This window comes from Bradyrhizobium nanningense (assembly GCF_004114535.1).
GTDB classification, from domain to species: Bacteria; Pseudomonadota; Alphaproteobacteria; order Rhizobiales; family Xanthobacteraceae; genus Bradyrhizobium; species Bradyrhizobium nanningense.
In genome coordinates this window covers 109,460-164,961 of record NZ_LBJC01000023.1, presented here as the reverse complement: position 1 = coordinate 164,961, position 55,502 = coordinate 109,460, and the positions used below count along the sequence as shown (strand labels likewise).

At 65.4% G+C, this 55,502-nt stretch carries 56 protein-coding genes (2 of these 56 running past the window's edge); 26 read left to right on the top strand and 30 right to left on the bottom strand.

The window, feature by feature from the left end; all coding sequences use genetic code 11:
- Positions 1-416, top strand: the 3' portion of a protein-coding gene (locus tag XH84_RS16935) for a TorF family putative porin (RefSeq protein ID WP_164936523.1). It extends 601 nt beyond the left edge of the window; 416 of the gene's 1,017 nt are visible here — the last part of the coding sequence; its start codon lies beyond the left edge, outside the window; the stop codon is at positions 414-416.
- 352 nt (positions 417-768) lie between these two features.
- On the opposite strand, the gene XH84_RS16930 is transcribed toward XH84_RS16935, so the two are convergent.
- A complete protein-coding gene (locus XH84_RS16930; protein WP_128921617.1) occupies positions 769-2,529 on the bottom strand; it encodes an ABC transporter ATP-binding protein/permease in 1,761 nt (586 codons plus the stop codon).
- A gap of 314 nt (positions 2,530-2,843) precedes the next feature.
- On the opposite strand from XH84_RS16930, the gene XH84_RS16925 reads away from it, so the two are divergent.
- Positions 2,844-4,508: an L-lactate permease gene (locus XH84_RS16925; protein ID WP_128921616.1), complete on the top strand. Its 1,665-nt coding sequence runs from the start codon at positions 2,844-2,846 to the stop codon at positions 4,506-4,508.
- Between the two features lie 139 nt (positions 4,509-4,647).
- Complete coding sequence (locus XH84_RS16920; RefSeq protein ID WP_164936522.1) at positions 4,648-5,046, top strand: META domain-containing protein; 399 nt, start codon at positions 4,648-4,650, stop codon at positions 5,044-5,046.
- A gap of 151 nt (positions 5,047-5,197) precedes the next feature.
- Here XH84_RS16920 and XH84_RS16915 read toward each other — a convergent pair whose 3' ends face one another.
- The 3 genes from XH84_RS16915 to XH84_RS16905 all read right to left on the bottom strand — a co-directional run bounded on the left by XH84_RS16915 (position 5,198) and on the right by XH84_RS16905 (position 8,629).
- On the bottom strand, positions 5,198-6,409 hold the full coding sequence (locus XH84_RS16915) for a hypothetical protein (protein WP_128921614.1): 1,212 nt from the start codon (positions 6,407-6,409) through the stop codon (positions 5,198-5,200).
- Positions 6,410-6,552: 143 nt separating this feature from the next.
- Complete coding sequence (gene groL / locus XH84_RS16910; RefSeq protein WP_128921613.1) at positions 6,553-8,184, bottom strand: chaperonin GroEL; 1,632 nt, start codon at positions 8,182-8,184, stop codon at positions 6,553-6,555.
- Between the two features lie 148 nt (positions 8,185-8,332).
- Positions 8,333-8,629 (bottom strand): co-chaperone GroES, encoded by a 297-nt coding sequence (locus XH84_RS16905; protein ID WP_028134320.1) that lies wholly within the window; start codon positions 8,627-8,629, stop codon positions 8,333-8,335.
- Between the two features lie 316 nt (positions 8,630-8,945).
- Here XH84_RS16905 and XH84_RS16900 point away from each other — a divergent pair, with 316 nt between their 5' ends.
- Complete coding sequence (locus XH84_RS16900; protein ID WP_164936521.1) at positions 8,946-9,467, top strand: hypothetical protein; 522 nt, start codon at positions 8,946-8,948, stop codon at positions 9,465-9,467.
- Positions 9,468-9,633: 166 nt separating this feature from the next.
- On the opposite strand, the gene XH84_RS16895 is transcribed toward XH84_RS16900, so the two are convergent.
- Together XH84_RS16895 and XH84_RS39860 are read right to left on the bottom strand one after the other, a co-directional pair.
- On the bottom strand, positions 9,634-10,413 hold the full coding sequence (locus XH84_RS16895) for a protein phosphatase CheZ (RefSeq protein WP_128921611.1): 780 nt from the start codon (positions 10,411-10,413) through the stop codon (positions 9,634-9,636).
- Positions 10,414-10,431: 18 nt separating this feature from the next.
- Entirely contained in the window at positions 10,432-10,656 is a 225-nt protein-coding gene (locus tag XH84_RS39860; protein WP_164937391.1) for a hypothetical protein, read from the bottom strand.
- A gap of 72 nt (positions 10,657-10,728) precedes the next feature.
- Between XH84_RS39860 and XH84_RS16890 the strand changes: the two genes are divergently transcribed.
- Positions 10,729-11,556, top strand: coding sequence for a L,D-transpeptidase (locus tag XH84_RS16890; RefSeq protein ID WP_164936519.1), 828 nt, complete (start codon positions 10,729-10,731; stop codon positions 11,554-11,556).
- 649 nt (positions 11,557-12,205) lie between these two features.
- Here the strand turns inward: XH84_RS16890 and XH84_RS16885 are convergent.
- From XH84_RS16885 to XH84_RS16860, 6 genes are all read right to left on the bottom strand, one after another.
- A complete protein-coding gene (locus XH84_RS16885) occupies positions 12,206-13,021 on the bottom strand; it encodes a DUF2076 domain-containing protein (RefSeq protein WP_128921609.1) in 816 nt (271 codons plus the stop codon).
- A gap of 124 nt (positions 13,022-13,145) precedes the next feature.
- Positions 13,146-13,991 carry a ChbG/HpnK family deacetylase gene (locus tag XH84_RS16880; protein WP_128921608.1) on the bottom strand — a complete coding sequence of 282 codons (846 nt, stop codon included), beginning with the start codon at positions 13,989-13,991 and terminating at the stop codon, positions 13,146-13,148.
- On the bottom strand, positions 13,988-15,034 hold the full coding sequence (locus XH84_RS16875) for a glycosyltransferase family 2 protein (protein WP_128921607.1): 1,047 nt from the start codon (positions 15,032-15,034) through the stop codon (positions 13,988-13,990). The genes XH84_RS16880 and XH84_RS16875 overlap by 4 nt, the downstream gene beginning before the upstream one ends.
- A gap of 87 nt (positions 15,035-15,121) precedes the next feature.
- Positions 15,122-16,099: an ATP phosphoribosyltransferase gene (gene hisG, locus XH84_RS16870; protein ID WP_128921606.1), complete on the bottom strand. Its 978-nt coding sequence runs from the start codon at positions 16,097-16,099 to the stop codon at positions 15,122-15,124.
- Positions 16,100-16,102: 3 nt separating this feature from the next.
- Entirely contained in the window at positions 16,103-17,254 is a 1,152-nt protein-coding gene (locus XH84_RS16865) for an ATP phosphoribosyltransferase regulatory subunit (protein WP_128921605.1), read from the bottom strand.
- 197 nt (positions 17,255-17,451) lie between these two features.
- Complete coding sequence (locus XH84_RS16860) at positions 17,452-18,207, bottom strand: 16S rRNA (uracil(1498)-N(3))-methyltransferase (RefSeq protein WP_128921604.1); 756 nt, start codon at positions 18,205-18,207, stop codon at positions 17,452-17,454.
- A gap of 211 nt (positions 18,208-18,418) precedes the next feature.
- Between XH84_RS16860 and XH84_RS16855 the strand changes: the two genes are divergently transcribed.
- Positions 18,419-19,081 (top strand): hypothetical protein, encoded by a 663-nt coding sequence (locus XH84_RS16855; protein WP_128921603.1) that lies wholly within the window; start codon positions 18,419-18,421, stop codon positions 19,079-19,081.
- A complete protein-coding gene (ubiA, locus tag XH84_RS16850; protein WP_128921602.1) occupies positions 19,078-20,010 on the top strand; it encodes a 4-hydroxybenzoate octaprenyltransferase in 933 nt (310 codons plus the stop codon). The genes XH84_RS16855 and ubiA overlap by 4 nt, the downstream gene beginning before the upstream one ends.
- A 128-nt stretch (positions 20,011-20,138) precedes the next feature.
- On the opposite strand, the gene XH84_RS16845 is transcribed toward ubiA, so the two are convergent.
- The gene (locus tag XH84_RS16845) at positions 20,139-20,657 is read right to left on the bottom strand and encodes a DUF6101 family protein (RefSeq protein ID WP_128921601.1); all 519 of its coding nucleotides are present in this window, start codon (positions 20,655-20,657) and stop codon (positions 20,139-20,141) included.
- 264 nt (positions 20,658-20,921) lie between these two features.
- Here XH84_RS16845 and XH84_RS16840 point away from each other — a divergent pair, with 264 nt between their 5' ends.
- From XH84_RS16840 to XH84_RS16810, 7 genes are all read left to right on the top strand, one after another.
- Positions 20,922-22,310 carry a TldD/PmbA family protein gene (locus XH84_RS16840; RefSeq protein ID WP_164936518.1) on the top strand — a complete coding sequence of 463 codons (1,389 nt, stop codon included), beginning with the start codon at positions 20,922-20,924 and terminating at the stop codon, positions 22,308-22,310.
- Positions 22,297-23,106, top strand: a complete 810-nt coding sequence (locus XH84_RS16835; RefSeq protein WP_128921599.1) for a 3'(2'),5'-bisphosphate nucleotidase CysQ — start codon at positions 22,297-22,299, stop codon at positions 23,104-23,106. The genes XH84_RS16840 and XH84_RS16835 overlap by 14 nt, the downstream gene beginning before the upstream one ends.
- Before the next feature lie 62 nt (positions 23,107-23,168).
- Positions 23,169-23,411, top strand: a complete 243-nt coding sequence (locus XH84_RS16830; protein ID WP_128921598.1) for a DUF4170 domain-containing protein — start codon at positions 23,169-23,171, stop codon at positions 23,409-23,411.
- The gene (locus tag XH84_RS16825) at positions 23,408-24,121 is read left to right on the top strand and encodes a lysophospholipid acyltransferase family protein (RefSeq protein ID WP_128921597.1); all 714 of its coding nucleotides are present in this window, start codon (positions 23,408-23,410) and stop codon (positions 24,119-24,121) included. The genes XH84_RS16830 and XH84_RS16825 overlap by 4 nt, the downstream gene beginning before the upstream one ends.
- Positions 24,084-25,430, top strand: coding sequence for a 3-deoxy-D-manno-octulosonic acid transferase (locus tag XH84_RS16820; protein WP_128921596.1), 1,347 nt, complete (start codon positions 24,084-24,086; stop codon positions 25,428-25,430). The genes XH84_RS16825 and XH84_RS16820 overlap by 38 nt, the downstream gene beginning before the upstream one ends.
- The gene (gene lpxK, locus XH84_RS16815) at positions 25,423-26,439 is read left to right on the top strand and encodes a tetraacyldisaccharide 4'-kinase (RefSeq protein ID WP_128921595.1); all 1,017 of its coding nucleotides are present in this window, start codon (positions 25,423-25,425) and stop codon (positions 26,437-26,439) included. The genes XH84_RS16820 and lpxK overlap by 8 nt, the downstream gene beginning before the upstream one ends.
- A gap of 325 nt (positions 26,440-26,764) precedes the next feature.
- Positions 26,765-27,100: a GYD domain-containing protein gene (locus XH84_RS16810; RefSeq protein WP_128921594.1), complete on the top strand. Its 336-nt coding sequence runs from the start codon at positions 26,765-26,767 to the stop codon at positions 27,098-27,100.
- Between the two features lie 983 nt (positions 27,101-28,083).
- Here XH84_RS16810 and XH84_RS16800 read toward each other — a convergent pair.
- From XH84_RS16800 to XH84_RS16790, 3 genes are read right to left on the bottom strand one after another with little or no spacing between them, the layout of a single operon-like run.
- Complete coding sequence (locus XH84_RS16800) at positions 28,084-28,461, bottom strand: TadE/TadG family type IV pilus assembly protein (RefSeq protein WP_245471761.1); 378 nt, start codon at positions 28,459-28,461, stop codon at positions 28,084-28,086.
- On the bottom strand, positions 28,458-28,922 hold the full coding sequence (locus tag XH84_RS16795) for a TadE/TadG family type IV pilus assembly protein (RefSeq protein ID WP_283810301.1): 465 nt from the start codon (positions 28,920-28,922) through the stop codon (positions 28,458-28,460). Before XH84_RS16795 ends, XH84_RS16800 begins: the two co-directional genes overlap by 4 nt.
- A 50-nt stretch (positions 28,923-28,972) precedes the next feature.
- Entirely contained in the window at positions 28,973-30,376 is a 1,404-nt protein-coding gene (locus XH84_RS16790) for a TadE/TadG family type IV pilus assembly protein (RefSeq protein ID WP_245471759.1), read from the bottom strand.
- 76 nt (positions 30,377-30,452) lie between these two features.
- Between XH84_RS16790 and XH84_RS16785 the strand changes: the two genes are divergently transcribed.
- Entirely contained in the window at positions 30,453-30,764 is a 312-nt protein-coding gene (locus XH84_RS16785; RefSeq protein WP_128921591.1) for a hypothetical protein, read from the top strand.
- A gap of 22 nt (positions 30,765-30,786) precedes the next feature.
- Here XH84_RS16785 and XH84_RS16780 read toward each other — a convergent pair whose 3' ends face one another.
- A complete protein-coding gene (locus tag XH84_RS16780) occupies positions 30,787-31,017 on the bottom strand; it encodes a DUF2093 domain-containing protein (protein ID WP_128921590.1) in 231 nt (76 codons plus the stop codon).
- 209 nt (positions 31,018-31,226) lie between these two features.
- Here XH84_RS16780 and XH84_RS16775 point away from each other — a divergent pair, with 209 nt between their 5' ends.
- Both XH84_RS16775 and XH84_RS39855 read left to right on the top strand, forming a co-directional pair.
- The gene (locus tag XH84_RS16775; protein ID WP_128921589.1) at positions 31,227-32,051 is read left to right on the top strand and encodes a dienelactone hydrolase family protein; all 825 of its coding nucleotides are present in this window, start codon (positions 31,227-31,229) and stop codon (positions 32,049-32,051) included.
- A gap of 214 nt (positions 32,052-32,265) precedes the next feature.
- Positions 32,266-32,412 (top strand): hypothetical protein, encoded by a 147-nt coding sequence (locus XH84_RS39855; protein WP_164936516.1) that lies wholly within the window; start codon positions 32,266-32,268, stop codon positions 32,410-32,412.
- A gap of 196 nt (positions 32,413-32,608) precedes the next feature.
- Here XH84_RS39855 and xseA read toward each other — a convergent pair whose 3' ends face one another.
- Positions 32,609-34,231, bottom strand: a complete 1,623-nt coding sequence (xseA, locus tag XH84_RS16765; RefSeq protein WP_164936542.1) for an exodeoxyribonuclease VII large subunit — start codon at positions 34,229-34,231, stop codon at positions 32,609-32,611.
- A 176-nt stretch (positions 34,232-34,407) separates the two neighbouring features.
- Between xseA and XH84_RS16760 the strand changes: the two genes are divergently transcribed.
- From XH84_RS16760 to XH84_RS16740, 5 genes are all read left to right on the top strand, one after another.
- Positions 34,408-34,998, top strand: coding sequence for an inner membrane-spanning protein YciB (locus tag XH84_RS16760; RefSeq protein ID WP_128921586.1), 591 nt, complete (start codon positions 34,408-34,410; stop codon positions 34,996-34,998).
- 10 nt (positions 34,999-35,008) lie between these two features.
- Positions 35,009-35,563 (top strand): hypothetical protein, encoded by a 555-nt coding sequence (locus tag XH84_RS16755; RefSeq protein WP_128921585.1) that lies wholly within the window; start codon positions 35,009-35,011, stop codon positions 35,561-35,563.
- A 4-nt stretch (positions 35,564-35,567) separates the two neighbouring features.
- Complete coding sequence (locus XH84_RS16750; RefSeq protein WP_128921584.1) at positions 35,568-35,870, top strand: winged helix-turn-helix domain-containing protein; 303 nt, start codon at positions 35,568-35,570, stop codon at positions 35,868-35,870.
- A 140-nt stretch (positions 35,871-36,010) separates the two neighbouring features.
- Positions 36,011-37,294: a phosphoribosylamine--glycine ligase gene (purD, locus tag XH84_RS16745; protein ID WP_128921583.1), complete on the top strand. Its 1,284-nt coding sequence runs from the start codon at positions 36,011-36,013 to the stop codon at positions 37,292-37,294.
- Positions 37,295-37,491: 197 nt separating this feature from the next.
- On the top strand, positions 37,492-38,394 hold the full coding sequence (locus XH84_RS16740) for an alpha/beta fold hydrolase (protein WP_128921582.1): 903 nt from the start codon (positions 37,492-37,494) through the stop codon (positions 38,392-38,394).
- 165 nt (positions 38,395-38,559) lie between these two features.
- Here XH84_RS16740 and XH84_RS16735 read toward each other — a convergent pair whose 3' ends face one another.
- Complete coding sequence (locus XH84_RS16735) at positions 38,560-39,018, bottom strand: nucleoside deaminase (protein WP_011090228.1); 459 nt, start codon at positions 39,016-39,018, stop codon at positions 38,560-38,562.
- A 120-nt stretch (positions 39,019-39,138) separates the two neighbouring features.
- Between XH84_RS16735 and XH84_RS16730 the strand changes: the two genes are divergently transcribed.
- Complete coding sequence (locus XH84_RS16730; RefSeq protein ID WP_164936515.1) at positions 39,139-41,145, top strand: pseudouridine synthase; 2,007 nt, start codon at positions 39,139-39,141, stop codon at positions 41,143-41,145.
- 2 nt (positions 41,146-41,147) lie between these two features.
- A complete protein-coding gene (gene rsmD / locus XH84_RS16725) occupies positions 41,148-41,705 on the top strand; it encodes a 16S rRNA (guanine(966)-N(2))-methyltransferase RsmD (RefSeq protein ID WP_128921580.1) in 558 nt (185 codons plus the stop codon).
- 217 nt (positions 41,706-41,922) lie between these two features.
- Here the strand turns inward: rsmD and mutL are convergent, their stop codons facing one another.
- A complete protein-coding gene (mutL, locus tag XH84_RS16720) occupies positions 41,923-43,737 on the bottom strand; it encodes a DNA mismatch repair endonuclease MutL (RefSeq protein ID WP_128921579.1) in 1,815 nt (604 codons plus the stop codon).
- A gap of 253 nt (positions 43,738-43,990) precedes the next feature.
- Here mutL and XH84_RS16715 point away from each other — a divergent pair, with 253 nt between their 5' ends.
- Positions 43,991-44,308, top strand: a complete 318-nt coding sequence (locus tag XH84_RS16715) for a ribbon-helix-helix domain-containing protein (RefSeq protein ID WP_128921578.1) — start codon at positions 43,991-43,993, stop codon at positions 44,306-44,308.
- A 209-nt stretch (positions 44,309-44,517) separates the two neighbouring features.
- On the opposite strand, the gene XH84_RS16705 is transcribed toward XH84_RS16715, so the two are convergent.
- The 4 genes from XH84_RS16705 to XH84_RS16690 are packed head-to-tail and all read right to left on the bottom strand — an operon-like array spanning position 44,518 to position 47,476.
- Positions 44,518-46,086: a GMC family oxidoreductase gene (locus XH84_RS16705; protein ID WP_128921577.1), complete on the bottom strand. Its 1,569-nt coding sequence runs from the start codon at positions 46,084-46,086 to the stop codon at positions 44,518-44,520.
- 30 nt (positions 46,087-46,116) lie between these two features.
- Entirely contained in the window at positions 46,117-46,665 is a 549-nt protein-coding gene (locus XH84_RS16700; protein ID WP_128921576.1) for a gluconate 2-dehydrogenase subunit 3 family protein, read from the bottom strand.
- 28 nt (positions 46,666-46,693) lie between these two features.
- The gene (locus XH84_RS16695) at positions 46,694-47,089 is read right to left on the bottom strand and encodes a VOC family protein (protein ID WP_128921575.1); all 396 of its coding nucleotides are present in this window, start codon (positions 47,087-47,089) and stop codon (positions 46,694-46,696) included.
- Entirely contained in the window at positions 47,090-47,476 is a 387-nt protein-coding gene (locus tag XH84_RS16690) for a c-type cytochrome (RefSeq protein WP_128921735.1), read from the bottom strand.
- Between the two features lie 200 nt (positions 47,477-47,676).
- Here XH84_RS16690 and XH84_RS16685 point away from each other — a divergent pair, with 200 nt between their 5' ends.
- Positions 47,677-48,093: a hypothetical protein gene (locus tag XH84_RS16685; RefSeq protein ID WP_245471758.1), complete on the top strand. Its 417-nt coding sequence runs from the start codon at positions 47,677-47,679 to the stop codon at positions 48,091-48,093.
- Positions 48,094-48,148: 55 nt separating this feature from the next.
- On the opposite strand, the gene arfB is transcribed toward XH84_RS16685, so the two are convergent.
- The 6 genes from arfB to ileS form a co-directional block, all read right to left on the bottom strand.
- Positions 48,149-48,565: an alternative ribosome rescue aminoacyl-tRNA hydrolase ArfB gene (gene arfB, locus XH84_RS16680; protein ID WP_128921574.1), complete on the bottom strand. Its 417-nt coding sequence runs from the start codon at positions 48,563-48,565 to the stop codon at positions 48,149-48,151.
- Positions 48,566-48,684: 119 nt separating this feature from the next.
- Complete coding sequence (locus XH84_RS16675; RefSeq protein ID WP_164936514.1) at positions 48,685-50,052, bottom strand: M16 family metallopeptidase; 1,368 nt, start codon at positions 50,050-50,052, stop codon at positions 48,685-48,687.
- Positions 50,049-51,443, bottom strand: a complete 1,395-nt coding sequence (locus tag XH84_RS16670; protein WP_430641905.1) for a M16 family metallopeptidase — start codon at positions 51,441-51,443, stop codon at positions 50,049-50,051. The genes XH84_RS16675 and XH84_RS16670 overlap by 4 nt, the downstream gene beginning before the upstream one ends.
- A 191-nt stretch (positions 51,444-51,634) precedes the next feature.
- Positions 51,635-52,360 (bottom strand): hypothetical protein, encoded by a 726-nt coding sequence (locus XH84_RS16665; protein WP_164936513.1) that lies wholly within the window; start codon positions 52,358-52,360, stop codon positions 51,635-51,637.
- 94 nt (positions 52,361-52,454) lie between these two features.
- Positions 52,455-52,949 carry a signal peptidase II gene (gene lspA, locus XH84_RS16660; RefSeq protein WP_128921732.1) on the bottom strand — a complete coding sequence of 165 codons (495 nt, stop codon included), beginning with the start codon at positions 52,947-52,949 and terminating at the stop codon, positions 52,455-52,457.
- Positions 52,950-52,957: 8 nt separating this feature from the next.
- Positions 52,958-55,502: the 3' portion of an isoleucine--tRNA ligase gene (ileS, locus tag XH84_RS16655; protein ID WP_128921571.1), read on the bottom strand. 500 nt of this gene lie beyond the right edge of the window; the window shows 2,545 of its 3,045 coding nt (coding positions 501-3,045); its start codon lies beyond the right edge, outside the window; it ends in the stop codon at positions 52,958-52,960.

Below are 55,502 nucleotides of genomic sequence, written 5' to 3'. Positions count from 1 at the left end.
CCTCGGTCACGGCCAAGTGGACGGCGCCGAGCACGACCTTCGGTTCGAGCGGTGTCGGCGTGTACGTGTCGGGTGAATTCGGCCGTCAGTGGTTCGGCACATCCGATTCGTTCTACGGCACCGGCATCGCCAGTCCGCTGGGTGGCGGTCCGTTCCCGAATGGCATCAAATATGCCGACTACAACACCTGGAACATCGGCGTCGGCTTTACTTACAAGGTGATGACGCTGGATCTCCGTTACTCGGACACCGATCTCTCGAAGGCTAACTGCAACGCCTTCACGAGCGACAACACCGCCACCTTCAGCAGCAGCTACAGCAGCATCAATCCGTCGGGCGTCGGCTCCAAGTGGTGCGGCGCGGCCGGCATCGCCAAGCTCTCGTTCGACCTGACGGCGATGACGAACCTGAAGTAAGTTTCTTCCCGAGACCATCTATGAGGGCGGCAGAGCGATCTGCCGCCCTTTTGCTTTTGGGGAGGCGGGTGCTCAGCGCAACGCGAGGCAGAGACTCGAGGTGCGGGTGTGAGGCAACAGCAGGCTCAACTCTCGTGTCCCGGACGCGCTGCGGCGCGTCAGCGCTGCTGCGCAGAACCGGGACCCAGCGCAACACCGATTCCTATCGACGGAATGGGCCCCGGCTCTGCAGCGCACCGTCCCGGACAATGCTTCGCATCGCCGGGCGCGCTGCGCTGCGTCCGGGGCAAGAGAGCCGAAATGCTACGCTCGCCATCACGAGGGCGGAATGGCGCGCCGTTGCCGGCTTGTCTCAGCGCGCCACGGTCGGCTCCGCCCGGGCCGGCTCGCCGGCTTTGCCGAGGACGCGGATCTCGCCGTCCTCCACCAACGCCACCTTGCGGGTATGGAAGGCCTCCAGCGTCGAGCGGTGGCCGATCGAGACGATGGTGGCCTGTGGCAGTTTTTCCGTCAGCAGCCGATAGAGCCGGTCCTCGGACGGCTCGTCCAGCGAGGCAGTCGCCTCGTCGAGGAAGAGATAGTCCGGCACGTGCAGCAGCGCGCGGGCAAGCCCAAGGCGTTGCTGCTCGCCGAGCGACAAGATCCGGTTCCAGTGGCCGTCCTCGTCGAGCCGGTCCGCCAGGCGCGGCATGCCGACCGCGATGAGGGCGTCGCGGATCTTCTCGGGCGGGATGGAGCCGTGCTCGGCCGGGTAGATGACGGCGTCGCCGAGCGGGCCGATCGGGAAATACGGCCGCTGCGGCAGCATCATCAGCTTCGCCTTCTCGGGAATGGCGATCGCACCGGTGCCGAACGGCCAGATGCCGGCCATGGCTCGGAACAGTGTCGACTTGCCGGAGCCCGACGCGCCAGTCACCAGCACCCGCTCCGACGGCTGGATCGTGAAGGCATCGGCTGCGACCAGGGGGGTGCCATTCGGCAGTTTGACCAGCAATTGCTCGAGCGCGATGGCCTTGCCCTTGGACGGCGCGACGTCGATGGTCGGCTCGTGAGCCGCGCCGTGAGCGGCGGCGCTGACCGACATCTCGAAGCCGTCGAGGCGGGCAATCACCGCGCGCCACTCGGCGAGTGAGCGATAGGCGGTGACGAAGAAGGACAGCGCATCCTGCACGCTGCCGAACGCCGAGCCGGTCTGCATCATGTCGCCGAGCTGGATGCGCTTGGCGAAGTAGGCGGGCGCCACCACCACATAGGGAAAGATCGTTGCAGCCTGACCGTAGCTTGCGGTGAAGGCGGTCAGGCGCTTGGTCCGGCGCATGATCTCGTACCAATTGCCGATGACGAAACCGAAGCGCTGCAGCAGATGCCCCCGCTCCGCGTTCTCGCCCTTCAAAAGGGCGATCTGCTCGGAGTTTTCCCGCACGCGGATCAAGTTGAAGCGGAAGTCGGCCTCAAAGCGTTGCTGCTCGAAATTGAGATTGATGAGCGGGGAGCCGATCCAATGGGTCAGCCCGGTACCGACGATCGCATAGGCCACCGCGCACCAGACCAGAAAACCGGGGACGACGATATCGGTGCCATAGATGTACAAGGGCGCCTTGTAGGACAGGCCCCAGAGGATGACGACGAACGAGGCCAGCGTCACGATCGAGGACAAAAGGCCGAGGCTGATGGTCAGCGTCTGTTCGACGAAGGTCTTGACGTCCTCGGTGACGCGCTGGTCCGGATTGTCGGCGGCGTCGCCCTTGAGCTGCATGCGGTAATGGGTGGCGCCATCGAGCCATTCGCCGAGATAATGTTGCGTCAGCCATTGCCGCCAGCGGATCTGCAGCCATTGGTTCAGGTAGAGCTTGTAGACGGCCAGGGCGACGAAGGTGAAGGCAAGGCCGAGGAAGATCCAGACCTCCTTGACGAATTCGGGCAGGTCGTAGGCCTGCAGCGCGCTGTAGAACCGGTTCTGCCATTGATTGAGGAGCACGTTGATCGCGACCAGGACCAGCTCCATCGCGACGACCACGGCGAGCAGGCCGCGGCCGGCCCATTTGTCCTCCGACCAGAAATAGGGAGCAGCGATTCGCCAAACGATCGCGAGCGTGGCGCTGATGTTCTTCACAGAGCGGGGTCTCCTTGGGGGATGTGCACAAATGCCCGGAGCCAAAGACTTGAGGCCGTGGGGGAAATGGGCGCGCTTAGACTAAAGTCGCAAGGCCTGCAATTTGCGTTGGCTTGTCGCAGCTCGCAACCCTAGCATGGGGTTCGACGGCGCGGGGTGGGGCGGCCAGGGATTTCGCGAGCTTGTGAGCGGAGGGGAACCGCCGCATTCGCGTGGAATTCGCGTCCGACTCGGGGGTTATCGCTTCCAGCGTCAAGCAGGTTCGGCTGTCCACGCGGGCCGCCTGCCGCAAACATGCGTGGGGGAGGAAGACCATGTGGAATCAAATCTATGATCCGCTACACAGCCCGGTGCTGTCGACGATTGCGGCGGCGGTGCCGGTCGTCACGCTGCTGGTCCTGATCGCGAGCGGGCGCGTTCAGGCTCACATCGCAGCCGTCATCGCCATGATCGTGACCAACCTGATCACGATCTTCGTTTTCACCATGCCCGCGAACATGTCGATCCGCGCCTCGATCCTCGGTGTCGTGACCGGCTTCTTCCCGATCGGCTGGATCGTTCTCAACGTCATCTTCCTCTACCAGGTGACGGTCGGATGCGGGAAATTCGAGCTACTCAAGCGTGCAATCGGTAGCGTTACCGAGGATCGGCGACTGCAATTGTTGCTGGTCGCCTTCTCGTTCGGTGCCTTCTTCGAAGGCGCCTCGGGCTTCGGCACGCCGGTCGCGATCACCGGCGCCGTGCTGATCGGGCTCGGCTTCTCGCCGCTGGCCGCCTCGGGGCTCTCGCTGATCGCCAACACCGCACCCGTCGCCTATGGCGCGCTGGGCACGCCGATCCAGGGCCTTGCCTCGGTCACCGGGCTCGATCCCTACATTCTCGGTGCAATGGTCGGCCGGCAATTGCCGTTCTTCTCGCTGATCGTGCCGTTCTGGGTGGTGTGGGCATTCGCCGGCTGGCGAGGAATGAAGGACGTCTGGCCGGCGATCCTCGTCACCGGCGTGTCGTTCGCGATCCCGCAATTCGTGATCTCGAACTACATCAATCCCTGGATCGTCGACATTGGCGCATCGCTGATCTCGATGGGCGCGCTGATCCTGTTCCTGAAGGTCTGGCAGCCGAGGGAGCTCTGGCTGTCGCCGGCGCTGCGCGGCCGCGACGAATCGGCAGCCACCATGGCGGCCGCAAAACCGCTGGACAGGACGCCGTTGACGCAGAGCGAGCTGTTTAGCGCGCTGCTGCCGTGGATCATCGTCTGCATCGTCATGCTGATCTGGGGCAACGGCGCCTTCAAGACCTGGGCGAACGGCATCTTCACCTGGAACTATCCGGTTCCGGAACTGCACCAGATGATCAACAAGATGCCGCCGGTCGCGCCAGGGCCGACAAAGGAAGCCGCCGTGTTCAGCTTCACCTATCTGTCGTTCACCGGCACTGGCATGCTGATTGCGGCGATCATCTCCGGCCTGCTGATGGGCGTCGGTCCCGGCAAACTCGCGGCCGAATATGGCCGCACCATCCGGCTCTGCGCAATCTCGCTGATCACGATCTCGGCGATGCTGGCGATCGGCACGCTGACGCGGCTGTCCGGCGTCGACGCGACGCTCGGTCTTGCCTTCGCCGCAACCGGGGTGCTCTATCCCTTCTTCGGCACGCTGCTCGGCTGGTTGGGCGTGGCTCTGACCGGATCGGATACATCCTCGAACATCCTGTTCGGCAACCTCCAGAAGATCACCTCCCAGCAGCTCGGCCTGTCGCCGATCCTGATGGGCGCGGCGAACTCGTCCGGCGGTGTGATGGGCAAGATGATCGACGCGCAGTCCATCGTCGTCGCCTCCACCGCGACCAACTGGGTCGGCCACGAAGGCTCCATCCTGCGCTTCGTGTTCTGGCACTCGATCGTGCTGGCCTGCCTCGTCGGTGTGCTCGTGACGTTGCAGGCCTATGTCTATCCGTTCACGGCGCTGGTCCTGAAGTAGCGGGGCCACGTCCGGCTTCAACGCAGATCCCCGCGAGGTTCGCCCTCGCGGGGATTTTTGCATCTACGCTCCGCGAACCTTCTCAATGGCGCCGCCGTCTTATAGAAGGTGCGGCAAATCAGGTCGGACGAGAGGTCTCATGGTTTCGTTCAAGCATTTGGTGTGTGCGGCGGTTGCAATGCTCGCGATGTCCATGGTCGCGCGTGCCGAGGACGGTTTTCCGTTCGGCACCGAGATGACGCTGGAAGCGTTGCCGCAAGCAGGCTCCAAGCGGATTCCGAACATCGAGATCGGCGACCACGGCGAGGTCGTGCTGGAGCTGTGGTGCAAGGGCGGCAAGGGCCAGTTCTCGGTCGCCGGCAACACCGTGATCTTCGTGCCCGGGCAGATCGAGGATCGCTCCTGCCCGCCGGCTAGAGCCCAGGCCGACGACGAGCTCGTCGCGGCGCTCTCCAGTGTCGAGACCTGGAAGCGTCAGGGCGATGTGCTGACGCTGATCGGCCCGAAGCCGCTGCGTTTCAGGACGACGGGGAATTAGGGCTCTCAAACGTTACTCTCGTGTCCCGGACAAGGCGCGTCGCGCAAGCGATGCGCCGCAGAGCCGGGACCAGTTTTCTCATCCGCGACTTCGCTCGTGGCCTCTGGGCCCCGGCTCGCAGCGCTTTGCGCTGCGTCCGGGGCACGGGAGGCTACTTCCACACCGACTTGTCGGCGTCCCAGCGCTGGCCCTTGAGCTCCTTGGCGAGCGCCTCGATCGAACCGTTGTCGTCCGGCTGCTCGCCTTCCTCGTCGACCGAGGCGTCGTCGGAGAGATTGAGCTTGGCGCCGCTGCTCTCGTCGGCAGTCGTCGTCGCGGGGCTGCCGATCCAGAGCATGAGCTTGTCGGTGGTGCCGGGCTTGTCCGGCGAGACCAGCCCGGTGACCTCGATCGTGTCGGTCAGCTCGAGCGCCGGAAAATCCTGGTTCGGCCGCTTGAAGACCAGCTTGAGCTTGCCCGTCGCGGGGTTGAAGCTTTGCGAGACCGGCTTTGCCGCCAGCGTTCGGCTCAAGACGTTCGCGACACTGGTCGCCAGCTTGTTGCGGTTGATCTTGTCGCCCTCGCGCCAGTCGGCCGCGGCAAAGCGAATGGTGCGGTCCATCTCGGTGATGCCCGCAGTCCACCCCGCGGCGGTGACGCCGGGCATCGCCTTGAATTTCGCCAGCAGCGCGCCTGCGCGCTCGGGATCGACCGACATGTTGATGGTCTGCTCGCCTGCGCGTAGCGCATCGCAGCCGACATTGAGGCTCGCCAGCGTCACTTCAACGTCCTGGCCCTTCAGGCTCTTGAGGAAGTCGGTTGCGGCGTCGAGCTTGACCTTGACTGCGATCGCCTCCGGCGAGACGTCGGTGAAATCCTTCGGCTGCGGCGTGATGCCGTCGTCGGAGGTCTGGTTGTCCAAAAATTCCTTCTCGCTGAGATCGGAATTGTCGGGCGAGGTGACCTCGGTCACCGCCTGGCCGATGCTGATCTGGCCGCGAAACTCGAAGGTGTCGCCGCTCTGCTTGCGCAGCAGCTTGACGCTGACGGGCGCCTTCTCACTGAAGCTCTGCGTGGTGCCGGTCAGCGTCTGGCCCGCGACCTGGAGGTTGACGACGAAGCGGTCCTTGCGATCGGAATTCTTCGCAATGGGGTAACAGACGTCGAGCACGGCCGCCGTGACCGCCTTGCCCTGGCGCGTCTCCTTCAGGATCACGTCGGCATTGCCGTCCATCAGTCCGTCGATCGAGGTGAAATAGCGCGTCTCCACGCCACCGGGCGCCGCGGCCTTGGGCGACAGCTTCATCTGGGCGGAGGCGAAATGTGGCGAAGCGGCGAGCAGAACCGCCAACAGGGCTGTCGAACAAACCAGAAGCGCGCGCATCGACGACATCCTCAAGCAATCAGAATCGGCGCCACCGTAGTGGGTTTTGGCGGTGGATTGAATCGGAAAGCGGTGCCCACCGTTCCCAAAAAAGAAGGCCGCCCCGAGGCGGCCTTCGCAATCGTGTCAGGTGAGGATGGGCTTCAGAAGCCGCCCATGCCGCCGCCGGCGGGCATGGCGGGCGGGGCTTCCTTCTTCGGCATCTCGGCGACCATGGCTTCGGTGGTGACCAGCAGGCCGGCCACGGAGGAGGCGTCCTGCAGCGCGGTGCGCACCACCTTGGCGGGGTCGATGATGCCCTTCTCGACCATGTCGACATAGTCCTCGTTCTGGGCGTCGAAGCCGAAGGTCTCGGACTTGTTCTCCAGGATCTTGCCGACCACGATCGAGCCTTCCACGCCCGCATTCTCCGAGATCTGGCGAATCGGGGCTTCGAGCGCCTTCAGCACGATATTGATGCCGGCCTGGACGTCGGCATTGGCGTTGGTGAGGCGCCCCACCGCCTTCTTGGCGCGCAGCAGCGCGACGCCGCCGCCGGGGACGATGCCTTCCTGCACCGCGGCGCGGGTGGCGTTGAGCGCGTCCTCGACGCGGTCCTTCTTCTCCTTGACCTCGATCTCGGTCGCGCCGCCGACGCGGATCACCGCGACGCCGCCGGCGAGCTTGGCGAGGCGCTCCTGGAGCTTCTCACGGTCGTAGTCCGAGGTGGTTTCCTCGATCTGGGCCTTGATCTGGCCGACGCGGGCCTCGATCTCCGGCTTCTTGCCGGCACCCTTGACGATCGTGGTGTTCTCCTTGTCGATCACGACCTTGCCGGCGCGGCCCAGCATCTTGACCGTGACGTTCTCGAGCTTCATGCCGAGGTCTTCGGAGATGAGCTGGCCGCCGGTCAGGATCGCAAGATCCTCGAGCATGGCCTTGCGGCGGTCGCCGAAGCCAGGTGCCTTGACGGCTGCAACCTTGAGGCCGCCGCGCAGACGGTTGACGACCAGGGTGGCCAGCGCCTCCCCCTCGACGTCCTCGGCGATGATGACGAGCGGCTTGCCCGACTGCACCACCGCTTCCAGCACCGGCAGCATGGCCTGCAGGCCCGAGAGCTTCTTCTCGTGCAGGAGGATGTAGGCGTCCTCGAGCTCGGCGGTCATCTTCTCGGGGTTGGTGACGAAGTAGGGGCTGAGATAGCCGCGGTCGAACTTCATGCCCTCGACGATGTCGACTTCGGTGTCGAGCGACTTGTTCTCTTCGACGGTGATGACACCCTCGTTGCCGACCTTCTGCATCGCCTGGGCGATCATCTTGCCGATGGCGGCATCGCCATTGGCCGAGATGGTGCCGACCTGGGCGACCTCGGAGGACGCGGCGACGGGCTTGGCGCGCTTCTCGATGTCCTTGACGACGGCTGCCACCGCGCTGTCGATGCCGCGCTTGAGGTCCATCGGGTTCATGCCGGCGGCAACCGCCTTGGCGCCCTCGCGCACGATGGCCTGGGCCAGCACGGTCGCGGTGGTGGTGCCGTCGCCGGCGAGGTCGTTGGTCTTGGAGGCGACCTCACGCACCATCTGGGCGCCCATGTTCTCGAACTTGTCCTCGAGCTCGATCTCCTTGGCGACGGTGACGCCGTCCTTGGTGATGCGGGGCGCGCCGAACGATTTCTCGATGACGACGTTGCGGCCCTTCGGGCCGAGCGTCACCTTGACGGCGTTGGCGAGAATGTCGACGCCGCGCAGCATGCGATCGCGCGCGTCTCCGGAAAACTTGACGTCCTTGGCAGCCATTTCTGCAATCCCTCGTGTTTCGTGATGTGTCTGCCGCTGGCTCGTCGCATCACGTCCGGGATCCGAAGATCGAACCCGGCGGAATGATGGATGCCCGGATCGCTCGGATCCGGGCATGACAATTCAGCGGCCGTTCAGGCGGGTGGCCTTAGGCCAGAACGCCCATGATGTCCGACTCCTTCATGATCAGGAGCTCTTCGTTGTCGATCTTGACCTCGGTGCCCGACCACTTGCCGAACAGCACGCGGTCGCCGACCTTGAGGTCGATCGGGGTCAGCTTGCCGGTCTCGTCGCGGCCGCCGGGGCCGACGGCGACCACCTCGCCCTGGGACGGCTTTTCCTTGGCGGTGTCCGGAATGATGATGCCGCCCTTGGTCTTTTCCTCGGCGTCGATACGTTTGACCACGACACGGTCATGCAGCGGACGAAATTTGGATTTAGCCATGACGTTTCCCTTTGGAGGCTCGCTTCGGAAGTAGTGGAAGTGGGTGCGGCGGCGCTTCCGTCCACCCCCTCTCCCGAGGATCGAACGGCGCGCTTAGCAATCGGGCTTTCCGAGTGCTAATAGTGGGTCCGGAAATATGGCTTGGCCGCGATCCTGTCAAGCAAAGGTGGTTAAGCGATTGGTGAGGCGGATATAGGATGGTGGCATTGGAAACTTGTTGGGGGCGCCGACGTATCAAAGGACGTCATTGCTCCGGCAGCTTTTTTGCGGTTGGCTGCGGGAGGGGTGCGGCCATGGTCTTGTTCGGGGGAATGCCATGATCAGTTCAGCTCACGCGCGCACGGTTGCCAATCTGGCGGCCGCCTCTTGTCTGGCGCTGCTGCTGGGCGCCTGCGGCGGCGGCATGAGCCTGCCGTCCTTCTCGTCGTCCTCGCCGCCGCCCGAAGCCGAGCCGGGCACTGCCCCGGAAATGCCTGCGACCATTCGCGCCGACGAGATCGTGGGCCGCTGGGGTCTGGCCTCGTTCCAGAACCCGGCCGACCGCGCCCGCACCGAGGCTGCCGCCCGGGCCCAGTGCAAGAACCCTTACGTGATCACCGCCGGCTCCTCCGGCGGCGTGATCATGCATCTGGCTGACCAGGCGACGCCCCAGGAGCTGCGGCTGAAGGGCTCGCCGAGCGGCAAGAACTACATCGGCCCGGCGGGGCCGACCCCCGGCGAGCAGGACCGCGAAATCGTCTCCTTCGACGGCCGCGTCCTGATCACCCGCTTCATCGACAAGGACGCCGCCACCCGCTACGGCAACATGGTCTACGTCCGCTGCGCGCCGCGGGCGTGAGGCGACCTTCGGTCTAACCTCTCGTCATTGCGAGCGAAGCGAAGCAATCCAGATTGTCTCCGCGGAGACGGTCTGGATTGCTTCGTCGCTTTGCTCCTCGCAATGACGGCAAACAAAAACGCCGGCCCAAGGGCCGGCGTTTTGCTATTCCGTAGTCCGCGCTCGCTCAGTCGAACAACGCGTCGATGTCGTCCTGCGAGGCGTGGCCGACGTCGCCGTTGAGCTTCGGACCGTTGAGAAGCTTTTCGTCCTCGCTGCGATTGTCGACCGGCGCCGGCACGTGGGACTTGATCGCGTCGACGCCGCCCCAGATGTCCATCATCGCATTGATATGCTGCTCGATGAACTTCATCGTGGTCATGACCTTGCTGATGCGCTGGCCGGTCAGGTCCTGGAAGTTGCAGGCCTCGAAGATCGAGATGACACGTTCCTGGATGTCGTCGGCGAGCCGCTTCTGCTGGTCGATCGAGTCCACCTTGGACATCGCGCTGGCGGCCTGGTCGATCGATTCCGCGGCTTCGAGGATCTGCTGCGTCGCCTGCTCGGTGCCGCCGACCACCGCGCCGAGCTCGCCATTGACCTTGGCCATTTCGCCGCCGTCAAAGCTCTTGCCGTGCAGCGTCGCGATCTCGCGCTTGGTGCGGTCGATGGCGTCATGGATCAGGTCGAGCTCGACTTTCAGCTTCTCGCACTGCTCGATCTGCGCACGATAGGTATCGAGCATGGTACGCGCCTCGGAGAGCTCGTGGGCGGTGGAGGCGTCGATCGCCGCCATGGCCGCGCTACCGGACAGCGGGGTAGTGCCCTTCGCCATCTGCGCGCGGATCGCGCGTAGCTCAGCCATAATCTCGCTATGCATCGGGCCTGCCTCTTCGGTTACGTCAAGAATCGGCATCTCGCCACCGACGATGTCCTCGACGCGAAAACGTTTGCGGTGAACAGCCATCAGGATACTCCCCCCACCTCACTCACGCGCCTTTTTAGGCAGAAGCGATTTAACACGAAGTTCACGGCAGGAACTGTTGTGCGGCTGCGCGCGACGGCGCGCAAAGAAGCGATTAACCATGGCCGCGCCGCGTTCATCGAAAATAAAGGCTGATCGCCAAATTGCCGCGCGCTTGACGATGTGGTGAATCCGAATGCCGTTTCTGTTTACCAAACAAAACGGCTTTTGCTCTTTATTGACCACGTCGGGGGCGCGGACCAGCCATCAGCTCTCCACGGCGCGTGTGATCTAGACGAAACAGTACAGAGTACGTCGATGTTCAAGAAAATGTCCGTTGCGCTGCTTGGCAGCGCTTGCACCTTCATCGTCGGCGCGAACGACGCCAGCGCCTTCGACAACACCGTGCCGAACGATCCGCCCGCGGTGCTCTATGCGCCGCAGGCGCCGCCGGCCCCGGTGCGCGTCGCCTCCAATTCGAACATGGGCGGCGGCTTCATCGAGTTCCTGTTCGGCGACGGTCCCGGCCGCGGCCCGGCTTACGCGCCCGAGCAGCCGGTGTATCAGCAGCAGCCGGCTTATTACGATCAGCGCCGCTTGCCGCCGATGGGCGAGCCGCAGATGCAAGGTGGATATCAACAAGGCGGATATCAGCAGGGCGCGCTCCAGCAGGAGGCGGTCGATCCGCGGCAGCGCGCGTTCGACCCGAAATTCGAGAAACAACTCGTTGACTATAGCGGCAAGGAAAGTCCCGGCACGATCGTGGTCGATACGCCGAACAAGTTCCTCTATCTCGTCGAGGGCAACGGCCGGGCGATGCGCTACGGCATCGGCGTCGGGCGCCCCGGCTTCACCTGGTCCGGCGTGAAGTCGATCACGGCCAAGCGCGAATGGCCGGACTGGACGCCGCCGGCGGAAATGATCGCACGTCGCCCCGATCTGCCCCGGCACATGGAAGGCGGTCCCGAAAACCCGCTCGGCGCCCGCGCGATGTATCTGGGCTCGACGCTCTATCGCATCCACGGCTCCAACGAGCCCTGGACCATCGGCACCAATGTTTCCTCGGGGTGCATCCGCATGCGCAACGAGGACGTCATCGATCTCTATGGCCGCGTCAATGTCGGCACCAAGGTCGTGGTGATGTGAAGCGTCATGCGCTCGATGCAGCGATTAAATCCGATTGCCGCGCCGACCCGAAATGCGCGGCATCCAGGCGGGCGCTGCCGCCGCCGAACGCCTGCCTGAAGGGTCTATGATTGCTGACGGTGCCGCAACCCGAGACGAGTGACGGCCGAGCGGCGACGACGAGTTGACGAGGCCGGATGCGGTGCGCGAGCCGAGCGGTTCAAGCGCCGCACCGACAGCTCCGCCTTCCTGATGCGCTCGTGCAGTCCCTCCAACTCGTACAATTCGGTGATGAGATGTGTTGTGACGTCGCTCAGGCTTGCAATGCGCTGCTGAAGTGGACTCATTCTCGAAACCCCCGACTTTAGCCAAGAGAGGCAGCCACGACGTGTGGCAAGCAACGTGTTCTTCCAGTTGAACACCCATGTCCAAATTTGGAAATCCGGGAGTCTACGTGCTGCACGTGTCGGAGGGTGATTTTGTTGTGTATGGTGAAGTCAGGCGCGTCTCGTGACGTTCTGCTCGGTGCTCTCCGACAAGCGCCGCATGCACTAGTCATATTATATCGAATGGCCTCCTTGCAGGTGATGGCCGAGCGGACGCTTGAGCTCTGCCTCGAAAGAAATCGGCCGCCCGGAGGCGGCCGTTCCACGTCTGTCGCTCGAATTGCCTAGGCGTAATCGCTGCCGCCATCGTCGCCGCCGCCGAAGTCGCTGTCGTCGGCCATGTCGACGTTGTCGTCGTGATCGTCGTCGTAGTTCTGATCGTTGTTGTCCCGATCGTTCGACGCCTGGTCGGAGAAGCCCTGGCGGGAATCGCGGTTCGCGCCGATGTCGTCAAGGCCGGCATCGCGCGCAAGCGAGCCGCCGGACTGGTCGCTGCCGCCCCAAGGGCTTCCACCAGCGCTGCGGTCGCCGAGGGCATTGGCGTCGCCGAAGGCCTGCTGGTGCGATCCGCTCATCATGCCGCGGATGCTGGACAGCAGCAGCGAACCGCCGACGACGCCGGCCGCGGCCGCCGCGGCCGTGCCAAGAAACGAGCCGCCGCCACCGCCGACCGGCGGAGCGCCATAGCCCTGGCCTTGACCGTAAGCCTGTCCGTAGGGCGGCGCGCCGTAACCCGGCTGGCCCTGCTGCATCGCTCCGCCGCTGTTCCAGACGGGCCGCTGCTCACGCGGCGGCACGTTCGGAACCGAGCCGCGCGACGGGCCGCCGCCGAACAGCGTGTCGCGCATGGTGTCGAGGAAGCCGCCGGACTGTGCGGGCTCGGGCGCACGGGCCGCTTCCAGCTCCTGGATGCGGGCATTCGCGCGCTTCAGCGCCTCGTCCTGCACCAGCGTCGTCTGGACCAGCGCATAGACCGCGCCGGGCGCCTTGCGCAGCCCGTCGGAGATGGCGGCGATCGCGTCGGTATCACGCGGTGCATTTTCCAGTTTCGAAAGCCGGTCAAAAAGGTCGTCGACGAGCTGGCGTTCCTGCGGCGTCATGATCTGTCTCCTGAGCGCAAAACCAAGCGCGCAGGAGATGTAGGGTTCCATTGTGGCCCCAACAGTGCCGGCCGGATTAAATTTCGGTATGCGACAACCTGCCTCGCGGCTTGTTTTTCGCGGCTCATCCCAGGGTGACGCGGCTGTCCGCGAGCAGGTGCGCGAAGGCTTCGCCCGAGAGATAGGCGTGCTCGCGTTCGCGGACATCCGTCATGGGGTCGAGGCCGGCGAGGACATCGTCGACGAAGCCGGGATGGCACATCACGAGGCCGCCATCCGGCAAGCCTTCCAGGAATTGCCGCATCAGCTCGCCAAAATCGGCCGCCCGCGTGAAGTCATAGGCGCCGGCAAAGCCGGGATTGAAGCTGAGGCCGGCGCGGCCGGCGCGGCGGCGGAATTGCGCGCTAAGAATGTCGAGCACCATGGCCTTGGGGGAAGCCAGCCGCTGCGCCAGCGGCAGGTCGCGACCGCCCTGGCGCACCCAGGCGTTCGGCGCGGCATCAACGACCGCATCGACGAAGCCGTCGCGCACCTGCGGATAGAGTTGCACATGCTGATGGCCGTCGACGAAGTCGGGCGCGCGGCCGAACGCCTCCGCGAAGGCGGCGAGCTGCGCCTTCACCTCGTTGCGGAAGAATTCGCGGTCGAGCCGACGCAGCATTCCGGCGCGCAGCAGCTTGGGAAACGGCATGAACATGTCGCCGTCCAGCGGGCGGAAGTGCATGGTCAGGGGGCGGAACGGCGCCGACAGCGTCACGTGCAATCCGATCGCGCAGCGCGGGCTCGCCGTCGCGGACGCCTGGAGCGCCTCGATCTCACTGCGTTCGATTGCCGGACCCACCATCATCACCGAGGTGGCGTTGAGGCGGCCACGCTCGATCAGGTCGCGGATGGCGCGGTTGACGCCCGGGCTGATGCCGTAATCGTCGGCGCAGAGCCAGATCCGCCGCAGGTCCGCGGCCGCGCTCATTCAGCCGCCGTCCTCTTCGCGGCGTCGTCAGCCTTGTCAGTCTCGAAGTGCTTTTCACTGTGCTCGGCGACGAAGTAGATCGGGCGCGCCTTCAGCTCGGAGAGGATCTTGCCGATATATTCGCCGACGATGCCGATCATGATGAGCTGCACGCCGCCGATCGTCATCAGGCCGATCACGAGCGAAGGATAGCCGGGTACCTGCTTGCCGGTCGTGAACACCTCCCAGAGGATCGAAAGGCCGAACAGGAAGGCGCCTCCGGCGAGAATGACGCCGAGCAGACTGGCGAAGCGCAAGGGCGCCACCGAAAACGAGGTCAGGCCCTCGATCGACAGGCCAAGCAGGCTTGCGGCGTTGAAGGTGGTGACGCCATGGGCGCGCGCCGAGGGCTCGTAATCGACACGGATCTGGCGGAATCCGATCCAGCTGGCGAGGCCTTTGAAGAAGCGGTTGCGCTCGGGCAATTGCCTGAGCGCGGCGACAGCGCGCGGGGAGAGCAGGCGGAAGTCGCCGGCGTCCTCGGGAATCTTCTGGCGTGCGCCCCAATTGATCAGCGCATAGAAGCCGTGCACGGCGACGCGGCGCAGGAAGGTCTCGTTGTCGCGATGCGCCTTGGCGGTGTAGACGACGTCATAACCGTCTTCGATCCAGTGCCGCACCAGCTGTTCGATCAGGGCCGGCGGATGCTGGCCGTCACCGTCCATGAACATGACGGCGCCGAGCCGGGCATGGTCGAGGCCGGCCATCAGCGCCGCCTCCTTGCCGAAATTGCGCGACAGCGACACCACCTGGACGTCGATCGCGTCGGCCGGCAGGCTACGTGCGATCGCCAGCGTCGCATCTTTGCTGCCGTCGTCGACATAAACGATCTCGCAAGACAGCCGATAGCGCTCCCGCAAGGTTCTTGCGAGATCGCAAATGCGCTGATGCAGGGCGGCGAGGCCCGCCGCCTCGTTGTAGACGGGGACGACTATCGACAGTCCCTTCGCGGCGGCGCTGGCCGCATTGGTCGTCATGCCTGATACGTCAGAGCCCAGCGTCATCGATCAAGGTTCCAGAGGCGTTCAAAGTCATCTCAACAGCATATGGTAGCTGCGGTTTGCTGTCGCTACGCTGAACGGACCTGAGACTCACCGCCGCAGGAACGCCTCGAGCTTCGCGAACAGCGGGTTCTTCCGGTCGAACACGTAGTCGAGCGAGACCACCGAGACGTTCTCGGCGCCATGCTCGCGCAGGAAGCTCGCCAGCGCATAGAGCTGCCCCGGTGGGCAGTGCAACGTCAGCATGCCTGACGAGGTCGGTCCGCCGAACGGGGCCTCGACGCCGAACCGGCTATGGGCTTCGCCGAGCAGGGCGGCATCGCATTGCCGGAAGCGGGTGCGGACCTCGCGGTATTTGTTGGCCCGCGCCCTTGCCGCGATGTGATCGAGGATGATGCGTGCGGTCTCCCGCGCCTGCGGCGACCAATCGGCCTCTTTCGAAGCGACCAGATTGGCCTGGCTGCGCAGGATCACGCCGTCGTCGAGCACCCGCAAGCCGTTGGCGGCGAGCGTCGCGCCTGTCGTGGTGATGTCGACGATCAGCTCGGCGCTGCCGGCCGCAGGTGCGCCTTCGGTCGCGCCTGCGCTTTCGACGATGCGGTAATCGGTGATGCCGTGGGTCTGGAAGAACGCCCGGGTGAGATTGACGAACTTGGTCGCGACCCGCATCCGCATGTGGTGCTGCTCGCGGAAGCCGGTGGTGACGTCGTCGAGGTCGGCCATGGTGCGGACGTCGATCCAGGCCTGCGGCACCGCGACGACGACGTCGGCAAAGCCGAAGCCGAGCCCGTCGATCAGCGACACGCGGTTGTCGGCATCGGCAATGTTCTCGCGCACCAGGTCTTCCCCGGTGACGCCGAGATGCGCGAAGCCGCGGGACAATTGCGATGCGATCTCGCTCGCCGAGAGATAGGCGACCTCGACATTGTCGAGCCCTGCGATGGTGCCGCGATAGTCGCGGGCGCCGCCGGCCTTCGACAGCTTGAGGCCGGCACGGGCGAAGAAGGCCTCGGTGTTTTCCTGCAGGCGGCCCTTGGAAGGAACGGCCAGAACGAACGGCGCGCTCATGACTTAAGCTCCCACCTTGCGGCCGATCCGGTTCAGCGCATCCACCCAGACCGAGAAGCCGACTGCGGGAATAGGTTCAGCCGATCCGAGCTGGGTCATCAGCCCGTCATAGCGGCCGCCGGCGACCAGCGGCTCGGCGCCGTTGCCCCGGTGATGCAGCTCGAATTCGAAGCCGGTGTAATAGTCGAGGCCGCGTCCGAACGCGGTCGAAAAGCGCGTCTGCTTCACGTCGATGCCGCGCGCGGCCATGAAGCCGACCCGGCTTTCGAACTGGTCGATGGCCGCAGCAAGGTCGAGCTTGGCATCAATGGTGAGCGCGCGCAGCGCGGCGATGGCATCGTCGGGATTGCCTGCTATCGACAGGAAGCGCTTGAGCACGGTGATCGCCTCGCGCGGCAGCGCGCCGCCCTTCAGCGTCGATTGCTCGAGGAAGCGGTCGGCGATCTCGGCCGTGGTGCGGCCGCCGACATTGGTGGTGCCGGCGATCGACATCAGGTCGGTGACGAAGGCGAGCGCCGCCTTGCGGTCGGAGCCGGCAAGGGCTGCGAGCACGCCCTGATATTCGCTGCGCGTCGCGGTGGTTGCCGCCGCCAGCCGCTCCAGATCCTGCTCCAGGCTGATCTTGCGGTTGAAATCCTTGACCAGGCGGCGGCGCCAGACCGGATAGAGATCGAGCGCATCGAGCAGCGCGTTGAACAGCGCCACGTCGCCGGTGCGGATCTCGACGTCGCGGACGCCGAAGGCGGCCGTCGCCTCCAGCGCCAGCGCCAGCATCTCGGCGTCAGCCGCGGCGCGGTCCTGGCGGCCGAACGATTCGATGCCGGCCTGCAGGAATTCGCTGGCCTGGCCGCTGCGGTAACGAAACACCGGGCCAAGATAGCTGAACCCGGCTGGCTGGCCGGCGCGGCTGGAGGCGAGGTAGTCGCGGGCGACCGGAATGGTCAGGTCCGGGCGCAGGCAGAGCTCCTCGCCCGTGAGGTCCGTGGTCAGATAGAGGCTCTTGCGGATGTCCTCGCCGGAGAGGTCGAGGAACGGCTCGGCCGGTTGCAGGATCGCCGGCTCGGCCCTGACATAGCCGGCCTGCGCGAACGACAACAGCAGCGTATCCGCCCAGGCGGCGGAGCCGGCAGCATTTGAGGTGGCAGTCGCGGTCATGACAGAGGTCCATCGTCCCGGTGGAACCGGGCAGGGCAAGGGGAAGGCAGGAGTTGCGCAGCCCTTAGCATGGCCCGAAAGCGGTTTCGACCTCCAAAGGATCAATCGCTTAACGGTCGCCCAACTCATCGTCATGGCCGGGCTTGTCCCGGCCATGACGGCCTCCTGCGTTCGCAAATACGATCGCTCAGCGAACGCTAGGCGTTCTTGCCTCCCCAATCGCCCAGCACCGCCTGCACCAGCGCCAGCGCCGCCACGGCGGCCGTGTCGGCCCGCATGATCCGGGGGCCCAAGGCCAGCCGGAGGATCTTGGGCTGCCGCAGCAGCAGGGCCCGCTCTTCCTCGGCAAAGCCGCCTTCGGGGCCGATCAGGACGTCGATACCCTGGCCGGCCGCGCGCGCGGCTTGCAGGCTCTGGACCGGGTTTTCGACGTCCGCGGCCTCATCGCAGAAGATCAGCAGGCGGTCGGTCGGGCGCTGGCTGAGGAAGCGCTCCAAGGCGACCGGCTCGGCGACATTGGCGATGCTCAAAATGCCGCATTGCTCGGCGGCCTCGACGACATTGGCCCGCATCCGCTCGGTGTTGACCCGCGAGGCCTGGGTGAACCGGGTCAGGACCGGATGCAGCGCGGCGGCGCCCATCTCGATGGCCTTCTGGACCATGTAGTCGAGCCGGGCATGCTTCAGCGGGGCGAAGACGTAAGCGAGGTCGGCTAGCCGGTCCTGGGGCCGGGTCTGCTGGAGGATGAGAAGGCCGTCCGGTCGCTTGCGGCCTTCAATGGCGGCCTGCCACTCGCCGTCGCGGCCGTTGAACGCCAAAACCTCGGCCCCGGCGGCAAGCCGCAGCACGTTGCCGAGATAATTGCTCTGGTCGCGGTCGAGCGCGACCCTGGCGTCCTGGGCAAGGGGGGCGTCAACGAACAGGCGGGGGGCGCGAAAATCGTGGGAGGGCATCGTTCAAAAGTCCAATTCGGCGCCGTTATTAACCGAAAGCGGCCATTTTGGGGGTAAATATTGCCAGACCGCTGCGTCGGCGCGCCGCGCTCTTGCCCTATTCGGCGGGTTGTTAAGCGCCGGCGGGAATCGTAAAATCGCGAGCACGCTGGTTGCGCTTCTATTGGGAAGACGCTGGGCCCCGTAAGCTCCTGCCGGAGAGACTTTCTTGATGATCCGTCATTTGATGGTTCCGATCGCTGCCGCCATGGTCACCATGGGTGCCGCGGGGGCTTATGCGCAAAGCGCGTTCCCCGCGCCCCTGCCCAATCAGGCTCCCGCCAGTTCGGCGTTTCCGCCGGTGAACGGTTCGGCGCCGACCGCCTCGGTTGGTGCGGCTCCGCAATCGTCATTTCCCGTGAACGGCGCCGCGCCGATCGGTGGCCCCGGTGCTTTCGGCGCGGCTCCGCCGACGCAAGCCGGCCCCGGCGAGGACTGCATGAAGGCGTTCATGCCGTTGCGCGAAGAGGCCGAGAAGCGCGGCAAGCTGATCAAGGCCGCGAGCGACCGTCACGCGCCGCCGGACGAGGCCTGCAAGCTGATCCGCAATTTCAGCCAGGCCGAGACCAAGATGATCAAGTACATCGAGGGCAACGCCGCCAAATGCGGAATCCCGCCGCAGGTCGGTGCTCAGATGAAGGATGGTCACAAGAACACCGAGGCCATGGCGATCAAGGTCTGCAACGTCGCGACGCAGATGCAGCAGCAGCAGGCACGCCCCGCAGGCCCGTCGCTGAGCGAGGTGCTGGGGTCGGGCTCGGCGCCTGAGGCCAATGCCGGCAAGAAGGGCGGCAGCACCTTCGACACGCTCAACGGCAACGTCCTCACCCGATGAGCGACACATCCGCCCGCGTTGCCGATTCCACCGGCAACTGGGTCGATACGCTCGCGCCGCCATGGGCGCGGCCTTACCTCCGATTGTCCCGCTTCGATCGTCCGATCGGCTCCTGGCTGCTCTTGATGCCATGCTGGTGGTCGGCGGCGCTCGCGAGCGGCATGGCGCATGACGTCCGCGGACTGCCGCTTACCATCGTGCTGTTCTTCATCGGCGCCTTCGTCATGCGCGGCGCAGGCTGCACCTGGAACGACATCACCGATCGCGACCTCGATGACAAGGTCGAGCGCACCCGCTCGCGGCCGCTGCCGTCGGGGCAGGTGAGCACGAAGCAGGCGCTGGCCTTCATGGTCGTGCAGGCGCTGATCGGCCTTCTGGTGCTGCTGCAGTTCAACCGCTTCGCGATCGCGACCGGCATCGCATCGCTCCTGATCGTCGCGATCTATCCCTTCATGAAGCGGATCACCTGGTGGCCGCAGATCGTGCTCGGGCTTGCCTTCTCCTGGGGCGCGTTGATGGGATTTGCCGTCACCTTCGGCCGCATCGACCTCACCGCGCTGGTGCTCTATGCCGGCGCGATTTCCTGGGTGATCGGCTATGACACGATCTACGCGCATCAGGACGCCGAGGACGACGCGCTGATCGGCATCAAGTCCACCGCACGCCTGTTCGGCGCCCATACGCACCAGGCGCTGATCCTGTTCTACGGGTTGTCGGTGATGCTGATCGGCGTCGCGCTGGCCTCAGGTGAGGCGCGCTGGCCGGCCTGGCTCGGGCTCGCCGCCTTCGCCGCGCATCTGGCGCGGCAGATCGTGCGTTTGCGGATCGAGGATCCCGAGCTGTGTCTGCGTCTGTTCAAGTCGAACAAGCATGCGGGCTTGCTGCTGTTCGCGGGATTGCTCGCGGACGCGGTGATGCGGTCGGCGTGACGCGACTGCGTAGGGTGGATTAGCGAAGCGTAATCCACCAACTTCTATCCGAGTGGAAAGCAAAGAGGTGGGTTACGCCGAGCGATTGCGCTCCGCGCTATCGCAGGGCTAACCCACCTACGGCACCTTCAATTCCGCGCGATGATCTCGCGTTCTTCGCGATGAACCGGCAGCTCGCGCGCCACACCCGGGCGCCTGCGCATCAAGAATTTCGGGCGGCGGGCGCGTATCGCATTGGCGCGGCGGCGGCGGGCTGCAGGCTTGCACGCGCCTTCATCGAGTTGCGGCAGCGCGAACAGCTCGCTCCAGATCGCCCAGGCCTCATTGAGCTCGTCGCCATCGGCCCCGACCAGCAGCGGCACGGAGAGCGAGGGATCGCGATGCACGAGGACGAGGGCTTGTGCCTCGTCGTTGCCGCGCAGCGCGACGCCGATGAAGTCGCTGACGCGGACGTTGATCGCCATCTGCATGCCGCGGACGGCACGGCGCAGCACGACACGTTCGCGATGAAGCTCGATCTGCCTGACATATCCGTCGGCGCGCGGGTCATGCGCATCGAAGCGGACCGGAAGGGAAAGAGGGTCGAGCCGCAGAGAGCGGCTCGACCCGGCGGGGTTGACCCCGCATGTTGCTGTTTGACGCCTCACGGCTTTCGTTCTCCCCGCCGGGATTATGTTCCCGGTCGATGCGAGGACCTTAGCGCGCGCCCTTCCGAAACCGCTTAAAAAGGCTGGTTAACCCACCGTCACTGCTCCTCATGATTGACAAGACCTTGGCGCGCATGATTGACGAGACGTTGCGCCGATGGTGCGAATCTGAGCTTTTGGCGGGCTGAAAATGCTTGAAGTCCGCGCGATCAGGGCACATCTGTGGGTTCCGGCCCCGCACCCCGCCCCAACAGGATTTCGTTCGTGAACTCTTCACCATCCGCAAGCTCGACCACAGCCCATCGCGACCTGTTCGATCAGTCCGCGCTCTCCGATCTCGCGCAGCGGCTGGTCGAGGCGGCCAAGCGCGCGGGCGCGGACGCAGCCGACGCGGTCGCGGTGCGCGGCGTCTCGCAAGGCGTCGAGGTGCGCGACGGGCGCGTCGAGGAATCCGAGCGCTCGGAGGGCGACGATGTCGGCCTGCGCGTGCTGGTCGGCCAGCGCCAGGCGGTGGTCTCGACCAACGACGTCAGCGGCGATGCCGTGACCAAGCTTGCCGAACGCGCGGTCGCGATGGCGCGCGTCGCGCCCGACGACAAATATGTCGGCCTCGCCGATCCCGCGCTGCTCGCGCGCGACTTCCCCGATCTCGATCTGCTCGATCCCGACGTGCCCGCCACCAGCGAGCTCGAGCGTCGCGCGCTCGCGGCCGAAGCTGCCGCGCTCGGCGTGAAGGGCGTGACCAAATCCGGCGGCGCTTCGGCCTCCGCCGGGATCGGCGGCATGGTGCTCGTCACCTCGACCGGCTTCCACGGCTCTTATCTCCGCTCCAGCCAGGGGATTTCGGCCACCGCCATCTCGGGCGAGGGCACCGGCATGGAGCGCGACTACGATTTCACCTCGGCACCGCACGCCGCCGATCTGTTGTCGCCTGAGGTCGTCGGCCGCTCCGCCGGCGAGCGCACCGTGGCGCGCTCCAATCCGCGCAAGGTCGAGACCTGCAAGGTGCCGGTGGTGTTCGATCCGCGCGTTGCCGGCTCGCTGGTCGGCCATGTCGTCGGCGCCATCAACGGCGCCTCGATCGCGCGCAAGACCAGCTTCCTGAAGGACAAGCTAGGCCAGCAGCTGTTTGAGAAGAACATCCGCATCATCGACGATCCCCTGCGCAAGCGCGGCCTGCGCTCGCAGACCTTCGACGCCGAGGGCGTCGCGGTGAAGAAAACCGCGCTGATCGACGAGGGCGTGCTGACGACTTGGCTGCTCGATTGCGCCACCGCGCGCGAACTCGGCCTTGCCACCACCGGCCACGCCCATCGCGGCGTCTCCTCCTCGCCCTCGCCGGGGCCCTACAATCTGCATCTCGAACCCGGCACACCGAGCCCCGCCGAGCTGATCTCCGACATCAAGCAAGGCTTCTACGTCACCGATCTGATCGGCTCCGGCGTCAACGGCGTTACCGGCGATTACAGCCGCGGCGCCTCCGGCTTCTGGATCGAGAACGGCGAGATCACCTATCCCGTCAGCGAGGTGACGATCGCCGGCCATCTGTTCGAGATCTTCAAGTCAATGCAGCCCGCGAACAATCTCGAGTTCCGCTACGGCATCAATGCGCCGACGGTGCGCATCGAGGGTTTGACCCTTGGCGGACGTTGACGCGAACGACACGATCCTGACGCGCGACGCCGCGCTGCTGCAGGACACGGTGCGAGAAGCGGGCGCGCTGGCGCAGTCGATGTTCCGCACCGAGCTGAAGAAGTGGACCAAGGGCGCCTCCTCGCCGGTCTCGGAAGCCGACATCGCCGTCAACGATCTGCTCGAAACGCGCTTGCGCAGCGCGACGCCGGATTATGGCTGGCTCTCGGAGGAGAGCGCCGATGACGCAGCCCGGCTGTCGCGGCGGCTGACCTGGATCGTCGATCCCATCGACGGCACTCGCAACTACCTCAACGGCCATGACGATTGGTGCGTCAGCGTCGCGCTGGTTGAGGATGCCTCGCCCGTGCTGGCCGCGGTGTTCGCGCCGACCAGCGGCGAGTTCTTCTTCGCCGCGCGCGGCCGAGGCACGACGCTCAACGCCGTCCCGGTGCGGGCGACCTCCGGAGCCGAACTGGACTTTGCCCGCGTCGCCGGCCCCAAACCCCTGGTCGAGCGCCTGAAGCCGTCACTCGGCGACATCAAGCTGCATCCGCGAATCGGCTCGCTGGCGCTGCGCCTGTGCCGGGTCGCCCATGGCGCGCTGGATGCGGCTTTTGCGGGGGGCAACAGCCATGATTGGGACCTTGCGGCGGCCGATTTGATCGTGCAGGAAGCCGATGGTAGGATGAGCGACCTCTCCGGAGAACCCATCCTCTATAACCGCCGGGAAGTGGCGCACGGAGTGCTGGTGGCAGCGGGGCGCGATCGTCATGCGGGCATTGTCGCGCATTTTCGAAACCGCCCCTTGGCCTGAAGCGCTCGTCGTCGTGCCTGTCGAACATTGCTTTGCCGGGCAGCCCGTTAGGAACAGAACTGATGCCAGATAGTGCCCCGCAACAACTGCTTCACCTCGTGATCGGCGGCGAGCTCGTCGATCTTGAGCAGAACATCTTCAAGAATCTCGACGACGTCGAGATCGTCGGCCTCTATCCGAATTATGCGACCGCCCACACCGCCTGGCGGGCCAAGGCGCAGAGCACGGTCGACAATGCGCAGATGCGCTATTTCATCGTCCATCTCCATCGGCTGCTCGACCCGAATCAAGAACCGGCGCGTTGAAAAGACTGCTTCGCAATACGCTGCGAAGCAGCTGGTTTCAGCGTGCCGTCGGGGTTCTGGCGGCCGAATATCTGCGTCTGGTCTGGCGGACCAACAAATTCACGTTCGATCCGCCCGACGTCTATGAACGCGTCGAGCCGCAGATCCCCGCGATCTTCGCGTTCTGGCACGGCCAGCATTTCCTCACCCCCTTCATCAAGAACAAGGAATCCTACCGGGCCAAGGTCCTGATCTCCCGTCACCGCGACGGCGAGTTCAACGCCATCGCGGTGGACCGGCTCGGCATCGGCCTGATCCGCGGTTCCGGCGACCATGGCAGCGCCTTCCACCGCAAGGGCGGGGTCGGCGCCTTCAAGGAAATGGTGCGGACGCTCCAGGACGGTTGTAATGTCGCGCTGACCGCCGATGTCCCCAAGCGCGCGCGCGTGGCCGGGCTCGGCATCATCATGCTGGCACGGGAATCCGGGCGGCCGATCATGCCTTTCGCGATGGCGACCAGCCGCTTCATCCGGCTGAAGAACTGGGACCGCACCACCATCAATCTGCCATTCGGGCGGGGCGCCTTGGTCGGCATCAGGGAAATCCACGTTCCCGCGGATGCCGACGCCGCCACGATGGAAGCGTTGCGGCTGGAGCTGGAAGAGACGTTGAACGAGGCGACCCGCCGCGCCTATGCGCAACTCGGCCGCCCGGGGCCGCAAGATGCCTAAATCGCTGCCCATTGCGCTGCCGATGACGCTGCGGATGTATCGGCGCCTGGCCTCCGGCCTGGTGCCGCTTGCGCCTGCGCTGATCAAGCGGCGGCTCAGGCAGGGCAAGGAAGACCCCGCGCGCGTCGGCGAGCGGCGCGGCCTGTCGCGGGACGTGCGGCCGCATGGTCCCCTGGTCTGGATCCACGGTGCCAGTGTCGGCGAGGTCCTGGCCGCGGGGGCGCTGATCGAGCGTTTGCGCGATCTCAATCTGCGCATCCTGCTCACCTCGGGCACCGTCACCTCGGCCGCGGTGGTCGCCAAGCGATTTCCGCCCGACGTCATCCATCAATACGTGCCGTATGATTCCCCGCGTTACGTCGCGCGCTTCCTGGACCATTGGAAGCCGTCGCTGGCGCTGTTCATCGAATCCGATTTGTGGCCGAACCTGATCCTCGCCGGCGCGGCACGCCGGGTGCCGATGGTGCTGATCAACGGGCGGATGTCGCCACGCTCCTTTCCGCGCTGGCAGCGCATGCACGGCACCATCTCGGCGCTGCTGTCGCGCTTCGATATCTGTCTGGCGCAGTCGAAGACCGACGCCGAGCGCTTCTCTGCGCTCGGCGGCCGCGACGTCGTCACGACAGGGAATCTCAAGCTCGACGTGCCGGCGCCGCCCGCCGATCCCGGCAAGCTCGAGCGGTTGATGGCGATGACGCGCGGGCGGCCGATCATCGTCGCGGCCTCGACCCATCCGGGCGAGGACGAGATGCTGGTTGCGGCGCATCGCAGCCTGGTCGGCTTCTTCCCGCAGCTCCTCACAATGATCGTGCCGCGCCATCCCGATCGCGGCTCTTCGATCGCAGGCCTTGTCACGGCCTCGGGCTTGACGCCGGCGTTGCGCTCGCGCGAGGAGCTGCCGACCGCAACGACCGACATCTATATCGCCGACACCATGGGCGAGCTCGGCCTGTTCTATCGCCTCTCGCCAATCGTGTTCATGGGCGGATCGCTGATCCGCCATGGCGGGCAAAATCCGATCGAGGCGATCAAGTTAGGGGCCGCCATCGTTCATGGTCCGCACGTGTTCAACTTCGCCGATGTCTTCGCGGCGCTCGATACGAGCGGCGCGGCGCGGCAGGCCGACACGCAGGAATCGCTGGTCAAGCAGCTCGGCCAGTTGCTGGCCGATCCCGCCCTGCGCGAGAAGATGCAGCGCGCAGGCACCGGCGTGGTCGAGCAGCTCGGCGGCGCGCTAGATCGCACCATGACGGCGCTCGAGCCCTATCTGCTGCAATTGCGGATCGAGATGGGGGCTGCCAATGCGTGAGCCGGCCTTCTGGTACCGGCCACGCTCTCTTCCGTCGTATGCGTTATGGCCGCTCGGAGCGCTCTACGGCGCGATTGCCGAACGGCGCATGCTGCGCCAGGGCGCGGACGCCGGCCTTCCCGTGATCTGCGTCGGCAATTACCATGTCGGAGGCGCCGGCAAGACCCCGACCGTGCTGGCGCTGACCAAGCTGCTGCGCGAGCTTGGCGAGACGCCGGTGGTGCTCAGCCGCGGCTATGGCGGGCGTCTGAAAGGCCCAGTCATGGTCGGCCGCGAACGCCACACCGCTGCCGATGTCGGCGACGAACCCTTGATGATGGCGCGCGACGTCCCGGTCGCGGTCGCGCGCGATCGCCTCGACGGGGTCGCGCTGGCGAAGTCGCAGGGCGCGACCGTGATCGTGATGGACGACGGTTTTCAGAATCCGCGCCTGCTCAAGGACGCCTCGTTGATCGTGATCGACAGCGAGCGGGGCCTCGGCAACGGCAAGGTGTTTCCCGCCGGCCCCTTGCGCGCGCCGCTGCAGGCCCAGCTTGCGCGCACCGACGCGCTGGTCTTGATCGGCGACGGCCGCGCCGCCAACGATGTCGCCGCCGAGCTCGCCAAGCGCAACAAGCCCGAGCTGCGCGCACGGTTGATGCCGGATGCGGCCTCGCTCGCGCGGCTGCTCGGCCAGAAGGTCTTCGCCTTTGCCGGCATCGGCGATCCCGAACGCTTCTTCCGCACCCTTCGAGCCTGCGGCATCGAGGTCGCGCGCACGCGCGCCTTCGCCGATCATCACATGTTCTCGGGCGACGAGATCTCGGCCCTTACGGCGGAGGCCCAGCGCGAGCAGCTCACGCTGGTGACGACGGAAAAGGACCTCGCACGCCTGCGCGGCAGAGAGGATGTGCCTGACGACATCGTGCCGTTTGCCGTCCAGCTCGAGTTCGACGACCCGGACGCGCTGCGGCGGCTCATCAGCGATCATCTCTACAAGGCGCGCGAGCGACGATTCAGCAGGCGATGATCTCGCAGAGAGGCAAGGCTATTCCGCGAAGATTGCGCCTCGCTCTCCTGCGCGAAGGCAACGTGTGATGGAGAATTAATTAGCGCGATGCGATGTGTGAACCGAGCTGTCATGTCGCGGCTGACAAAGTCTCTTCCGCAAATTCGGGAGTTGATGTAGCCTTCCATGAGAGCCGTCACCGGGACGTGCCGAACTTCCGGAAATCATCGGCGGCGTTTATGCCCACGGCGGGCAGTGTATCTTCATCATTTCAGATGCGACGGCCGTAACGACAGCTCGGAACGGCAGGAAGAGGTATTGCTAAGAGTTCAGAGGAGAACATGCCATGCATTTTTGCCTCACCGGACAATACACGCCACACGCGCTCAACGCCATCCTGGAAAATCCCACGACCAATCGCCAGGAAGCGGCCAGGAAACTTATCGAGGCGGCCGGCGGAAAGCTGATTTCGATGTACAGCGTTGCGACCGACGGCCCAGGCGTTCTGGTGATTTTCGATGTGCCTGATCCGGGTGCGGCTCCGGCCATTTCCGGACTGACCGTTACGGCAGGCACCCTGCAGAACGTGAAACTGACTCGGTTGTTCACGCAGGACGAGATCAAGCAGGTTCGCCAGAACGCGGCGAAGCTGCGTTCTTCGTATACGCCGCCCGGAGGCTGATATCCGGACCTAGAGCGAAGCCGCCGCAGGCGTTGCAGGCGGCGGCAACGCTCTCATCCCAGAAACAATCACGTCTGCAAGCCGAAGCGAGGCGAAGGTCTGGCGTCCATCGACGGACGTTGCAGTCCGGCGCGTGCTGCGTCCGGTGCCAAGGGGCGGATTGAACGTGCTTGCCGGCGGCCTCGGTCCCCCACGGCGATCGTGCTTCAGCAGTCGGTTATGCTCACCACGCCCCGGCGGCCATCATTCCGATAATGGTCAGGCACGAGAGGCAGGCCACCATGACAGTATAGTATTCGGGTGTATTCATTGCAGGCTCCCAAACTGTCGCCAATTGCTTGGTCATTGCTACGCGGGAGAGGTTGCCCGCCGTCGGGCCGCTTCAGTACGGCGCGCGGTGATCGGGTCTGCGATGTATGTCCGTCTCGTCATCGTCACCCCGATCTGCAGGATGATGATCCACGTCCAGAGCTTGAGCGCGTTCAGTTGCGATCAGAAGCTGTTTCCGCATTTCAACAAGACGGGCGCGGCAATATTCACGATAGAGCAACTCTAATATGGCGGGCATGATCACCCCCATCGTTTGACTTGATATTCCGACGCGAATTTTCGCGGTGAACGTAGCCCTCAAATTGACTCTTCGATATGAGCCCGTTCACAGACTGCGCCAATTCCAAAGCTCAATGGCCGTTTGGTTGACTTGATTGTCTGTGCGATAAAAGGAGCAGGGCCAGTTACCTAACATGCAAGTATAACAGCCCTCTGTTTCACCAAGACTTCGTCGAACAACTTAAGGGCGCCGAATCGCAACAAAGAATCCAACCACAGCGCGAAATGACTAACCACTGAGTGCACGCACTGTTCGATGCAACGCGGAGCGGCGTGGCGGAGATCATCGGCGGTGAGGCTGGCAAATCAGGCGCGAGAGCGGCGATTCGGCGCGCGATGATAGCAGGGGCGGCAAAGCTGCCCGTTGCACGGTCTCAGCTCGGGAAGCATGCCCGGCCGGTCAGTGTCATCGGGGACAGGTTGAGGATCTGCGGAAACTCAAACGAATAATTCGCGCTGACCTGGTTGCCACACGTCGCCGTGGAATAGGTGAACGTCCCCGCGGGGAGCGTGAGGCCGAAGGCCTGCTGGGCAGCGTAGCTCGTGATGGTGTTGCTGCTCGAGCAGAGCGTGGTGTTGACGGTGGCGCAGCGCGCCGCCATTTCGCTGCCATGCTGGATTCCCAGCTGAGTCCAGAACAGCAGTCCGCATTCGATGATGCCAAATATGAAAAGGAAGAACACGGGAGCGGTCAGCGCAAATTCCAGCGCCGACGTACCCCGCGTGTCGCGCCATAGTGCCGTGAGTTTCACTGCAACCTCGCAGTGGATTGCGCGGTGTAAGTGTAGGTGGCCGCCACGACCTGGTAATCGATGATCGTATAATACGTCGCCCGCGCCGAGACCGTCGTATATGTTCCGGCCTGCGCACCGCCGGTGCAGACCGTTCCGCAGGTGGCGGCGCTGACTCCCGCACTCGTTGGACAACCGCAAAATTGGACCGGCGGAGGTGAAGCGGTGATGTTCGTCGCATTGGTGGCACTTGCGACGGCGTTCGAAATGCCGCTGGCGTCGAAGCCGCGCGCAATCGCGTATTGGGCTCCCGCTTGTGCGGCATTCTCGACCTGCATCTTGCGATAGAGCGCAAGCCCGATGTCCGTAACCGAAACGACCATCAGAGACAGCAGCGGGACCAGGATGCCGAATTCGGCAGCCGCGACGCCCCGTTGATCGCTGCCGGCAGCGCGCGCGTGCCTCGCGAGAGAACCAAGCAATCGACGGCGATACTTTGATGAGAGGTTCTGGATTTGCATCGGTCCAAGCCTCATTCGATGAGCTGTGCGGTTTGTGAACCTATCGTCGCGGTGCCGAGCGCGGTACAATTGACCTGGAGGTTCGACGTGCCGCTGAACGTCAGCGTGTCCGCGATGATCTTGGTGCAGGATGTGCTCGTGCCGTTGCCGCCACTGAAGCTGAGGTTGGCCTTTGGCAGGTAGATGGCACCGCCGAAATTCTGCGTGCTGCCACCGGTGAGATTGAAGGCTGTCCCGGCCGGCATGTTGCGGTCGCCGTACATGACGATGCCCTTCGTGGCGCCGCTGGTCGGCGCCGTCAGGTCGATGGTGGCGTTGCTGCCGATCGAGGCGGTCCCCCAGTTGCTCCCCGAGCCCGTAAACACCAGGGTGACGCCGCTGCCGGTGATGGTGGCGTTTCCGGCGACGCTCAAGTTGGCCCCGTCCAGATAATAGATGCCTGGATTCAGGTTCAGGACTGCGCCGGCATTGACCGTGATGCTGCCCGCGTAGCAGCCTGGGTCGAGCGAGTTCGTCTTTCCGTTGGCGTTGACCGTGATCTTGGCGTTGGTGCAGCTCGGCTTGGCGGGAGGAGAGACGTTGGCGTAGGGATCGGCGACGGCCGCGACGTGCGTCTTGATCCCGTTGGTCGCGGTGATGCTGCTCGAACCAGAGACATCGCCAACCACGCCGACCTGGTTTGCCGCGACCGAGGCGCTGCCGGCGACGTTGAGCGAGGGGCTTGCGCTGGAGTTGCTGTAAAGGTTGCACTTGATCAGGTTGAGCTGGTTGCCGCCACTGACGTTGACAGCGGGACTTGCGCCCGAGTTGAGCGCGAGGACGCAGCCTGTCCCGGAATTCGGCAAGGCGACCGAGCGTGCGGTGATGAGCACGGAATCCGATCCGAACAAAGCTGACAGCAGGCGCTGCTGCGGCTGACTCACGATGACTTCGATGGCCTGCGAATTCGATACATTGTTGCCGGTCTTCGGGGGCTGGTTCACCGTGACCGTGACGTTGCCCGTCCCATTGGCGTAGCCGTAGTTTGCCGTCACCGCATTGGCTTCGGATGAGGGGTCGCCGCCTGCACTCGCAGCCGTCGCAGCGCTGACTGCGCCGGAATCTGCCGCGCTCTGCATGTTCTTGTGTTTGTAGTACCACCAGCCCACTTCCGTTCCGAGGCCGGCGGTGCCGACCAGGACCGGCATCAGCAGCGCGGAAATGATCACATAGCTGCCCGACTCGTCGCGGGCGAACCGTTCAAGCAGGTGAATCGTTCGGTCGCGCCGTCGAGCACGACCTTTTGAGCTCAAAGATGCACCGAACGAACGGGTGAAAGATCTCCGGAGGTCCATGCGTTCCTGCCCACTTGCCACTTTTTCCCGAAAGCAGTGTGATGCGGGCGGATTAAATGCGCCCCAATGGAAGCAGGACAATTTTAAGTATCGGCGGACATTCAGCCGACATTCATGGCCAGGCTCCTATCGATAGAGCTGCGTCCAGGAGAGTCAGATGAAATTGCGGTCCGCGATTCTTACCGCCAGCCTCGTGGGTCTGCCGGTTTTGCCCGCCCATGCTCAGACGTCCGCACCGCCTGCAGCCGCTCCGACCGCCACCGTGCCGGTTCCCGCGACCAAGCGCGTGACGTGCCTTGCCACGACGGCGAGCCTGAAAGGGCAGGACAAGCGCGATCAGCTGCAGCTCTGCCTGGCGCAGGCGCGGCTCGACTGCCTGAAGCAGGCGATCGATCAGAAGATCGTCGGTGAATCCAGGAGGAGTTTCATCAAGACCTGCGTCGGCGGCGATGCTCCCGAGCCGCAATAGCCGAATGGTGCCACGGACTCGATCACGATTCCTGCGGTTTCGGCGCGCCGGGAAAATGCCGCTGCAGGACGGCGGAGGGGGTGGCGTAGGCCTCCTGCAGATCCACGCTCCAGTACTTCAGCTCGTCGAGCGGGATCCGCACATCGGTGATCGCGCAGCGCACGAAGGTCCCCGGCGAGATCACACGGAAATCGCCGTCGAGATATTGCACCTGCGCTTCTCCATGGCCCGAGGGGCCGAACTTGTTCAGCACGGTCGAAAGTCTCCGTGGAAGGCCGCTGCCAAGGAAACCCTTGGAGGGCACGATGTGTTGGACGGGATGTAGCATAGATAGGGCGCCTTGTCCGCCCGGTAAACCCACCGCTTTGTGATGTTTTGCTGCCGTTCCCGCGTGATAATGCTCGCCCGAAGGATCATCCCGGTGCGCCGCGTGCGGTCCGGCACCTGATACGGCAGAGTCCGATGCGCCTTCGATTGACCGCCCTGTTCGTGACGCTAGCGATGTCGGCCGCGCGTGCCGCGCCGGCGCCGCAGCCGGTCGATATTCCGCTGGCCTCGGGCGTGCTGCATGCGCAGCTCTACAAGCCCGAGGGTGCAGGCCCGTTTCCGACCGTGATCGCGCTGCATGGCTGCGGCGGGCTCGGTAGCCATTCCGATGCCGTGCTGCCGCGTTATCGCGACTGGGCCGAGCGCCTCCTCAAGGCCGGCAACGCCGTGCTGTGGCCCGACAGCTACGGCTCGCGCGAGCTCGGGCCGCAATGCCGCGTCAAGGAGATGCACGTCAAGGCGCGACGTGAGCGCGTCGCCGACGTCGCGGCGACGCGGGCCTGGCTGATGAAGCAGAGCTGGGTGGCGCGCGACCGCGTCAGCCTGATGGGCTGGGCCAATGGCGCCAGCGCGCTGCTCTGGGCCGTGCGTCCGCAGAGCGGGGCGCGCGATCTGGCGCCCGATTTCCGCGCTGCGATCGCCTTCTATCCGGACTGCCGGATTTCCGCCGGCCTCGGCTGGAGCACGCGGGTGCCCACCCTGGTGCTGATCGGCGCCGATGACGACGTCTCGTCTCCGCCCGCCTGCCGCCAGATGGTCGAGGGCGCGCATGGCCGCAGCGCGCTCGCGCGCATCGTGGTCTATCCCGGCGCCTATCACGATTTCGACCGCGCCAACACGCCGCTGCACGCAGCCGGCGGCAGCAACGATGCCGCCGCGCCCGAGCGCGGCCATCTCGGCACCGATGCAGAAGCGCGCGCGGAGTCGCAGAAGGATGTCGCGGAATGGCTGGCGCGGTAGCTTGGGTGAGCGGACTTGTCGCGCCGTAGCTCGGTAGAAGCGAAGGCGGAAGCGGGGCCGCCCGAGGAACAAATTCAGGCGGACAGCCCCGCATCGACCACCGCCCTGCACGGACCATGATGGCCGACCGGGAATCTACGGATCGCGCACGGCGCCGGTTTCAGTGCGTGACGGCGCCTTAGTTCGACCACGATGTCGATTAAACGCAATCTCCATGCGCAACCGCATCCCCCTGTTCTCCGCACTCGTCGTCTTCACCGTCGCGATCTTCCTGTACGAGGCCCACGCCGGCGCCCCACAGCGCGCACCGGAGCATTGCGGCTTCTGGACCACCATCGATGCGGGATTGTCCTGCCGGTAGGCGAGCTGTCTCCACGAGATTGGGGCTGCGCGTGTTCCACAAATTCGGTGTCATCGCCCGGCTTGACCGGGCGATCCAGTACGCCGAGACGCCTGTGGTTTACCGAGAAGCCGCGGCGTACTGGATTCCCCGCTCCAGTGCGCAATTGCGCACAAGGCGGGGAATGACACCGATGGTGGAGCGCTCGGTCGTTGCCTCAGAACAAACTGCCCTGATCCACCGGCTTGACCACGCGCTTCGGCGCGGGCTTTGCGTCCGCCGCAGCCGGCTTCTGTTGCGCCGGCGTGCGCTTTGCCGCCGGTGTCGGGCGATCCGCATCCGCGGTGGCGCCGACGCGGCCATCGGCGAACTCGATCTCGACACGCGCGCCCGGCCCGATCGCATCCGCCGCATGCAGCGGATGACCCGCCTCATCCCGTACCAGCGCAAAGCCGCGCGCGAGCACGCTGCGATAGGACAAGGCCGAGAGCAGCTTGCCGCTGTTCTCGACGCGGGCCTCCAGCCGCTGCATCAGCGTCACGAGCGCGCGGCCGGCGCGCTCGCTAAGACGATGCGTGCGCTCGCGCTGGCGGGCAATCGCGTTGCGCTGCGCCTGCGCATTGGAAAGCTTTGAGGCGCGCAAGCGAACCTCGAGCCCGGCAAAGCGGTCGCGCCGCCGCCGCAACAGCGAGCGCGCGGAGAGCCCGAGGCGTTCGCCGCACACGGTGAGCCGGTGGTCGGCCTGTGCGATCTGGCCGTGCAGCACCCGCAGCGTCAGCTTGGCGCTGGCGGCGGTGAACCTTCGGAAATGCGCGTGCGTGTTGGCCTTGAGGCAACGGGGCAGGGAGGCGCCCGCCGAATCTAGCCGCTGCCGCGGGATAGCCAGGAGATCGCCAGCCGCCGGCAGCGCACGCGCGGCGGCGCGGAGCTCGCTGCGGCGGCTCTCCTGGGCGCGCTGCCAATAGGCGCGGGTGCGCCGTCCGAGATCTCCGACCTCGACGAACAGATCGCTGCGCACCGGCACCGCCATCTCGGCCGCCGCCGTCGGCGTCGGCGCGCGCTTGTCGGCGACGAAATCGATCAGCGTGATGTCGGTCTCGTGCCCCACCGCGGAGATCAGCGGGATCATGCTCTCGGCCGCGGCGCGGACCACGATCTCCTCGTTGAACGACCAGAGATCCTCCAGCGAGCCGCCGCCGCGCGCGACGATCAGCACGTCGGGCCGCGGGATCTTGCCGCCCTCGGGCAGCGCGTTGAAACCGCGGATCGCGGCCGCGACCTGCTCGGCCGAGCCGTCGCCCTGCACCTTGACCGGCCACACCAGCACGCGGCGGGGGAAGCGGTCCTCCAGCCGATGCAGGATGTCGCGGATCACGGCACCGGTCGGCGAGGTCACGACGCCGATCACCTCCGGCAGCCAGGGCAAGAGCTGCTTGCGCGCCTCGTCGAACAGCCCTTCCGCGGCGAGCTTCTTCTTGCGCTCCTCCATCAGCGCCATCAGCGCGCCGATGCCGGCTGGCTCCAGCGCCTCGATCACGATCTGGTATTTCGAGGAGCCCGGATAGGTCGTGAGCTTGCCGGTGGCGATGACCTCGAGCCCTTCCTGGGGCTTGAAGCGCATCCGGCCGTGCACGCCCTTCCAGATCACCGCCTCGATCTTGGCGCTCTCGTCCTTGAGCGCGAAATAGCAATGGCCGGAGGAATGGGCGCCCCGGAATCCCGAGATCTCGCCGCGGACCCGGACATGGCCGTAGGTGTCTTCCACCGTCCGCTTCAGGGACTGCGAGAGCTCGGAGACGGTGAATTCGGGCGCGTTGTGAAGTTGTTCCGCAGGCGGCATCGGCAAACGATTCGGCATTTTGGGGTCAGACCCGACGTTAAGGATTTTCGCGGCGCGGCGCCAATGCGGTAATTGACTGGGAGAGTACTCTGTATTATAGAGTTCTCTGGATCCAGGTTGAAGGGGGGTGTCACGGCGATGATGCGACCCGCTGACGGCAAGCTGTGGAGGCACCCATGAAAAACCTGTTCGAAGCCGGAAAATTGCTGCTGCTCGACATGGCGGCGACGCTGTTCTTTCTCATGCTTTATCTGCTGACCCACAACGTGACCCTGTCGGTGGTGCTCGGAATGGTGCTGGGTCTCGCCCAGATCGGCTGGCAATTCGCACGCCGCAAGCCGATCGACACCATGCAATGGATGAGCCTGTTTCTGGTGCTCGGCGCGGGCACCGTCACGCTGATCACCGCGGATCCACGTTTCGTCATGATCAAGCCGAGCGTCATCTACATCGTCGCCGGAATCGTGATGCTGAAGCGGGGGTGGATGAACCGCTATCTGCCGCCGATCGCGATCGAGCTGGTGCCTGACGTCGCGATCATTGTCGGCTACGCCTGGTCGGGCCTGATGTTCTTCTCTGCCGCGCTCAACGTGATCGTGGCCCTCAACTTCGACGTCGCGACCTGGTCGGCGGCGATGTCGATCTATGGCATCGTCAGCAAGGCCGCGATGTTCCTGATCGGCTACGCGGTCATGCGCACCGTTGCTGTCGCGCGCCGCCGACGTGCCGGCGAACGCCCGCGCGATGTTGCGGCGATGCCGGGTTGAGGGGGCTGCCATGATCGACAGCAAGCAGGCATCGGAAGCGCTGGCCGAGATCGACGATATGGTCCAACGCGTACGGCGATCGCGGGTCTACGACATCGCAAGCCAGATGATGATCCTTTGGGGCGCCCTGGTGTTCGCCGGGAATATCGCCACCTGGCTCCAGCCGCGCGAGGGCTACCCCATCTGGCTCGCCGTTTATGTCCTCGGCCTTGCTGGATCGTTTGCCATCAGCGCGTCCAGGCAGGCCAAAACGGGCGTTCGCGGCTTCGACCGGCGGATGTTCGTTGCCTTCCTGCTGTGCATCGCCTTTGGCTATTTCTGCGCGCTGGTCCTCGGACATTTCTCGCCACGGCAGCAGGGCGCATTCTGGACCATCTATTTCATGCTGTTCTATGCGCTTGCGGGGCTCTGGCTCGCCTACGCCTTCGTCGCAATCGCGGTGTGCATCACGATGTTGACCCTGGTCGGCTATTACTTCGTCGCCGGCGACGCTTTCGTGCCGTGGATGGCCGTCGTCAATGGCGTCGGGCTGATCGGCGGCGGCCTCTGGATGCGACGAAGCTAGCGCCATGGCCGAACTCGACGACATCATCCATCAGCCGCTGCGGCTGAAGATCATGGCGGCGCTGAATTCGCTGCCGGCCACCGCCGCCGGTCTCGAATTCTCCCGCCTGAAAAAACTCACCGGGGCGACCGACGGCAATCTCGGGGCGCACATCGAGACGCTGGCGAAGGCGGGGTACGTGTCGGTGGAGAAGGCGTTCGTGGGGAAGAAGCCGCAGACGACGGTGACGGCAACGGCGGCGGGGCGCGGGGCGTTTGCTCGGCACGTGGCGACGTTGCAGGAGATTATTGCGGGGAGGCAGGGGTAGGCCATCCGATTGCTGCTCTTGCAATCGTGGCATCAAAGGGCGCCGTCCGAATGACGGGGGAGTACGGGCCGTCCCCCTTGAGCCCCACCCCGATTCGTGCGACCTCCGCCCCCAGCAAAACCCCTCATTTCGAGCCTTCGATGCACATTCTCCTGCTCGGTTCCGGCGGCCGCGAACATGCTCTGGCGTGGAAGATCGCGGCCTCTCCCCTGGTGACCAAATTCTGGTGCGCGCCCGGCAATGCCGGCATCGCCAAGGAGGCGGAATGCGTAGGCCTCGATGTCGCCGACCATGCCGCGGTGATCGATTTCTGCAAGACGAATGCGGTCGAGCTCGTGGTGGTCGGCCCGGAGACGCCGCTGGCGGCCGGCATCGTCGATGACCTCACCGCCGCCGGGATCAAGGCCTTCGGACCGAGCAGGGTGGCCGCCCAGCTCGAAAGCTCCAAGGGTTTCACCAAGGCGCTGTGCACCGAGTTCGGCATTCCGACCGGCGCCTACAAGCGCTTCACCAATGCCGCCGATGCCCGCGCCTATGTGCAGAGCCAGGGCGCGCCGATCGTCGTGAAGGCCGATGGCCTTGCCGCCGGCAAGGGCGTCGTCGTCGCCAAGACCGTGCGCGAGGCCGAGGACGCCATCGCCATGATGTTCGAGGGCGCGTTCGGCGAGGCCGGCGCTGAGGTCGTGATCGAGGAGTTCCTGCCGGGCCGCGAGATCAGCTTCTTCGCGCTGTGCGACGGCGAGACGGCCATTCCGCTGGCCTCCGCGCAGGACCACAAGCGCGTGTTCGATCACGACGTCGGCCCGAACACCGGCGGCATGGGCGCCTATTCGCCGACGCCGCTGGTCACGCCTGCGATCCATGACGCGATCATGGCGAAGATCGTCCTGCCGACGGTCGCCGGCATGAAGCAGCGCGGCACGCCGTTCCGCGGCATCCTCTATGCCGGGATTATGCTGACGACGCAGGGCCCAAAGCTGTTCGAGTTCAACGTCCGCTTCGGCGATCCCGAGTGCCAGGTGCTGATGCTGCGCATGATGTCGGATATCGTGCCGGCGCTGCTCGCCTCCTGCGACGGGCAGCTGAAGCATTTCGATCTGCGCTGGCATCCAGACTCCGCGCTCACCGTGGTGATGGCGGCGAAGGGCTATCCCGGCGACTACCAGAAGGGCACGCGCATCGAGGGGCTCGATGACGCGGCCAAGGTGGAGACCGTCGAGATCTTCCACGCCGGCACTCTGGCCAAGGACGGCGCGATCCTCGCCAATGGCGGCCGCGTGCTCAACGTCTGTGCGTTGGGGGCGACCGTGACGGAAGCGCAGGCCCGCGCCTACCAGGCCGTCGACCGCATCCGCTGGCCCGAGGGCTTCTGCCGCCGCGACATCGGCTGGCAGGCGGTGGAAGCGGAGAAGGCCAAAGGCTGAGAAGAGCCGAGAAGCGGCTGATAGGGTCGAGATCTCGCGTTGGGTGTCACCGCGCCGCCACATCGACATTCCAGAATGTGCAATCAGCTGTTGGGGTTAGGTACCCCGCAGATAATACCGCTACTGTGCATGGGGTTGTTTTCGACATTTTGTGTGTCGGGACGACCTTTGGACTGACCACATAAGGATGCAACAAGATGTCCGATCTCGCCGACCTCTATCCGGGTTTTGCAGCTGAATGGATCAACACGTCGTTCGGCCGCGTCTTCGCCCGCGTCGGCGGCAGCGGACCGCCGCTGTTGCTCCTGCACGGCTTCTCCGAGACAAACGTGATGTGGCACCGCGTGGCGCCTGAGCTCGCCGACGCCTTCACGCTGATCATCGCCGATCTGCCGGGCTACGGTTGGTCCGACATGCCCGAGAGCGATGCGCTGCACATCCCCTACAGCAAGCGCGCGATGGCGAAAGCCATGGTCGAGGTGATGGAGCGGCTCGGCCACGTGCACTTCGCGCTCGCCGGCCACGACCGCGGCGGCCGCGTTTCCTACCGCCTCGCGCTCGACCATCCCGGCCGGCTGTCGAAGCTCGCGGTGCTCGATATCCTGCCGACCTATAATTACTGGGAGCGGATGAACCGCGCCTACGCGCTGAAGATCTATCACTGGACCTTCCTGGCGCAGCCCCATCCGCTGCCGGAGACGCTGATCGCTGGCCAAGGCGAGTTCTTCCTGCGCTTCAAGATGGCGAGCCAGACCCGATCGAAGACGCTGGACGCGATCGACCCGCGCGCGCTCGAGCATTACCTCGCCCCGTTCCGCGATCCCGCCCGCATCCACGCGATGTGCGAGGACTACCGCGCCGGCGCCTATTTCGACTACGATCTCGACAAGGCGGATTTCGAGGCCGGCAAGAAGATCACCGTTCCGATGCTGGCGCTGTGGGGCAATGCCGGCGTGGCGCAAGCCGCGGCGACGCCGCTCGATACCTGGCGGCAATGGGCGACGAACGTCGTCGGCATGCCCGTGGATTCCGGTCACTTCCTCACGGAAGAGAACCCGGATGTCACAGCGAAGGCATTGCGGGAGTTTTTCTCGGCTTGAGAGCCACGCTCCACACCACGCCCTCGACTGTCATCGCCCGGCCAGTGCGCAATTGCGCACTAGGACCGGGCGATCCAGTACTCCGTGACGGCAGTGATTGATCGATAGGCCGCGGCGTACTGGATGCCCCGGTCAAGGCGGGGCATGACGGTGGAGTGTGTAGCCCTACCGTCGCTCCCGGAAGAACTCCTTGAGCAGCCGCGCCGCCTCGCTCTCGCCGACGCCGGAATAGACGTCCGGCGCGTGGTGGCAGGTCGGCGAGGCAAAGAACCGGACGCCGGATTCGACCGCGCCGCCCTTGGGGTCGGCGGCGCCGTAATAGAGCCGCCTCACCCTTGCAAACGAGATCGCGCCCGCACACATGGTGCAGGGCTCCAGCGTCACGTAGAGGTCGCAGTCGACGAGGCGCTCGCTGCCGATCTTCTTTGCGGCTTCGCGCAGCGCGACGATTTCGGCATGGGCCGTCGGGTCGTAGTCGGTCAGCGTCCGGTTCGCCGCGGTGGCGATGACCTCGTAATTGCGGACCACCACGCAGCCGATCGGAACTTCGCCCGCCTTTCCGGCATTTTCGGCCGTTTTGAGCGCCAAATCCATGAAAGAGGGGGCTTTCAAGCCTCGTATCATCGCCAGAAACCTGCTAGTAGCTGCGCCTTCAGCAGAAGTGCTTACCGGTTTTGCCTGAGCATGCGGCTCGGAACGAGCGCGCACAATGCTCAACGGCCACCCCCTTGAGTGAGATTATCCATGCCTCGCGACAGCGACAAAGACAACGATTCCCGCGGCCGGCGAGGCCCGGCCAAGGGACCGGCGAAGGGCGGCCGTAGCGGCAAGGCGCGCGGTCCCGAGAAGAAGTTCGCCAAGCGCGGTTTTGAGGGCAAGAGCGAGGGAAGGGGGGACCGTGACAGCCGCCCGCCCCGTGGCGATCGCGACAGCCGTCCGTTCCGGCGCCGCGAGGAGGGCGATGCCCCGCGCCGCGATTTTTCCGACCGTCCGCGCTTCAAGCGCGACGATCGCAGCAATGAAGGCCGCGGCGAGCGCAGCTTCAAGCCGCGTGGCGACCGTCCATTTTCCGATCGTGGATCGCGCGACGGTGAGAAGCGCGCATTCAAGCCGCGCGGTGACCGGCCGTCCTATGGCCGTGACGACCGTCCGCCGCGCAGCCGCGATCGCGACGAGTCCCGTCCCGCCGGACGGTTCGGCGACAAGAAGTTCGGCGACAAGCGGCCGTATTCGCCGCGCGGCGACCGTCCGGAGCGCCCGTTCGAAGGCGAGCGGAAGTTTTCGCGCGGCGGAGATCGTGGCGAGCGTGGCGATTCGAAGCCCTGGCAGAAGCGCGACGCGGCTCCGCGCGGCGATCGGCCGCCGCGCAAGGATTTTGGCAAAGGTCCGCGCAAGGATTTCGGTGGCCGCGACCGCGGCGAGGACAAGCCCTGGCAGAAGCGCGATGATCGGCAAGGCGGCGAGGACCGTCCGCGGTTCTCGCGCTCACGCGACGATCGCGCATCGGGGGATCGCCCGTTCCGTGAGCGGCCCAAATTCGATCGGCCGCGCGAGGATCGTCCAAAATTCGATCGGCCGCGCGAGCGGTCGGAAGGCCGTTCCGATTGGCACGAGCATCCGCGCAGCGAAGGCCGTTTCGGCGATCGGCCGCGCCGTGAAAACGAGGACGACAGCAGGATCTTCGAGAAACGTCCCGCCTTCGGCGGTCGTGGTGCCTATCGCGAGCGCGATCGGGATTTCGACCGGCGGCCGCGCCGCGAAGAAGAGCCGAAGCCGAAGAAGGCCGGCGAGCGCATCGCCAAAGTGCTGGCGCGCGCGGGCCTGGCTTCGCGCCGCGACGCCGAGGAGATGGTCACGCAGGGCCGCGTCACGGTCAACGGCCGGGTGATCAACTCGCCCGCGCTGGACATCACGAAGAACGACGTCGTCATGGTCGACGGCAAACCGTTGCCGGAGCGCGAGCGCACGCGGCTGTTCCTCTATCACAAGCCGCGCGGACTGATGACCACGCATGACGACCCCGAGGGGCGTCCGACCGTGTTCGACAATCTGCCGGAAGGCCTGCCGCGGCTGATCAGTGTCGGCCGGCTCGATTTCAATACCGAAGGCCTCTTGCTGCTCACCAATGACGGCGGGCTTGCGCGCACGCTCGAGCTGCCGGATACCGGCTGGCTGCGCCGCTACCGCGTTCGCGCCCATGGCGACGTTACCCAGGCGCAGCTCGACGAGCTCAAGAATGGCATCGAGATCGAGGGCGTCAAATACGGTCCGATCGATGCGACGCTGGAGCGCGATCAGGGCGCCAATGTCTGGCTGGTGTTCGCGATCCGCGAGGGCAAGAACCGCGAGGTGCGCAACGTCTGCGCCCATCTCGGGCTCGAGGTGAACCGGCTGATCCGCGTCTCCTATGGCCCGTTCCAGCTCGGCGAGGTTCCTGAAGGCCAGGTCGAGGAGATCAAGTCGCGGGTGCTGCGCGAGCAGCTCGGCGATAAGGTGATCGAGAAGTCGGGGGCGCAGTTCGACGTGCCTGCGAAGCCGGCAGCGCGAGATGACGATGCACCGCGCGAGACGAAGCCCGTTAGCAAGCGTGCCGTGATCAACGACCGCAAGGGCCGCCGCGTGCTGGTGCAGCGCACCGGGAGCGAGGAGGCGCGCGAGCGCAACGAGGAAGAGGCCAGCGGCTACGGCCCGCCGCGCCGTCCCAAGCGCGGCTATCACGGCAAGCGCGATCTGACGCCGCGGGAGGACTAGCGTTGCGCGTCGTCGGCGGTCGCTTGAAGGGGCGCAATCTCGCCTCGCCGTCCTCGCGCGACATCCGCCCGACGGCGGACCGCTTGCGCGAGTCCGTGTTCAACATCCTCGTGCATGCCTATGACGATCCGATTGCCGATGCGCGCGTGCTCGATCTCTTCGCCGGCACCGGCGCGCTCGGCATCGAGGCCTCGTCACGCGGCGCGAAGTTCACGCTGTTCGTCGACAATGGCGCGGAAGCGCGGGCTCTGCTGCGCAACAATGTCGAGTCGCTGGGCCTGGGTGGCGTCACCAAGGTCTATCGGCGCGACGCGACCGATCTCGGGCCTGCGCATCCCGTCGAGCCGTTCTCGCTGGTGTTCCTCGATCCGCCCTATGGCAAGGGCTTTGCGGAGAAGGCGCTCGCGTCCTTGCGCGACGGCGGCTGGCTGACGCCGGGCGCGCTGCTGGTGGTGGAGGAAGCGAAAGCCGCGCAGTTCGTGACGCCGGACGGCTACGAAGAACTAGAGCGGCGGGCTTATGACGACACGGAATTCGTGTTTTTGCGTAGGGCGGATTAGCGCAGCGTAATCCGCCATCGTCTCGGCAGACGCAGAAGAGGCGGGTTACGCTGCGCTAACCCGCCCTACGAAGCTCATCGCTGGCCGAACAGTCTCGCTGCCGTAGGGTGGGCAAAGGCGCGCTCTTCGCGCGCCGTGCCCACCGCTTCTATCGTAATCATGGAAAGATCGTGGGCACGGCGCTTTGCACCTTTGCCCACCCTACGAGAGCTTCGGGTCACCTTCGCCCGAACAGCTTCTCCACATCGCTCAGCTTCAGCTCCACATAGGTCGGCCGGCCGTGATTGCACTGGCCGGAGTTGGGCGTCTCCTCCATCTCGCGGAGCAGGGCGTTCATTTCCTCGGGCCGCAGCCTTCGGCCGGCGCGCACCGAGCCGTGGCAGGCCATGGTGGCCGCGACGTGCATCAGGCGGCGTTCGAGAGGAAGCGCCTCGTCCCATTCGGCCATGTGCTCCGAGAGATCGCGCAAGAGGCCGCCCGCATTGGTCTTGCCGAGCAGCGAGGGCGTCTCGCGCACCGCGACTGCGCCGGGGCCGAAGGATTCGATGGCGAGGCCGAACGAGGCGAGCTCCTCACTGCGCTCCAGGAGGCGCTCGACCGTCGCCTCGTCCATCTCGACGATCTCGGGAATGAGGAGGATCTGCCGCTGCACGCCGTTCGCGGCCAGCGAGGCCTTCAACCGCTCGTAGACGATGCGCTCATGCGCGGCGTGCTGGTCGACGATGATGAGGCCGTGACGGGTCTGCGAGACGATATAGGTCTCGTGGATCTGGGTGCGCGCCGCGCCGAGCGGGCGGTCGACGAGATCGCCTGCTGGCTGGGTCTCGATCCGCACGTCCGCGCTGGGCGCACCGACGTCGAATGCGGCCTGTGCGCGCTCCGCGAACGCGGGCGCGGCGGCGCCCTCGAATGACGGCATCGGCGCGACGGGGGCGGCGGGCGAGGCCCGCCAGTCCCAGCTCGCCGGACGTTGCGGCATGAAGGCGGGCCGGAACGAAGACAAGGCGCTCTCGCCGCTGTTGGCGGCGGTGCGACGGCCCTCGCGCGCCAGCGCTTCCTTCAATCCGTGCACGATCAGCGCGCGGACGAGACCGGCATTGCGGAACCGCACCTCGGTCTTGGCGGGATGCACGTTGGCGTCGACCTCGCGCGGATCGAGCGTGACGAACAGCGCCAGCACCGGATGGCGGTCACGCGGCAGATAGTCGGAATAGGCGGCGCGCACCGCGCCGAGGATCAGCTTGTCGCGCACCGGGCGGCCGTTGACGAAGAGATATTGCCCGAGCGCATTGGCCTTGGTGAGCGCGGGCGCTGCGGCATAGCCGGCGACGACGACACCCTCGCGCTCGGAATGAACCTCGATGGCGTGGCTGCGAAACTCGGCGCCCAGGATGTCGCCGAGGCGGGTCAGCCGTCCAGCAGCGCCGGGCAGCGCCGCGGCCCAGGTCACCGGCGCGCGCTCCTCGCCCGCCAGCGTGAAGGCAATATCGGGCCGCGCCATGGCGAGGCGGCGCACCACCTCGCGGATCGCCTCGGCTTCGGTGCGATCGGTCTTCAAGAACTTCAGCCGCGCCGGCGTCGCATAGAAGAGGTCGCCAACCTCGACGCGGGTGCCGTGCGCCAGCGCCGCCGGCATGATCTCGGACTTCGCGCCGCCCTCGACGGTCAGCGCCCAGGCATGCGGCTCGCTGGCATGGCGTGTGGTGATGGAGAGCCGCGCGACGGAGCCGATCGAGGGCAGCGCCTCACCGCGGAAGCCGAGGGTGCGGATCTGGAGCAGATCCTCGTCGTCGAGCTTGGAGGTCGCATGGCGCTCGACCGCGAGCGCGAGGTCTTTCGCGGTCATGCCGCCGCCGTCATCGGTGATGCCGATTCGCCGCCGACCGCCGCCGTCGGTGAAGACGTCGATCCGGCTCGCGCCGGCATCGATCGCGTTCTCGACCAGTTCCTTGACCACGCTCGCGGGCCGCTCGACCACCTCGCCGGCGGCGATGCGGTTGACGACTTGCTCTGGAAGCTGGCGGACGGGCATGAACTCGATCTTGGGGCTCGAACGGGGATTCGTGGGTGACGCTATTCTAGGCCCTGTTGCGTCAAAAGCATGTGTTGAGCAACAGCTGCGTTGTGGGCTGGGGAAAAAGGCTTCCTATCACATTGAAGACATTGAGCGTTCGAGAAAATTTTCGCAGCGCTGGTGGGGCCACCCGCCCGTTGTGGTCGTGATTGTGAGGCGCCGGGCAGCGGTGTAGCATTGTGAAAAAACGGCAACAGGACGGGAGGACGCCATGTGCCATCTCTTCGCGCATCAGCCCCAACGCGACTACGAATCCCAGACCCGCTCCTTGCGGATCGACGGCCATTGCACCTCGATCCGGCTGGAAATGGCGTTCTGGGACACGCTGGAGGAGATCGCGGCCAGGGAGAGCATGAGCCTCGGCAAGTTCCTGACCACGCTCTATAACGAGGTGCTCGACCATCACGGTGAGGTCAACAACTTTGCTTCGCTGCTGCGCTGCTCGTGCTTGATCTACCGCGCGAAGTCGACGGCGTCAGCGCAGGAGTTCAAGGCCAATGTGGCGCCCATTCTCGACGCGGCCGAGTAGTTGCTTCACTCTCGATGTCGGCCCGGCGAACGCCGGGACCCATACCGCGTGATCTATCGATTGCGGAAGGCAGTCGTACCGAACGACCAATCTTCGCCAAACTGGGCCCTGTGGCTATGGGTCCCGGCGTTCGCCGGGACGACACCCTGAGTGTGGATAGGCAATTCCTCCTCAATGCCGTCCCGGCGGGCGCGATCGCAAACGTGAGGTCAAATCTCCCTCTTCTGCATCGCCCCGGCAATGTAGTCCGCCTGCCTGATCGCCAGCGCGACGATGGTCAGCGTCGGATTGCAGGCCGCGCCGCTGGTGAACTGGCTGCCGTCTGAGACGAACAGGTTCTTGACGTCGTGGCTCTGGCCGAACTTGTTGACGACGCCGTCGCGCGGCTTCTCGCTCATCCTGTTGGTGCCGAGATTGTGCGTGCTCGGATAGGGCGGTGTCGGATAAGTCACGGTGGCGCCGACGGCGTCATAGACCGCAGCACCCTGCTTGTAGGCGTGGGTGCGCATCGCGATGTCGTTGGGATGATCGTCGAAATGCACGCTCGCGACCGGCTGGCCGAACTTGTCCTTCACGACCGGGTCGAGCGTGATGCGGTTGGTCTCCTGCGGCATGTCCTCGCCGACCAGCCACATGCCGGCCATCCTGGGATAGCCGTCGAGCGCTGACGTGAACGGACGTCCCCAGGCGCCGGGATTGAGGAATGCCGCCATGAACGGCAGTCCGATCGACAGCGTCTCCATCTCGTAGCCGCCGACGAAGCCGCGCTTCGGGTTGTTGGCCGCCTCGTCGCGGATGATGCCGGCCATGGTGGTGCCGCGATACATGTGCACCGATTTCTCGAACACGGCGTAGACGCTGCCGGTCATGTGGCGCATGTAGTTGCGGCCGACCTGGCCGCTGGAGTTGGCGAGGCCGTCGGGGAACATGGTCGAGGCGCTGTTGAGCAGCAGCCGCGGGCTCTCGATCGAGTTGCCGGCGACCGCGACGATGCGCGCCTTCTGGCGCTGCATTGCGCCGCTCGCGTCGGCATAGACGACGCCGGTCACCTTGCCGCCGGCATCATGCTCGATCTTGATCGCCATGCTGCTCGGCCGCACTTCGAGATTGCCGGTCGCCTCGCCCTTGGGGATCTCGGTATAGAGCGTCGACCATTTCGCGCCGGATTTGCAGCCCTGGAAGCAGAAGCCGATCTGCTGGCAGGCGCCGCGTCCGTCGCGCGGTTGGCTGTTGATCGCCATGTTGCCGGTGTGCACGGTCTTGTAGCCGAGCTTCTTGGCGCCGGCCTCGAGCACCTTGAAATTGTTGTTGCCGGGAAGTCCGGGAATGCCGTTGGTGCGGGTCACGCCCATCTTGTCCTCGGCCTTGGCGTACCACGGCTCCATCTCCGCGAGCGTCACCGGCCAGTCGAGCAAATTGGCGCCGGGGATGTTGCCATAGGTGGTCTTCACCTTGAACTCGTGCTCGTCGAAACGCAGCGACGCGCCGGCCCAATGGGTCGTCGAGCCGCCGACCGCCTTGACGATCCAGGCGGGAAGGCCGGAGAAATCCTTGGCGACGCGCCATGTCCCTGACGTGGTGCGCGCATCGGTCCAGGCGAGCTGCGAGAAGCTCTCCCACTCGTCGTTGACGAAGTCGTGGTTCTCGATGCGGGGGCCTGCTTCGAGAATGACCACCTTGACGCCCTTCTGCGCGAGCTCGTTGCCCAGCGTGCCGCCGCCGGCACCGGAGCCGACGATCACCACAACGCTGGAGTCGTTCAGATCGAATTTTGCCATATGCGTTCTCCTGAACCGTTGGGGTGGGTCTCAAGCCTTCGGTAGCCAGTCGATGTCGGCGAAGCCACGGTTGATGTAGCCGCCGTGCTCGGCCGAAGAGCCCTCGTAGCCGAACCGCGGCCAGACCTCTTTCTGGTTGTAGAGCGAGACGATGAGGTCGCCGCGCACCTTCTGGAAGAAGTCGCTTCCCTCGATCTCTTTCAAGAGCACGACGCGGTCGGCTTCCCAGGGCACCTCGGCATAGGCCACCTTGTGGCGGTCCCGCGCGTTCTGGTCGAGCCGCGCGATGCCGTCGCTGATCAGCGATTTGACGGACGGGTCCTTGGCCGCCTTGCCATCCCACGGCTTGATCGCGGTGATGTAATAGCTGTCGCCGAGGACATCGTGCGGATAGATGTCGCGCGCGACCTTCAGCAGTGTCTTCATCGTCGCAGGCGAGAGTGCGCTGGCATCCTCGGCCCAGGCATCCTCGATCCTGACGGCGGCGCTGGTCGCGACAGCGACGACTGGTACAGCCGTGGCTGCGCCCTTGAGAAAGACGCGGCGGCTGTGCTTGCTTCGACGATCGACTTCTCGCATGGCATTCCTCCGTGGATTTTTTGATTGGTTAGTTGAAACGTCCGCCCCGCTGGATCACCTCGATCCTGTAGCCATCGGGATCACTGACGAAGAAGAAGCGCGCCAGCGTCCTGCCGTCGTGCTTGAAGTCGCGTAATGGCCCCGGTTCGAGCTTCTCGCGCTCGAAGCGCGCATGTTCGGCGTCGAGATCCTCGACCACGACGGCGAGATGGCCGTAGCCGTCGCCGAGCGCATATGGCTGTTTGCGATCGAAATTCACCGTCAGCTCGACCTCGAACGGTGAGGAGGGGTGACGCAGATAGATCAGGGCAAAGTCCGAGAACTTCAGGTGGTCGGCGACCTCGAGGCCGAAGGCGCGCTTGTAGAAGTCGAGCGAACGTGCCTCGTCGAGCACGCGGATCATGGAATGAACGGGCTTTGCCATTCAGTTCTGCTCCTTCAGGTAAGCGATGATGGCGGCGCGCGTCTCCGCCTTGGCCTGCCGGTGGGCCATGACCACGCCGGGAATGACGGCCTGCGGATTGGTCAGCCAGGCGTCGAGCCTGCCATCGTCCCAGGCGAAGTCGGCCTTCGACAGAGCCTCTGAGTATTTGAAGCCTTCGGCCTTGCCGGCGGGACGTCCCATGACCTTCACCAGCGGCGGCCCTTGCCGCATCGGTTCGGACAGGCTCAACGTGTGGCACACCGCGCATTGCTGCTTGAAGAGTGTCGCGCCATCCGGCGGCTTTGCGGCCGGCAAGGGCATTTGCGCGTCTGCCATCCGCACCACCAGCACCATCGCGGTGCACAATCCCAGCACGATCCCGCGCATCGTCAGGAGCCGCCCATCCACATCAACACCAGAGTGCGCAAACTCTAGGCGGCGTTAGATGGGCGGTGGTAGTAGCGGGCTGTTTTGCGACGAGCGGAGATGTTCGTGGTACGTGGTGTTCCACGCTGCCTTATATGCGGAGCACAATTCCGCGAAACCGCCGTCAAATCCCTAAACGATCACCACACGATGCGCATTGCATGGCGTTCGCGCCGTTCGAACTCTCGACGCGATGCAATGGTCCGGTGCAGACGAGCGGCGTCGGGAACGGCCGAACCATGCACCGCGGAAAAATCCAGGAGAAATGGATGAAGTTGGTGAAGACCTCGATGATCGCATGCGCTCTTTCGGCTCTCGTTGCGACGCCCGTTCTTGCGCAAAGCGCGCCCCCCACCGCAAAGCCAGGCGGCACCGTGCAAGGCAAACCCATGCAAGGCAGCACGATGGGCAGCGGCGATGAGGAGATGAATGCTCAGCCGGGCGCCGCGGGCGAGAAGACCGGCATGAAGTCAACCAAAGGCACCAAAGGCGCGGTCGGCACCACGGGCAGCGCTACGCACAAGGGAACTGCCGACGATTCCACGGCAGGCGGTGCAGCTCCATCCAAGCGTTACTAGTCCCGCCGGCAGAACTTCGGCCGCTTGGCGGCCGGAGTTTTATTGGCTGCGCCTGCTAGTCCTCGAAGCGCCCGCCGCGGCCGGCCTTGACGTCGCTGCGGCGCTTCTTGCCCTCGAGCCGGCGCTGCTTAGAGCCGAAAGTCGGCTTTGTCGCGCGCCGCGGCTTCGGCCGTATCATGGCTTCGCTCAGGATCTCGACCAGCCGGTCGATGGCGTCCTGTCGATTGCGCTCCTGGGTGCGGAAGCGCTGGGCGTGGATCACGATCACGCCGTCCTTGGTCATGCGCTGGCCGGCGATGCGGGCGAGCCGGAGGGCCGCGTCCTCCGGCAAAGTCAGCTTGCGCGTGTCGAAGCGAAGCTGGGCCGAAGTCGCGACCTTGTTGACGTTCTGCCCGCCCGGGCCGGAGGCGCGGACAAAACCGATCTCGATGTCGTCCTCGTCGATGACGAGATCGCGGGATATCCGCAGCATGATGGCACCATCCGTGATGTCCGGACATATCGCGGACGTCCAGGTTCGGCAATGGTGCTTAGTGGAAACGCAAATGGCCGGGGCGGACCCGGCCATTTCAGCAAACGTGAGGGGGGAAGTCAGTTCGACTTCGTCGCCGGAGCCGCGGTCGGTTGTGCTGCGGCCTGCGGGGCGCGGCCGACCACGACGGTCAGCAGCCCCTGGCCCCAGAGCCGCTTGGCGGCTGCCTTGGCGTCGTCCAGCGTCACGGCGTCGACGATGGCGTTGCGCCTCTCGATATAATCGATCGGCAGCTTGTCCTGCTGGTACTGCAGCAGCGCCTGCGCCAGCTTGGAGGAGGTGTCGAGCGCCAGCATCTGCGAGCCCTTCAGGTAGGACTTGGCCTCGTCGAGCTCCTTCTGCGTCGGGCCTTCCTCGGCGATCCGGCGCACTTCCTTCTCGATGGCATCGATGGTGTCGCCGGCGCGGTCGGCACGCGTGCCGGTATTGCCGATGAACACCGCCGAACGCTCCATCCAGAGCAGCGATTCGAACACGGAATAGGCGAGGCCTCGCTTCTCGCGCACCTCGCGATAGAGCCGCGAGGACAAGCCGCCGCCGCCGAGGATGTGGTTGACGACATAGGCCGCCATGAAGTTGGGATCGTTGCGCTTCACCCCGGGGCCGCCGAAGGTGATCACGGTCTGCGGCACGTCGAGGGTCACGAAGGCGCGTTGCGGCGGCTTTGCGGCCTCGACGTCAGGGACCGGCGTGAGGTTGGCCTTGGCGGGCAGGGCGCCAAAGGTGTGGTCGAGCAGCTTGCCGAGCGTTGCCGGATCGACGTCGCCGACGACTGCGATCTTCAGCCCATCCTTGGCGATCACGCGGCCGACATAGTCCTTCAGGTCGGCGACCGTGACGGTCGGCACGCTGTCGAGATTGCCGTTGGTCTGCCGGCCGTAGGGATGATCGCCGAAGGCGACTTCCAGGAATTTGCGGCTCGCCAGCGAGGTCGGATTGGTGGTCTCGCGGCGCAAGCCCGAGATGACCTGCGAGCGAATGCGCTCGACATCGGCGGTGTCGAAATGCGGCGAGGTCAGCGCGCTCCGCAAGAGGTCGAAGGCCTCATCCTTGTTGTCGCGCAGCATGCGCAGGCTGCCGCGGAAGGTGTCGCGGGTCGCGCTGAAGGAAAGCTCGATGGCGCGGCGGTCGAGCCGCTCGTGGAAGGTCTTGGAATCGAGATCGCCGGAGCCTTCGTCGAGGAGGTCGCCGACCAGATTGGCGACGCCCGACTTGTCCTTGGGATCCTGCGCTGAGCCGCCGGCAAAGGAATATTCCATGGCGATCAGCGGCACGGTCGCGTCCTGCACGAACCAGGCTTCGATGCCGCCGGGCGAGACCAGGCGCTGGATCTTTGCGGCGGCCAGCGACGGCGAGATGGCGGCGAGGGAAAGCGTGGCGCCGGCGACAAAGGAGAATGCCACGCGTCGAAGGAAGGGATAGGTCACGAACGCTTCTCCTCGCGCTTGGCGGCACTGGTGTCCTTGATCAGATAGCCCGTGACCGAACGCTTCTTCTCGAGCCACTTCTGCGCAACGGCACGGACCTGCTCGGCGGTGACCGCGCGGATGCGGTCGGGCCAGCTCCTGATGTCCTCGATCGACAGCCCCGTGGTCAGCGCGCCGCCATACCAGCGTGCCAGCACCGCCTGGTTGTCCTGGGCGTAGATCGCTTCCGCGATGAGCTGGGTCTTCACGCGTTCCAGATCCTCGGCGCGGATCGGGTTCTGCGCGACGTTGGCGATGACGCCATCGACTGCCTGCTCGACCTCAGCGAAGCTGACGCCGGGTTTCGGCGAGGCCGAGATCGCGAACTGGGTCGGGTCGAGCGAGGTGCTGGAATAGCTGGCATTGGCGGACACCGCGAGCGGCTTGTCGACGACGAGCGCGCGGTAGAGATAGGAATTGCTGCCGCTGCCCATCAGCTGCGCCAGCACGTCGAGGGCCGCGCTCTCGCCGGCCGCAGCGGTGGTCGCCGAGGGCACGAGATAATAGCGGCGCATGCTCGGCTGCTCGACGCGCGGGTCGGCCAGCGTGACGGTGCGCGGTGCTGCGGGCTCCGGCTCCTGCGGACGGACCCGCCGCGCCGGGATCGCCGATTGCGCCGGGATCGAGCCGAAATTGCGCTCGACCAGCGGGCGGATGTCGGCGGCCTCGACGTCGCCGGCGATCACCAGGATCGCGTTGTTCGGCGCATAGAAGCGGCGGTAGAAGGCGAGCGCGTCCTCGCGATCGAGCTTCTCGATCTCCTGATGCCAGCCGATCACCGGCCGGCCGTAGGGATGATTGAGATAGAGCGCGGCCATGATCTGCTCGTTCAGCCGCGCGTCCGGATTGTTGGCGACGCGCATGTTGTATTCTTCGAGCACGACGTCGCGCTCGGGCAGCACGTTCTCGTCCTTCAGGATCAGGCCGGTCATGCGGTCGGCCTCGAACTCCATCATGGTCGGCAGCTGCTCTTTCGGCACGCGCTGGTAGTAATTGGTGTAGTCGACCGAGGTCGAGGCGTTCTCATTGCCGCCGACGCGCAGCACGGTCTGGGAGAATTCGCCGACGGGATGCTTCGAGGTGCCCTTGAACATCAGGTGCTCGAGGAAGTGCGCGAGCCCGGATTTGCCCGGCGTCTCGTCGGCCGAGCCGACCTTGTACCAGATCATCTCCGTGACCACGGGCGTGCGGTGATCGGGGATCACCACGACCTGCATGCCGTTGGGAAGCGTGAAGCTGGCGGGCGGTGCCGACGTGACCGTGGTCTGGGCAAGGGCCGCGCCGGCCGTCAGGACACTGGTCGAAAGCAGTCCGGCAAGGAGGCAGGCAGCCGATCGGTAAGAGGACATCATGATCCTTTTAAAACGCCGAGGCCCGGATGTCCGGCTCGGAGGCACGGCATGCTACACCGTGCGGCTGAGGCTTCGCGTCACGAAGCAGAGAACTCAACGCGGTGGCAAGTTACTGATAGGCAATTTATGGACTACCGGCCGGCGTGCATGACACGCGCCGCCGCCGGGTCCGCTTCCGTGGGACAGGAACGCTATTGTTCCTTGTCCTTGCCCGACATGATGTCGAAATAGGTCCGGCGCGACTTGTCCGGTCCGGCGCCATAGGCGTAGTTCGGCGAGGGCGTCTGATAGCCCGCGGGCGGCTCGACCAGCGACTGGCGCGGCGGCTCGCTGGTGAACTTCTTCTCTTCGGTGGCGTTGCCGCCCTTCATCATGTTCCACAGACCACCGGAGAAGCCGAGCTCGGCGGGGCTGAGCGACGGATTGGCGTTGGTGCCCGGCTGGATCGGATCATTGCTGGTACGGGGGGCCGCGGCGACCTGGCCGGCCTTCATCTCGGCGGGCGTCAGAGGGCGGGCGACCTGCCAGTTCTCGGTTTCCTTGGTGGCCTTCTTGCGCGCGGCGATGGCTTCCTTGCGGCGCTTTTCCTCGGGATCCTTGGGCCAGTTGGGCGCAGCCTTGGCTTCGGTCGCAGGCGGCGGCAGATCGAGCTTGGGCGGCACGACCAGCGGCGAGCGCTCGCGGTATTCGATGCCTTTCTTCTCCATGCTCTTGGCGCCGATGCCGGACATCAGATTGTCGATGATCTTCTCTTCGAAGGTCATGCCATCATCTTCATCGTCGTCGTCACCGGCGCGGGCCGCGCCGGCCGACATGACGAGACCGATGCCGAGCGCGACCGCGGACAATTTCAACGCCCGCCAGAACCCCGACCGGGGGTCTCGAACCATTGAACCGCTGGTCTTCGAGCTGCGCATTATCGTACCTGTTCCATATTGTGGCAGATTGCCGCTCAAACGCGGCCAATCCCTCGCAAAACGGGTTCCGCCTGCCGGTCCGTATCGGCCGGGATCAGGGCGCTTTTGCGGCGGGTACCCCCAGGAAGGAATCATACAATAGCCCCGCCACCCCAGCAACGATCGCCACGTCTGCGAGGTTAAACACATACCAGTTATAGGTATTTCCGCCGATCTCGATGTGGAACAGCGCGAAATCGACCACCGCGCCATAGGCCAGGCGGTCGATGCCGTTGCCGATCGCCCCGCCGATGATCAGGCCCAGCGCAACCGTGGCAAGCCGGGTATGCGAACGGGCCATCCAGATCGCCAGCGCGACCACGGCGAGGGCCTTGACCGCCATCAGCGCGAGTTGCGCCGCCTGGCTGTCGTTCTGGAGCCAGCCGAAGCTGATGCCGATATTCCAGGCCAGCACCAGGTCGAAGAACGGTGTCACCTTGACGACGCCGCGGCGGGCGAGGTCGAACCCGTTCAGCAGCCAGAGCTTCGAGGCCTGGTCGGCCACGAGCGTGACAATAGCCGCGAGGATGCCGGCGCCAAGCGGGGGCATGCCGGGGATCAGACCGCCACGCCCAACGCCTTCCATTCGCGCAACGCCTTGGCGTCGCGCGGGGTGACGTCGGGGTATTCGGCGTCTTCGCCGACCGTCGGGGAGATCTTCCAGGAGCGGGCGCACTTGGTGCCGACCGCCTTCTCCACCACGACGGCGACGCCGGCCACCGCATCGAGACGGAACGCACCCGCCGGCGCCTCGCCCTCACGCACCTCGTAGTTCGAGGTGATGCAGACTTCAGCCAGGTCGATGTCGAACAAGGTTGCCAGCATCTCGCGGTCGGCGACATAGATCACCGGCGAGGCCTCCAGCGACGAGCCGATGTTCTTGGCGGCGCGTTCGAGCTCGAGCGCGCCGGTGACGACGCGGCGGACGTTGCGGATCGTCTCCCATTTCGCGGCGAGCTTGTCGTCGCGGAATTCTTCGAGATCGGTCGGGAACAGCGTCAGATGCACCGACGGTTCGGCGCCGGGGCGGTACATGCGCCAGGCTTCTTCCGCGGTGAAGCTGAGGATCGGCGCCAGCCATTTCAGGACCGAGATGCAGAGCAGGTCGATCGTCGTCAGCGCCGCCTTGCGCGTCAGCGAGGACGGCGGATCGCAATACAGCGTGTCCTTGCGGATATCGAAATAGAACGCCGAGAGCTCGCTGTTGAGGAAGGCGGAGAGCGTCGCGACCACGGTCTTGTAGTCGAACTCCCGATAGGCCTTGCCGATAGCGGCGGCGCGCATTGCGAGCTCGTGCAGCATCAGCCGTTCGAGCTCCGGCATCTCGGCGGGCGCGACCGCCTCGGCCGGCTTGTAATGATGCAGCGTGCCGAGCATCCAGCGCACGGTGTTGCGCAGCTTGCGGTAGGTCTCGACCGTGTTCTTCAGGATCTCGGGACCGATGCGCTGGTCGTCGGTGTAGTCGCAGGACGCGACCCAGAGCCGGAGGATGTCGGCACCGGATTCCTTGATGACGGCCTGCGGCTCGATGGTGTTGCCGAGCGACTTCGACATCTTGCGGCCGTCCTCGGCCTGGGTGAAGCCGTGGGTCAGCACGATGTCGTAAGGCGCCCGTCCGCGCGTGCCGCAGCTTTCCAGCAGCGAGGAGTGGAACCAGCCGCGATGCTGGTCCGAGCCTTCCAGATACATCACCGTGTCGGTGCCGCCGTCGACCTTGCGCTTGATGCCGGCGAGGCCCGGGAAATGCACGGGGTCCTCGAGCACGAAAGCGTGGGTCGAGCCGGAATCGAACCAGACGTCGAGAATGTCGTCGACCTTCTGCCAATCCTCGCTCGCACGGGACCCGAGGAAGCGCTCGCGCGCGCCTGTCGCGTACCACGCGTCGGCGCCTTCCTTCTCGAAGGCCTCGCCGATGCGCGTGTTCACCGCCTCGTCCTGCAGGATCTCGGCGGAGCCGTCGCCCTTCTCGCGCACGAACACGGCGATCGGCACGCCCCAGGCGCGCTGGCGCGAGATCACCCAGTCGGGCCGGGCCTCGATCATGCCGTTGATGCGGTTTTCGCCCGACGGCGGCACCCATTGCGTCACCGAGATCGCGTGCAGCGCGCGGGCGCGCAGCGTGTCGCCGCTCTTCGCCTTGCCGCCCTGGGCAAGGTCCATGGCGCCGGGCTTGCCCGGCGCGTCCACGACAGGCTTATCCATTGCGATGAACCATTGCGGCGTATTGCGGAAGATCACCGGCTTCTTGGAGCGCCAGGAGTGTGGATATTGATGCTTCAGCCGGCCGCGCGCGAGCAGCATGCCTCTTTCGACGAGCGCCTTGATCACGGCCTCGTTGGCATCGCCCTTCTCGCCCTTGTCGGTGATGACGCGCTTGCCGGCAAAGCCCGGCGCATGATCGGTGTAGGCGCCGTTCTCGTCGACGGTATAGGGGATCGCCGTGTTGATGCCGCGCGCATCGAGATCGCGCGCCTGCGCCATCCAGGCATCGAAGTCCTCGCGGCCATGGCCGGGCGCGGTGTGCACGAAGCCGGTGCCGGTGTCATCGGTGACGTGGTCGCCGGGCAATAGCGGCACGATAAAGTCGTAGCCGCCGGCGAGGCCCTTGAGCGGATGGGCGCATTCGATCGCGTCCATGGTGTCGCCGGGGACGTCGCGCACTTTCTCATAGGCTGTCACGCGCGCCTGCTTGAAGACCTCGTCAGCCAGCGCGTCGGCCAGGATCAGGAGATCGCCGGTCTTGGCCCAATTGTCGGCGGGCGCGTCCGTCACCTTGTACAGGCCGTAGGCGATCTTCGGCGAGAACGAGATGGCGCGGTTGCCGGGCAGCGTCCAGGGCGTGGTGGTCCAGATCACGACGCTCGCTGAGGCGAGTGCACCGTGCGCGGGCGAGGTGACCGGGAATTTCACCCACACCGTATCGGAGGTGTGATCCTCGTACTCCACCTCGGCCTCGGCGAGCGCGGTCTTCTCGACCACGCTCCACATCACCGGCTTGGAGCCGCGATAGAGCGTGCCATTGGCGGCAAACTTCATCAGTTCACGCGCGATCTGGGCTTCGGCCGGATAGCTCATGGTGGCGTAGGGATGATCCCAGTCGCCG

Bases quoted from the DNA above. Each gene is read 5' to 3' on its own strand.
- XH84_RS16925 (WP_128921616.1), top strand. From the start codon at position 2,844: ATGTGGAATCAAATCTATGATCCGCTACACAGCCCGGTGCTGTCGACG.
- XH84_RS16920 (WP_164936522.1), top strand. From the start codon at position 4,648: ATGGTTTCGTTCAAGCATTTGGTGTGTGCGGCGGTTGCAATGCTCGCG.
- XH84_RS16915 (WP_128921614.1), bottom strand. From the start codon at position 6,409: ATGCGCGCGCTTCTGGTTTGTTCGACAGCCCTGTTGGCGGTTCTGCTC.
- groL (WP_128921613.1), bottom strand. From the start codon at position 8,184: ATGGCTGCCAAGGACGTCAAGTTTTCCGGAGACGCGCGCGATCGCATG.
- XH84_RS16905 (WP_028134320.1), bottom strand. From the start codon at position 8,629: ATGGCTAAATCCAAATTTCGTCCGCTGCATGACCGTGTCGTGGTCAAA.
- XH84_RS16900 (WP_164936521.1), top strand. From the start codon at position 8,946: ATGATCAGTTCAGCTCACGCGCGCACGGTTGCCAATCTGGCGGCCGCC.
- XH84_RS16895 (WP_128921611.1), bottom strand. From the start codon at position 10,413: ATGGCTGTTCACCGCAAACGTTTTCGCGTCGAGGACATCGTCGGTGGC.
- XH84_RS16890 (WP_164936519.1), top strand. From the start codon at position 10,729: ATGTTCAAGAAAATGTCCGTTGCGCTGCTTGGCAGCGCTTGCACCTTC.
- XH84_RS16885 (WP_128921609.1), bottom strand. From the start codon at position 13,021: ATGACGCCGCAGGAACGCCAGCTCGTCGACGACCTTTTTGACCGGCTT.
- XH84_RS16880 (WP_128921608.1), bottom strand. From the start codon at position 13,991: ATGAGCGCGGCCGCGGACCTGCGGCGGATCTGGCTCTGCGCCGACGAT.
- XH84_RS16875 (WP_128921607.1), bottom strand. From the start codon at position 15,034: ATGACGCTGGGCTCTGACGTATCAGGCATGACGACCAATGCGGCCAGC.
- hisG (WP_128921606.1), bottom strand. From the start codon at position 16,099: ATGAGCGCGCCGTTCGTTCTGGCCGTTCCTTCCAAGGGCCGCCTGCAG.
- XH84_RS16865 (WP_128921605.1), bottom strand. From the start codon at position 17,254: ATGACCGCGACTGCCACCTCAAATGCTGCCGGCTCCGCCGCCTGGGCG.
- XH84_RS16860 (WP_128921604.1), bottom strand. From the start codon at position 18,207: ATGCCCTCCCACGATTTTCGCGCCCCCCGCCTGTTCGTTGACGCCCCC.
- XH84_RS16855 (WP_128921603.1), top strand. From the start codon at position 18,419: ATGATCCGTCATTTGATGGTTCCGATCGCTGCCGCCATGGTCACCATG.
- ubiA (WP_128921602.1), top strand. From the start codon at position 19,078: ATGAGCGACACATCCGCCCGCGTTGCCGATTCCACCGGCAACTGGGTC.
- XH84_RS16830 (WP_128921598.1), top strand. From the start codon at position 23,169: ATGCCAGATAGTGCCCCGCAACAACTGCTTCACCTCGTGATCGGCGGC.
- XH84_RS16820 (WP_128921596.1), top strand. From the start codon at position 24,084: ATGCGCAACTCGGCCGCCCGGGGCCGCAAGATGCCTAAATCGCTGCCC.
- lpxK (WP_128921595.1), top strand. From the start codon at position 25,423: ATGCGTGAGCCGGCCTTCTGGTACCGGCCACGCTCTCTTCCGTCGTAT.
- XH84_RS16810 (WP_128921594.1), top strand. From the start codon at position 26,765: ATGCATTTTTGCCTCACCGGACAATACACGCCACACGCGCTCAACGCC.
- XH84_RS16785 (WP_128921591.1), top strand. From the start codon at position 30,453: ATGAAATTGCGGTCCGCGATTCTTACCGCCAGCCTCGTGGGTCTGCCG.
- XH84_RS16775 (WP_128921589.1), top strand. From the start codon at position 31,227: ATGCGCCTTCGATTGACCGCCCTGTTCGTGACGCTAGCGATGTCGGCC.
- XH84_RS39855 (WP_164936516.1), top strand. From the start codon at position 32,266: ATGCGCAACCGCATCCCCCTGTTCTCCGCACTCGTCGTCTTCACCGTC.
- xseA (WP_164936542.1), bottom strand. From the start codon at position 34,231: ATGCCGCCTGCGGAACAACTTCACAACGCGCCCGAATTCACCGTCTCC.
- XH84_RS16760 (WP_128921586.1), top strand. From the start codon at position 34,408: ATGAAAAACCTGTTCGAAGCCGGAAAATTGCTGCTGCTCGACATGGCG.
- XH84_RS16755 (WP_128921585.1), top strand. From the start codon at position 35,009: ATGATCGACAGCAAGCAGGCATCGGAAGCGCTGGCCGAGATCGACGAT.
- XH84_RS16750 (WP_128921584.1), top strand. From the start codon at position 35,568: ATGGCCGAACTCGACGACATCATCCATCAGCCGCTGCGGCTGAAGATC.
- purD (WP_128921583.1), top strand. From the start codon at position 36,011: ATGCACATTCTCCTGCTCGGTTCCGGCGGCCGCGAACATGCTCTGGCG.
- XH84_RS16740 (WP_128921582.1), top strand. From the start codon at position 37,492: ATGTCCGATCTCGCCGACCTCTATCCGGGTTTTGCAGCTGAATGGATC.
- XH84_RS16735 (WP_011090228.1), bottom strand. From the start codon at position 39,018: ATGATACGAGGCTTGAAAGCCCCCTCTTTCATGGATTTGGCGCTCAAA.
- XH84_RS16730 (WP_164936515.1), top strand. From the start codon at position 39,139: ATGCCTCGCGACAGCGACAAAGACAACGATTCCCGCGGCCGGCGAGGC.
- mutL (WP_128921579.1), bottom strand. From the start codon at position 43,737: ATGCCCGTCCGCCAGCTTCCAGAGCAAGTCGTCAACCGCATCGCCGCC.
- XH84_RS16715 (WP_128921578.1), top strand. From the start codon at position 43,991: ATGTGCCATCTCTTCGCGCATCAGCCCCAACGCGACTACGAATCCCAG.
- XH84_RS16705 (WP_128921577.1), bottom strand. From the start codon at position 46,086: ATGGCAAAATTCGATCTGAACGACTCCAGCGTTGTGGTGATCGTCGGC.
- XH84_RS16700 (WP_128921576.1), bottom strand. From the start codon at position 46,665: ATGCGAGAAGTCGATCGTCGAAGCAAGCACAGCCGCCGCGTCTTTCTC.
- XH84_RS16695 (WP_128921575.1), bottom strand. From the start codon at position 47,089: ATGGCAAAGCCCGTTCATTCCATGATCCGCGTGCTCGACGAGGCACGT.
- XH84_RS16690 (WP_128921735.1), bottom strand. From the start codon at position 47,476: ATGCGCGGGATCGTGCTGGGATTGTGCACCGCGATGGTGCTGGTGGTG.
- XH84_RS16685 (WP_245471758.1), top strand. From the start codon at position 47,677: ATGGCGTTCGCGCCGTTCGAACTCTCGACGCGATGCAATGGTCCGGTG.
- arfB (WP_128921574.1), bottom strand. From the start codon at position 48,565: ATGCTGCGGATATCCCGCGATCTCGTCATCGACGAGGACGACATCGAG.
- XH84_RS16670 (WP_430641905.1), bottom strand. From the start codon at position 51,443: ATGATGTCCTCTTACCGATCGGCTGCCTGCCTCCTTGCCGGACTGCTT.
- XH84_RS16665 (WP_164936513.1), bottom strand. From the start codon at position 52,360: ATGCGCAGCTCGAAGACCAGCGGTTCAATGGTTCGAGACCCCCGGTCG.
- lspA (WP_128921732.1), bottom strand. From the start codon at position 52,949: ATGCCCCCGCTTGGCGCCGGCATCCTCGCGGCTATTGTCACGCTCGTG.